Origin of the sequence: Nocardia sp. NPDC049737, from assembly GCF_040674755.1 — a bacterium.
Lineage (GTDB): Bacteria > Actinomycetota > Actinomycetes > Mycobacteriales > Mycobacteriaceae > Nocardia.
Genome location: NZ_JBFANH010000020.1, coordinates 1 through 57,671, shown reverse-complemented (window position 1 = coordinate 57,671; position 57,671 = coordinate 1). Strand labels below are relative to the sequence as shown.

The following is a 57,671-nucleotide window of genomic DNA, read 5'->3' as shown; positions in this document are numbered from 1 at the left end:
CGGGCCATCGTCGTGATCCTCGGCTCCGGACCGGAGCAGATCCGGGTGCCGAATGTGGTCGGTCAGGACATCAGCGTCGCGCAGCCGAATCTGGTGGACAGCTCCGGATTCAAGATCACCATCCAGGATGTGCCGTCCTCGAAGCCCAAGGGCGAGGTCATCGCGACCACCCCGTCGGGTGGCAGCACCGCGGACAAGGGGTCCACAGTCACCGTGCAGGTTTCCAGCGGCGACATCGTCATGCCGAGCCTGATCGGCCTCACCACGGCGCAGGCGGTGGACAAGCTGCGGCAGGCAGGCTGGACCGGCACATCGGCACAGATCAGCCAATCCACCCAGGGCACCTTCGATACGAACAGCGTCGGTCGGGTCGTCAGCCAACAGCCTGCGGCCGGGTCGGCGATCGGGAAGAACGGAACGGTATCGATCACCACTTACGTCCTCGGTCCGCCGTAATAGCGGAGCCCAGGTCAGGGGTCTGAATACGCGGAGCGGCGGACCGCACGGTCCGATCGGCGCGAGAATGGGGCTGCTCATCCCAACCCACCGTGGAACAGGAGACAGCCCCATGACCACTGCCAGGGACATCATGAAACCCGGGGCCCAGTGGATTTCCAAGGACGATACCGTCGGGAAGGCTTCGCGGGTGATGGCCGAACTCGGCGTCGGCGCGCTGGTCATCGCCGACCACAACGAGCGGATGTGCGGGATCATCACCGACCGCGACATTGTGGTCAAATGCATTGCCCAGGGGCGATCCCCGGCCACTACGCGTGCCGAAGACCTCTGCGACGCGACGCCGCGGTGGATCGCCGCCGATGCGGATGTCGAAGAGGTGCTCGATGCGATGGAAAGTCACCGGATCAAGCGGATGCCGGTGATCGATGCCAAGCGGCTGGTCGGGATGATCAGCGAGGCCGACCTGGCACGCCACCTCGACGACAACCAGCTCAGCGAATTCGTCACCGCGGTCTACGGCAGGCCCTGACCGATCAGGAAAGATTCAGGTGGCGATTCATCGACATCGCCTCCTCGGCCAGCTCCGTCAATTCGACCACCTCGACGCCGTGCTGGCGCAACTGCTCCACCCCGACACAATTGGTTACGAAGGTCGTCGGTTCCCGCCAGGCGATGACGACGCGTGCAATCCCGGCCTGCAGAATCCGGTCGGTGCACGGCAGCCGGGTCGCGGTGGCGCGCTGCGAACACGGTTCCAGGGTGCTGTAAATCGTCGCCCGCGCCAACCGGGGATCGTCCGCGTCGAGCTTGTCGAGCGCGGCCTCCTCGGCATGGACCTTCTCGTCGGTCTCGCGCGAGTAGCCGGTCGAGATCTCGACGCCGTCGGCCACGATTACCGCGCCGACGGAGAACGCGGTCGAGCTGGGCGGGCACAGCCGTGCCAGTTCGATTGCCCGGCGCATGAATTGGATATCGGTCTGCTCCTCGGACTCGCGCGGCAGGTAGCGCAGCAATGCGACATCGCCGATCCGAGTGACATCAGCCAGGTGCATTCGGCGGGCCGGGTAGCTCGCGGGGCCGAGAAATCGCGGCGCCGCGGCATGTCCGACGACGATCGGCGCGACCGCCATCTGCAATTCGTCGGCCAGATCCGCTGCGAGAAACCGCGTGAGGATGCGGGTGCCGCCCTCTACCATCAGCCGGGCGATGCCGCGGCGGCCGAGATCGTCGAGCAACGCACCGAGGTCGATATCGACACCGAGCCGGACCACCTCCGCCAGACCCGCCAACCGATCATCGAGCTTCGACGCACCGGCATCTGTGGTGTAGACGAGTTTGTCACCGCCGTGGTGCCAGAAACGCAGCTCCGGATCCAGATCACCGCGTGCGCTCACGGCAATCTTCAACGGATACTCCGGTCTTCCGGCCGCGACGCGCGCGGCCCGCCGGTCGGCACTGTTGACCAGCAATCGCGGATTATCGCGCCGCAGCGTCTCGGCGCCGATCAGGATCGCATCGGACTCCGCCCGTACCTGATCTACCCGATCGAAATCCGCGTCATTGGACAGCTTCAGCCGCTCCGGGGTCGCATCGTCGATATATCCGTCGACACTGACCGCGACGGACAGCAGCACATAGGGCCGTCGCGTCACTGGGTCACCAGTGCCGCGACCTCCGCCTCCAGCATCTCCACCAGCCCCTCGGACGGACGCTCGCCGCATACCTCCAGCCAGTTCGCCAACATCCGATGCCCGCCCTGGGTCAGCACCGATTCGGGATGGAACTGCACGCCGTGAATCGGCAGCGTGCGGTGCCGCATGGCCATCACGATCTCGGATTCGGTCCGGCCGATCACCTCGATATCGGCGGGCAGGGTGTTCTCGAGAACGGTGAGCGAGTGGTATCGAGTCGCGGTGAACGGATCGGGCAGACCGCCCAGCACACCCACGCCGAGGTGGAAGACCGAGCTGGTCTTGCCGTGCAGCAGCTCCGGTGCGCGAGTCACGGTGGCGCCGAACGCCTCTCCGATGGCCTGATGGCCGAGGCATACCCCGAGCAGCGGAATGCCGTGCCGCGCGCAGGCGTGCACCAGATCGATGCTCGCGCCCGCCCGATCCGGTGTGCCCGGACCGGGGCTGATCAGAATGCCGTCGTATTCGGTGACAACCGCATCCAGATCGGCCAACTGCGGGTCGTCATTGCGCCAGACCACGGCCTCGGCACCCAACTGGCCGAGGTACTGCACCAGGTTGAACACGAAGCTGTCGTAGTTGTCGACGACCAGTACACGCATGCTGACGAGATTACGTGGCGACCCGGCGGACCGTCGCGCGCATTACCAGTTGGGATAGCCTAGAGGCAGACCGGAGGGGACCTGAGCCCTCACCCGGACCGTCTCGGCCCCCGCCGGATCGGGTTCTGTGGTGCGCGAGCTCGGCCATAATTCAACCGAATCTCCCCGCCGGTATCCGACCCGAACGCCGAACACGAGGACGACATGCCCAAGTCGAAGGTCCGTAAGAAGACCGACTACACGATCAATCCCGCCAGCCGCACACCGGTCAAGGTGAAGGCGGGACCGTCCCCGGTCTGGTACGTCGTGATCATGCTCGGCTTCATGCTGGCCGGGCTGGTCTGGCTGCTCGTCTACTACCTCGCCAATGACCGCATTACCTGGATGGCGGATCTCGGGGCGTGGAACTTCCTGATCGGCTTCGGTCTCATGGTTATCGGCCTGATCATGACGATGCGGTGGCGTTGATCCGCATAACGCCGGGATTACAGACGTGTCATTCATGCACACCTGTGGATAACCATGTGGACAACTCGAGGAACGATGGGGGAAAGTGACACGTGGATCCCGAATCCGATTCGCCTGATCCGCTCCCCGAACCACGCACCACCTGGACCACACCGATGGCCGGGCTCATCGCGGTCACCATCGGCGGCGTGGTGCTGGCCGGTGCCGCCATCCTCGCGAAGGACGGCCCGAGTCGACTGCTGATCGGATTGGCGGCGGTCGGCCTGCTGGCCTTGGCCGGACTCGGATTCCGACAGCGCCCGCGCCTGAGCATTACCGCCGATCCACAGCCACGGCTGGTGGTTCGCACTCTCACCGGACCGACCGAATACACTCGCGATCAGATCATGCGGGCCCGGGTCGTCGGCTATCGCCGCCTCGGCCGCAAAAATCCCATGCTCGAAATCGACGTCGAGCACCACGGCGATGAACGCCTGCTGATCTTCGGCCGCTGGGACCTCGGCACCAGTCCGGACGAGGTCTTCGAAACCCTCGTCGCACACGGATTGGCGCAATAGCCGCGCGCCGAACGTGCGCGGCAGCAACGTTTCACGTGAAGCATTTACCGCAGCGATATCGCCGCGGCCACGATGACGGCGAGTGCCGCCACGGCAACGGCGGCGACTGCGGCCCAACCGATCAGTCGTGCGTTCTCTTGTGTTTTCGCGCGCAGCCACTCCGGCAGGAACAGAATGCCGAGTGCGGCAAGAGTGCCCGCGGCGAGTCCGCCGAGGTGTCCGGCCAACGAGATACCGGGCAGCGAGAAGCTGATGAAGACATTGATGCCGATGAGGATCAACATCTGATTCGGATTCTGCCGCACCCGGATCAGGACCACCGTGATCGCGCCGAACAGTCCGTAGACCGCACACGATGCGCCCGCGGTGAGGCTGTCCCTGGCGAAAACCATCACCGCGGCCGAACCGCCGAGCAGTGCCACCAGGTAGACCACCAGATAGCGCGCCCGTCCGAGCACCGGCTCGATACTGCGGCCGACCACATACAGCGCGAACATATTGAGCAGCAGGTGGATCGGACCGTAGTGCAGGAAGCCGGAGCCGATCAGCCGCACGTACTGGCCGTGCGCCACCGCGGGTGGATACAGCACCCAGTCGATGTAGAGCGCGGAATGCCCGGTGTTCTCCACCAGACTCTTCGATTGACCCGCGGTGACCGCGAAGACAATCGTGTTCAGCGCGATCAGCACATAGGTGACGTACGGAATCGGGGTCCGCTCGGTCTGCGCACCGGCGACGGTGCGCACCGGCCGGACCTCACGCTGCGCCTGACGGACGCAGTCGACACAGTGCTGTCCGACTGCCGCGGGTCGCAGACATTCCGGACAGGCCGGTCGCCCGCACCGAGTGCAGGCCAGGCCCGTAGGACGATTGGGGTGGCGGACGCACGTCGGTGCGGGCGGTTGAGCATTCATCGGATTATTCGATAGTGATCTTGGAGATGGTGACGGCTTCCTTGGGACGGTCGTTGCGATCGGTCGGCGTGGTCGCGATGGCATCCACGACCTTGCGCGAATCGGGGTCGACGACCTCCCCGAAGATGGTGTGCTTGCGGTTCAGATGCGGCTGCGCGCCGACGGTGACGAAGAACTGCGAACCATTGGTGCCCGGTCCCGCATTCGCCATCGCCAGCAGGTAGCCGCGATCGAAGCGCAGCTCCGGATGGAATTCGTCGCCGAATTCGTAGCCGGGTCCACCGCGTCCGGTGCCGGTTGGGTCACCACCTTGAATCATGAACCCGTCGATCACCCGGTGGAAACTCACGCCGTCGTAGAACGGGCCGGAGGTGCCGCCGCTGGCGTTCTCCGTCGTGTACGGTGCTGATCCATCGGCCAGGCCGACGAAGTTCCGCACCGTCTTCGGGGCGTGGTTACCGAAGAGCGAGATCTTGATGTCGCCGTGGTTGGTGTGCAACGTGGCCACGGCGGTCTGATTCGGTGAGGTCACCCCGTCATGCTAGTCAGCGAGACATCGATGTTCGCCACACCGGTCCCTAGGCACGCAGGGATCACATGATTCTGGCCCTACTGCGCGATGCGCCGTCATGTGCCACAGTTGTCGAATGACCTTGGGGCGCCTACTCACCTCCGCACGTTCTCGTAACCGACTGATCGCCGCGGTCGTCGTCGCGCTGGCCGGTGGCGTGGCCTGGTTGGTTCGCAGCAAGCGCCCCCAACCGCCGGAACCGGCGCCGGCGCCGCCGCGAATCGGTTACTCCCGCAATGGCTCCGCGCCGAACCCATTGGCAGGTGCCGGCGCGGACAACGGTCGCTGACGACCGAGAGCTCGCACCCGGTCAGCGGCTGACGGTGCGCTTGTACTGCCGCAGCGCGAGCGGGATGAACAGCGCGAGGATGATCACCACCCACGCCAGCGTGGTCGCCACCGGATGCTGCATGGACCAGGCGTCCGACTTCGGCGCCATCGGACTGGTATTGCCGAACAGATCGCGGGTCGCCTGGGTGACCGCTGAGACCGGATTCCACTCGGCGAATACCCGCAGCGCCGTCGGCAGATTCTCTAGCGGCACGAAGGTATTGGCCAGGAACGTCAGCGGGAAGATCACCATGAAGCTGGCGTTGTTGAACACCTCGGGCGCGCGAACCAGCAGGCCGACCACGGCCATGATCCAGGAGATCGCGTACGCGAACAGCAGCAACAGCACATAGGCCAGCACCGCGTCGAGCAAGGATCCGCGAATCCGCCAGCCGACGACATAACCGGTCACCGACATCACCACCAGGCTGACCACATTGATCACCACATCGCTGATGGTGCGCCCGACCAGCACGGCCGACGGCGCCATCGGGAGCGAGCGGAACCGGTCGATAATGCCCTTCTGCATATCCTCGGCCAGGCCCAATCCGGTGAACGTCGCGCCGAAGACCACCGACTGCGCGAAGATGCCCGCGATAAGGAACTCCCGGTAGCCGCCCGACATGCCGGGCACCTCGATCGCCGAGCCGAAGATATAGGCGAACAGCAGCACGAACATGATCGGCGACAGCGTCGAGAAGATCAGCACGTCGGGTACACGCTTGATCTTGATGACATTGCGCTTCGCGATGGTCACACTGTCGGTGCAGACGATGACGAGGCGTTCGCCGAGTGGCATGCGAATTCTGGTGTCCACGCTGGCCGCGGTCATCACTTGCGTCCTTCCGTTACTTCGAGCCGATCCGCAGGCTTATCGCCGTTACCGTTGATCAACTCCTCGGCCTCGTGACCGGTGAGCGTGAGGAAGACGTCGTCCAGTGACGGACGACGCAAACCGACATCGTGGATCTGCACATTGTGTGTGGTCAGCCGGCCGATGGCATCGACGAGCGCCTGCGATCCGTCACTGACCGGAACGGTGATCCGGCGCAGTCCGGGTTCGAGATGGATCTCCCCGTCCGCCAAACCCTCGAGCGCCTGCTGGGCGGTCGCGAGATTGTCGGCATGGTCGACGGTGAGTTCGATGCGATCGCCGCCGACCAGCGTTTTGAGTTCATCCGCGGTGCCGCGGGCGATCACCTTGCCGTGGTCGATCACCGCGATGGCATCGGCCAGCCGATCGGCCTCCTCCATGTACTGCGTGGTGAGCAAGAGCGTGGTGCCGCCGGCCACCAGTTCCTCGATGACATCCCAGAGGTCGAGGCGCGCACGCGGGTCGAGTCCGGTGGTCGGCTCGTCCAGGAAGAGCACCGGTGGATTGGCCACCAGTGCACCGGCCAGGTCGAGCCGTCGGCGCATACCGCCCGAATAGCCCTTGACCGGCCGGTCGGCGGCATCACTGAGTCGGAAGCGCTCCAGCAATTCCCGCGCGCGCTCCTTACTGCGCTGCACGCCCATGTGATAGAGCCGACCGACCATCTCCAGGTTCTCGAATCCGGTGAGATATTCGTCGACGGCGGCATATTGCCCGGACGCGCCGATGCGCGAGCGCAGGGCCTGTGGATTGCGCAGCACGTCGATACCCGCGACGGTCGCGCGGCCGGCATCCGGAATGAGCAGGGTGGTGAACACCCGGACCGTGGTGGTCTTGCCCGCACCGTTGGGTCCGAGCAATGCGGTGACGGTACCCTCGGGCACCGCCAGGTCGAGTCCATCGAGGGCGACCAACTGGCCGTATCGCTTGACCAGACCCTCGGCGACGATTGCGTCGGGCATGCTTCTCCTGAGGTTCGCTCGCTCGGGCGAGGTGGCTCATTACTCGAGTCAGTATTGCCCTGGGCACCGACAATTTCCGGTGATTTTTCGTCCACCTGGGCTTTTCAGCGATCGAACGGGCCCGAGTTGCGACCGAACACCAAAACGGTCGCATCCCTTTCCAGGCGGTGCTCGGGGGTGCCGGTTCGGGATGCGACCGATTCGATCGTCCCGCCGGGTACCGGTCCGATCGCGCGTAGCGCACTACCCGATTCGGACCTGGCCGCTACTCGGGATCCGCGTGGCCGACATGCCCGCGCCCGAACGACACGCGACAAATCCGACCGAATCTGCCGTGCAACCGCTCAACCCGCACAGCGATTACGGACGCGCAGCAACCGGTCGGCATGGTTTTCACATTTACCTCGACCGCGTAGTGAGCTCCCATCCCGGCCGTAAAACACTGCGCGCCAACATTTTTGATAGCAGTCATCGAATCGACGAGCGGGCCGTCAACCCACCGGTCCGGCTATCCAGGCGGCGTCCGCAGCTGTCGCAGGTGAGCCGTCCCGAAAAATCTTGGAAAGTGGTGATCCCCACGCACACACAAACCCGGATCATCGCGTAGGATCGTTCACGTCGGCCCCTCCCCCCCGGGCCGACCTTACGCGGGCCTCGGCTAACTCCCCCCCTTCGCCGAGGCCCGCTCCCCATTTCCGGGGCAGCTCAGCCCCACTCAGCTATCTGTCGGCACCGCCGGTTCGTCCGCCGTGCCCACCGATAGCCAGGCCGCCGTCAATCGTTGCGCCCGTACCTTTCCGGCGGTCGCCAGCAACCGACGATCCCGCTCCCACCGCTCGCGAACGACCGGATCGGCCTCAGCCCACAGCGGCTCCAGTTCCGTCAGCACCTGCTCGAAATACTCGTACGCGCCGCCCAATGCGATATGACCGCCGGGCGAGGTCGGCCGATCCATCTCGAGGCCGCGCACGAACGCCACCGCCGCGAGTAACCGCTGCAGCGTCGCCCGCGGCCAGCCGGACTCGCGCCCGACCCGCACCAGCCAGCCGAGGGTGGCCGCGAGCACATGGACGTCTTCGATGGTGCGGAACGGTTTGAGGTAGTCCGAGTAGCCGTCGCCAGGCAGCGGTTCGGCCGCGGCATCGGTGAATGTGACCGAGGCGTGCGGGATTTCGGGTGCGAACGGTACGCCGGGCAGATTCGTCACATTGACGCCGGGCTGTGTCGCATCGACGAGCACGGCGCGCAGCAGATTGCGCCCGCCCGCCGCCGTGCCCGCACTGGCGATCACCAACAGTCGCCGCGCGAGTATCCCCAATGTGGTGAATGTCTTGGTGCCGTTGACCCGCCAGCCGCCGTCGGTCTCGGTCACCTGGGTCGTGATCGCCGACGGATGCGCGCCGCCCGCCTCGGTCGCGGAGACCGCGACCAGCTCATCGGCCGGGAGTTCGGGCAGCAACGCCCGCAGCGCCTGCTGATATCCGGACAGGAATGCGAAACCCAGTCGGTCCGCACCGAAACCACCGGCGATCGCGATATCGACCGTGGTATCGAACCGCTCGGTGGCCGCCCGGTGCCGCGTCCACGCATCGGTGATCGATTCGAGCGGTGTCGAATCGAGCGCCTCGGTCAGCAAAAAGTCGAACACAGAGTTCACTCGTGCACGCTAACCGACAATCATCGCCCTGCTCGCGCCAGCAAGGCCCTGCTCGCGCCAGCAAGCCAGCGACACCTCGCGATCCTTATCCGGAACGTCGGCGATGCGACAGGAGAATCTCAGGATCACCAGGTATCACTGACTCGTCATTCCCTGAGGAGCCTGACCAGTGACGAAACCCGATCTCGCGCGCCGAAGGGCGCTCTACGACGCCGAGGCACGGCTGTCATGGGTGCTCGCCGCACTGGCCGGTCTCATCGGAGCCGCGGCATTCATGCATACCGAGGGCTACTTCGTCACGTTCATGACCGGCAATACCGAGCGCGCCGTGCTCGGCTACTTCCACGACGAACCCGATATCGCCGTCGCAGCGGCCCTGCTCATGCTCTCGTTCCTCGCCGGCGTCGTGGTGGCTTCCTGGTGCCGCAGGCACTACTGGTCCGGTCATCCGCACGGCCCGACCCTGCTCACCACACTCAGTCTCGCCGTGGCATCCCTGCTGGACGGTATCCTCTACTGGGCGACGAACGCCACCAATATCGACCTCATCCCAATCCTGTTCGTAGCCTTCGGCGTCGGCGCGCTCAACACCTCATTCGTCAAGAACGGCGAGGTCTCGATCCCCCTCAGTTACGTCACCGGCACCCTCGTCAAGATGGGCCAGGGCATCGAACGCCATATCAGCGGCGGCGATTACGCCGACTGGCTCGGCTACTTCCTGCTGTATGCCGCCTTCGGCGCGGGCGCGCTCTTCGGCGGATTACTGAGCCTGCTCATCGCGGGCTGGGCCATGCTCATCACCGCCACCGTGGTGTGCCTGATCACTACCGGCTACACCTACCTGCACCTGGACCGCCACGGCCCGCCCACGACGAGCTGACCCATGTGCGCGCCGTCGAGGCGACGGATACGGTTGTCCGGTGGGGAGTTTCGATCATCCGAAGCCGGATCACCTTGCGGCACTTGCACAACACCGCACCTGGGCCGAAGTCCGGCCACTACTTCGGCCGATTCTGCGTCCGACAACCTACAAGCAAGCCGCGCTCGACAATCTGCTGCACCGCCGGCCCGAGGCCGACGAGATCGACACCCGGTTCGTCAGCCGCCCGGCCTTCCCATTCGTCGACGAATTGGTCGCGATCGACCTGCCGAATACGCGATCGGTCATCAACTACTCGACCCTGGCGATGTGGCCGGTCTCCACCGACGAGGTCTTCGCGGCGGCCCGCGAAAATCTGGAAGCAATTGCGCAGCCGCATAATCCGCGCGGCAATGCCATCCTCACCCGCACCGATCGCGACGGCGACGCGTATCTCACCTCCTGGCCACTCGCTCCGGGTTGGTTGGCGAGTTTCAGCCAGCGCTACGCCGGCCGTCGCCCGGTCGTCTTCATGCCCGATATCGATACTCTGATCGTGGTCCCCGATATCCCACATCTACTCGCCCGCATCTACCGTCAGGTCGAGCAACAGTACGTCGATGCACGCCACCGCCTTTCGCCCCAGGGTTACACCCTCGACGAGGACAACGCCGTTGTCCCCTTCGACCGCGCAGGCCGACACGAACAACACCGAACCGCCGCCCGCGCCGGATACCGCCTGGCCATCGAGGAATACGCCGCGCAGGCCGACTGGCTCAACGAAGCACTCGAACGCGACCTCGAATTCACCCACTGCGGCTTGCAGATGGCCATCGTCGGCGAGGTAAAGCTGGCAGGCACCGACACTCGCCCCTACACCTACACCATCTGGGGCAAAGGCGTCGACTACCTACTCCCTGCCGCCGACTACATCATGTTCGCCAGCACCGATGCCGACAACAACGCCGTTCCCGTTTGCACCGTGCCGCTCACCGCGGCCCTCGAAATAACCGGCCTCGCACCGATTCCCGGCATGTCACCCATCCGATTCGAAGCCCGCTTCTGGCCCGATGAAACAATGCTCACCCAGTTGAAGCAGGCCTCGGTCGCCCTGTGAATCGGGCGGGGACTCGGTCCTGATATCCGGCTGCCCACCATCGCGTCCGCTTGGACGGGGTGCTCGGCTGGATGATCGTCGATCACGACGTGGCCAAGCAGGCCTTCGTCGAGCCGACCATCAGCAAGAAGATCGGATCGCAGCAGGGGCGGGTCGTTATGGCCGAACACGGCGCCGACGGCTAGTACAACGGCGCCATCGACGACAACATGCTTTTCGCCGACCCGCCGCAGCACATCCGCCTGCGCAGCCTCGTCGCGAAGGCTTTCGCGAGCCGCGCCATCCGCGATCTCGGACCTCGAATCGAGCAGATCGCCGACACCCTGCTGGACGACCTGACCACCTTCGACCCGACCCGCAACGACACCCGAAACATCGCATTCGGCCACGGCATCCACTACTACATCGGCGCCGCCCCAGCCCGCATGGAAGCAACAATCGCCCGCACCCGCCTACTGGCTCGCATCCCAGCCACGTCGCTGGACATACCGGCCACCGAGCTGACATGGCGAAAGAGCCTCCTGATCCGCGGCCTCACCACCCTCCCCGTCCACCTCTCGTCCACCACCGCGGTCGATACCGAAGCCGGAACGATTTGCGACACCGTGGACCCAGCCACCCCCTGGACCGAGCCCGACAACCTCGACGAGCCAGCTAGCCCGCCTGCCCGGGCCCGGTCACCCAATGCGCGCATCAAGCGCCGAGGCACTCCCTCTCACGCAACCACAACCAAGGGGCAGCGCGCGGCATCCGGTCACGCGAATCAGGTATGAGGCCCCCGCCCTGGGTACGGCAACTGGAATGCAAGCCAGGCCAGGTCCGAGACACAGCGCGTCATCTGTGCAAGCGATTCAGGCCGGGTCCGGGGCCGCAGCCCGTCATCTGTGCAAGCGATCCAGGCCGGGTCCGGGGCCACAGCCCGTCATCTGTACAAGCGATCCAGGCCGGGTCCGGGGCCACAGCCCGTCATCTATGCAAGCGATCCAGGCCGGGTCCGAGACACAGCGCATCACCTATGCAAGCGATCCAGGCACGTGGGGGGTCCCGGGGGGCGAAGCCCCCTCCGGGGTGGGGCTTGGGGGCTTCGCCCCCAAAAAATACGCGGAACAAACAAAAGCGAGCGCTCTCCGCGAGCACTCGCCTCCCAGTTTGTGGAGCCTAGGGGAATCGAACCCCTAACCCCTGCCTTGCAAAGGCAGTGCTCTGCCAATTGAGCTAAGGCCCCGAATCCCTACTGTCCGAAGACAGTTCAGCGGGTGGTGACTTCGTGCCACAGGTCCGCATCGTCGCGCTTGCGCAGCTTGGTGATTCCGATGAGAACCGCGACAACGACACTGACCGTGAGAAGGATTTTCATGATTCCCACCCTACTGTGATGTTCGGGAGTGGGCCTAGGAGGACTTGAACCTCCGACCTCTTCGTTATCAGCGAAGCGCTCTAACCGCCTGAGCTATAGGCCCTTATTTCCTGTTCGGATACCCGCCGAAGCTGCTAACCGAACCGAGGCACGAGATTACCTTACCCGCCCGCCGATGACCAAAACGGCCGGTCACCGCCCTGTGTGAGGACAACGACCGGCCGTGTGGACATTGTTCTAATCGGGGTCGGCCAGGGTGACCTGGATGCCGCCGACGAGGTCGCAGCACTGGTTGTAGATGAAGACGCCGACGGTCGCCAATGCGGTGAAAAGCACCACATTGATCAGACCGATGACACCCGCATAGCCGAATACCGAACCGGCATCGACCAACCCTACTGAGCCGCTGTCGGAGGAGACCATATCGGTGAAGGTGCTGTTGAGCCGCTCCCACACACCCATGCCCTCGAGCACGATGTAGAGCAGACCGACCGCGAGCATCCACACGAAGAACATGGCCACGCTGATCACCAGCGAGATCTTCAGCGTCGACCATGGGTCGATCCGGCGGATCTGCACCGTGGCTCGCAATGGTTCACCGGAGGCGACGGCCGCCGCGACTGCGACCGGAACCGCGGGCGAGACCGGTGTGGCCTGCGGACCCGCCGGGGTCTCGACCGGCAGCGGGTGCCGGATCTCGGACAGGTCCGGCATGTCCTTGATCAGTTCCGGTCGAGCGATGCTGCGGGTCGGCCCGTCGATGCCGACGGACTTCACCATCGCCGCTTCCTTGCGCGCCGCCTTGGCCGCGAGATCCGCTGTTGTGCGGGCATTGCCGCCACCGAGACCGCCACCGCCGAGGCCACCACCCCCGCCGCTGTTGAGCCCACCACCACTGTTGAGCCCACCACCGCCGAGTCCACCACTGGTGGAATTCGGGCGACCGGTTACCGGCGACTGTCCGGGACGGTACAGGTTCGACTGCGGCTCCCGCTGCGGCAGCTGCGACCAGCCCTCCTGGAAGGGCGACTGGCCACCGCCGTTCGATGCCGAGCGCTCGCCTGGCGCCGGCGCGGCCGACTCGCCGGAGTTACCCGGCCGAGCCGCCCGCTGATCGAATGCCTCCGGCCCGTCCGCACCCGAGCTCGGCTCCGGCGCCTTGAACGCGACTTCGCCTTGCTGGCTGTGCATTTCGTGCGGCTGGGCCCCTCCCTGCGGGCCACTCGGCTGGCCGTTCTCGGCCGATGCGACCGGCCGTGGGATCGGCCGCGGCGGAATCGGTGACGGTGCGATCCGTTCGGTTACACCGTTCGTCTGGTGCCGCTCGTCGTTCGGCTGATTCGTGGTCAATGGGAATCCTTAGATCCGTTCGTTGCCGCCGCTATGGGGTTACTGCTCAGAGGAACCGGTGTCGCCGTCTCCGCCGACGATCGAATCAGGATCGGGTTCGTCGGCATTGCGCGCGATAGCAAGCAACGTATCGCCATCGGCGAGGTTCATCAATCGCACGCCCTTGGTCTGTCGTCCAGCCTTACGAACCTGCTTCGCCGCCGTCCGGATTACGCCACCGCCGGACGTGATCGCATACAACTCATCCTCGTCGTCGACGATGAGCGCACCGACCAGGGTGCCACGCTTGGTGTCGTATTGGATAGTCAATACGCCTTTACCGCCACGACCCTGCGGGGTGTATTCCTCGATCGCGGTCCGCTTGGCGTAACCACCAGAGGTCGCGACGAGCAGATAGGTGTCGGCGCGAACCACATTGAGCGACAACAGTTCATCGTCGGCATTGAATCGCATGCCCTGCACACCGGAGGTGGCCCGCCCCATCGGACGCAGTGCCTCATCGGTGGCGGAGAAGCGGATCGACTGACCGCGCGCCGACACCAGCAGCAGATCGTCATCGGCCGAGCACAGTACGGCGCCGACCAATTCGTCGTCATCGCGCAGATTCACCGCGACGATGCCGCCGCTGCGGTTGGAATCGAAGTCGGACAGCTTCGACTTCTTGACCAGGCCGTTCTTGGTGGCGAGCACCAGATAGGGCGCATCTTCGTAACCCTTGATCTGAATGATCTGGGCGATCTTCTCATCTGGCTGGAACGCAAGCAGGTTCGCGACGTGCTGACCGCGCGCGGTCCGGCTGGCCTCGGGCAATTCGTAGGCCTTGGCCCGGTACACCCGGCCCTTATTGGTGAAGAACAGCAGCCAGTCGTGCGTGGAGCTGATGAAGAAGTGCTTGACGATATCGTCCTGCTTGAGGCCCGCACCCTGCACGCCCTTGCCGCCGCGCTTCTGGCTGCGATACAGGTCGGTCTTGGTGCGCTTGGCGTAGCCGGTCTCCGTCACGGTGACGACCACGTCCTCACGGGCGATCAGGTCCTCGTCGGCCATATCGCCGTCGTTGGCCACGATCTTGGTGCGCCGGTCGTCGCCGTACTTCTCGACGATCTCCTTCAGCTCGTCGCGCACGATCGCGCGCTGGCGTTCCGGCTTCTCGAGAATGTCCTTGAGGTCGGCGATCTCGGCCTCGATCTTGGCCAATTCGTCGACGATCTTCTGCCGCTCCAGGGCCGAGAGGCGCCGCAGCTGCATGTCGAGGATGGCGGTGGCCTGGATTTCGTCGATATCGAGCAGCTGCATCAGGCCGGTGCGCGCGGTGTCGGTGTTGGCCGAGCGCCGGATCAGCGCGATGACCTCGTCCAACGCGTCCAGTGCCTTGACCAGGCCGCGCAGGATGTGGGCCCGCTCCTCGGCCTTGCGCAGCAGGTAACGGGTGCGCCGGACGATGACTTCCAACTGATGCTCGACGTAGAGCCGGATCATCTGATCCAGGCGCAGCGTGCGCGGCACACCGTCCACGATGGAGAGCATGTTGGCGCCGAAGCTGGTCTGCAGCTGGGTGTGCTTGTAGAGGTTGTTCAGCACGACCTTGGCGACCGCGTCCCGCTTGACGGTCACCACGATGCGCATGCCGGCCCGGTCGGAGGACTCGTCGTGGATATCCGAGATACCCGCGATCTTGCCGTCCTTCACCTGCTCGGCGATCGAGTTTATGAAGTTGTCGGTGTTGACCTGGTAGGGCAGCTCGGTGATGACGATCGTGGTGCGACCGCGATTGTCCTCTTCGATCTCGACGACACCGCGCATCCGGATCGAACCGCGACCGGTGGTGTAAGCGTCGTGGATGCCCTGGCCGCCGACGATCAGGCCGTAGGTCGGGAAGTCCGGCCCCTTCACCCGCTCCATGCAGGCGGCGAGGGTGGATTCCTCGTCGGCCTCGTAGTTCTCCAGCGCCCAGTAGATGGCCTCGGCCAGCTCGTTGAGATTGTGCGGCGGCACATTGGTGGCCATACCGACCGCGATGCCGTTGCTGCCGTTCATCAGCAGGGCGGGCACCCGGCTCGGCAGCACGGTCGGCTCCTGCGAGCGACCGTCGTAGTTGGGGATGAAATTGACCGTCTCATGGTCGATTTCGCGCAGCATCTCCATCGCGAGCGGGGTCAGCCTGCACTCGGTGTAGCGCATCGCGGCCGCGCCGTCATTGCCCCGCGAACCGAAGTTGCCCTGGCCGTCGACCAGCGGATAGCGCAGCGACCACGGCTGCGCCATGCGCACGAGGGTGTCGTAGATCGACGAGTCGCCGTGCGGGTGATAGTTACCCATGGTCTCGGCGACCGGACGGGCGGACTTCACATAACCGCGGTCGGGCCGATAGCCGTTGTCGTACATCGCGTACAGCACCCGGCGGTGCACCGGCTTGAGGCCGTCGCGCACCTCGGGCAGCGCGCGGCCGACGATCACGCTCATCGCGTAATCGATGTAGCTGTTCTGCATCTCGTTCTGGATATCGACCGGTTCGATCCGGTCGCCCGCTCCGCCGTTCGGTGGCAGCGTTGTTTCAGTCATCTGGAGATCTCCTTATAGCGGACGTGGAATCGGCCTTCGCGCAGCGCAATTCACGTCGGCTACACGTCGAGGAAGCGAACGTCCTTGGCATTTCGGGTGATGAAGCTGCGGCGTGCCTCGACGTCCTCGCCCATCAGGATGGAGAACAGTTCGTCGGCAGCCGCGGCGTCATCCAGGGTGACCAGGCGCAGTACCCGCACCGATGGATCCATCGTGGTTTCCCACAGCTCCTTGGCGTTCATCTCGCCGAGACCCTTGTAGCGCTGTACGCCGTCGTCCTTGTTGATCTTCTTGCCCGCCGCGAGACCGGCCTCCAGCAGACCGTCGCGCTCCTTGTCGGAATAGGCGAACTCGGGATCGGAGCGCTGCCACTTGAGCTTGTACAGCGGCGGCTGCGCCAGATAGACGTGCCCGTGCTCGACCAGCGGCCGCATGAACCGGAACAGCAGCGTCAGCAGCAGGGTCGAGATGTGCTGGCCGTCCACGTCGGCGTCGGCCATCAGCACGATCTTGTGGTAGCGCAGCTTGCTGATGTCGAACTCGTCGTGGATGCCGGTACCGAAGGCGGTGATGATCGACTGAACTTCGTTGTTCTTGAGCACGCGGTCGATGCGCGCCTTCTCGACGTTGATGATCTTTCCGCGCAGCGGCAGGATCGCCTGGTACATCGAGTCGCGGCCGGACTTCGCCGAACCACCGGCGGAGTCGCCCTCCACGATGTAGATCTCGGACTTGCTCGGATCCTTGGACCGGCAGTCGGCCAGCTTGCCGGGCAGGCCACCGAGATCGGTCGCACTCTTGCGCCGCACCAGCTCACGCGCCTTGCGGGCCGCGACCCGGGCCTGTGCCGAGGAGACCGCCTTGTTCACGATGGTCTTCGCGTCGGCAGGGTTCGCCTCGAACCAGTGCGAGAGGTGCTCGTTGCAGGTGCGCTGCACGAACGACTTCACCTCGGTGTTGCCGAGCTTGGTCTTGGTCTGACCCTCGAACTGCGGCTCGCCGACCTTCACGCTGACGATCGCGGCCAAGCCCTCGCGAATGTCGTCACCGGTGAGGTTGCCGTCCTTGTCCTTGAGCAGTTTCTTGTCTTTGGCGTACTTGTTGACCACCGTGGTGAGCGCCGCGCGGAAGCCCTCCTCGTGGGTGCCGCCCTCATGGGTGTTGATGGTATTCGCGAAGGTGTGCACCGACTCGGAGTAACCCGAGTTCCACTGCATGGCGACCTCGAGCTCGTGGCCGGTGCCCTTGCCGGTGAAGCTCACCACCGAGTTGTGGATGGGCTGCTTGGTCCGGTTGATGTGCTTGACGAAGTCCTCGAGCCCACCGGGGTAGTGGTAGGTGCGGGTCTTCACCTTGTGCGCGGGCGCAGGCGTTTGCTCGTCGGCGTGCTTCGGCGCCTCGGCGGTCTCGCTGACCACTTCGTCGGTGACGTCGGTATCGCTCACCCGCTCATCGGTGAGGATGATGGTGAGGCCCTTGTTCAGGAATGCCATCTCCTGCAGCCGGCGGGCCACCGTCTCGAAGTTGTAGGTAGTGGTCTCGAAGATTTCCGGATCCGCCCAGAAGCGGATGGTCGTGCCGGTCCGCTTGGTCGGCTCACCCTGCACGAGCTTGCCGGGCTTGGCGTCCTTGTAGGTCTGGCTCCAGTGGTAACCGTCGTGGTCGATCTCGGCTTCGAGCCGGTGCGACAGCGCGTTGACCACGGAAATGCCGACACCGTGCAGACCACCGGACACCGCATAGGAGTCGGAGTCGAACTTGCCACCCGCGTGCAGCTGGGTCATGACCACCTCGACGGTGGGAATGCCCTGGGCGTGCATGCCGGTCGGGATGCCACGGCCGTCGTCGACGACCTCGACACCACCGTCGGCGAGCAGCGTGACCTCGACCTTCGTGGCGTAGCCCGCCATCGCCTCGTCGACAGAGTTGTCGACGACCTCCCAGATCAGGTGGTGCAGGCCGCGCTCGCCGGTGGAGCCGATGTACATGCCCGGGCGCTTGCGAACCGCCTCCAGGCCTTCCAGAACCGTGATGGAGGAGGCACCGTAGTCCTGCTTGCCCGATGTCGCGTTGGTCGAGCCCGTTGCGTTGGAGTCCTTGGCAGCCACTGGTGGGTAGCTCTCCTTACTTGCTGATCCCTGGCGCAGCGGTCGGACAGCACGCGTGGGGCCCCGGTCTGATTCTGGTCGTGAAATACGGGTCCACGCGCGGGCTGTATCGAACGCGCCGAAGGTTCGCCGCTAGTTACCCCACCATCCTACTGGTAGACCCAAGCCACAATGCACCTACGACACCCCTGACGGCTCCGTGGATGCGAGAAATCGGTCGAGCACGGGTCGGTTCCGCCTTCGGATGGTTTGAGTCCGCCATTCCGCCTCCCCGAGCCTTTTGCCGACCGTTAGGTGAATCGAGGGTTCGCTGAGGGCCGACGGTCGAGTATGTGGCCGCGTCTCGGGCGTACCCGACGAGTTACATGTTCTCCCGAAATCAGTTGTCCGGTCCGGGCCGTTTCACGTGGAACGACCTCGGGCAACACGCTTATCCGTAGGTGTCCCGTGGACCCCGGCCTTTGATGTGCCGCTCGCCCTTGCGCCAGCTCGGCGCCGCCGGACCGGTGATCTTCAAGGACGTCACAACGCCCTGTCCCACCGCCGCATTGATCTTCGCCAGGATCTGGCCCTGCAGCATGCGCAGCTGGGTGGCCCATGCCGTGGATTCGGCGGCAATGCTCAGCACGCCGTCCTTCAATGTCATCGGGGTCGCATGCGAGGCGATGTCCTCACCCACCACACCGGCCCAGCGGCCGAAGACCATGCCCTCGGCGACCTTGGCCGACCAGCCCCGGTTCTTCGCGATGGCGCCGGTCAGGCTCGAAAGCAGTTGCGGGTCACGTTCATCGGGCCGTGCACCCGACCAGCCGGTGCGGCGGCGGGCTCCGGTGCGCAGCCGACGCGGCGATGCCCGGCCCTGCCCAACCGATTTACCGCTCGCCTTGGCAGCCGCCCGCGCCTCCTCGAGCGCGCGCCGCGCGAGATCGATACCGCGCAGCTCCGGTTCCGGCTCGGATGCGGAAGCATTCGACGCTGTTCGATCGCTCACCGGTCCGCCTCTCTCCCCGAATCTTTTGCCGGTCGCAGGTGCGTCGAATCTTCATCACCGGACCGACGGTGGGATGCGCGACAAGTTCTGGCCGTACCCGGCAAGTTACCCATGTTCATACGAAATCAGTTCGTGCGCTGGTAGCCACGGCGTTGCACTGCATCCGCGGGTGATCTTACAGAGCAGCCGCACGAAAAGAGCCACTGACGTCAGGCCCGAATAGGCCGCGCGGATCAGGCGGTCGTGGTGGGAGTTTCGGTGTCGGCGATCTGGGAGATGCGGGCGTCCGCACCGCCGTTCGTCTCCACCCGCAGCGGCACCGCGGAAAGTTCCGCGGGCACGTCCTCGGGGACCGCGGCGGTGATCAGCACCTGTTCGGCCCCGGCCGCGACCTCGGCGAGTGCCGTACGCCGACGGCGATCGAGCTCGGCGAAGACGTCATCGAGCAGCAGTACCGGCTCGACACCGGTGGCCCGCAGCAGTTCGAAAGCCGCCAGCCGCAGCGCCAGCGCGAACGACCACGACTCACCATGGCTGGCAAATCCTTTCGCGGGGGCGGTGCCGAGCATCAGATCCAGCTCGTCGCGGTGCGGGCCGACCAGACAGACCCCGCGTTCCAATTCCTTCGGCCGAGCCGCCGTCAATTCGCGCAGCATATTCGCCTCCAGCGCCTCTACGTCATCGGGCTGCGGTGCGCGCGCCGGATCCAGGAATTCCGGCGGCAGGCTCGCGCTGCGGTAGCCGATCGCGGCGGGACGTGATTCGGGCGCGATCGACGAGTATGCCTGTGCGAGATAGGGATACAGATCGTGGACCAAGCGCAGCCGCTGGGCGAGCAGTACCGAGGCGTGGGTCGCCAAATGTCCGTCCCATACATCCAGGGTGCTCAGTTCCGCCTTCGAGCGGGCCTGACGCCCAGCGGATTTCAACAGGGCCGAGCGCTGTCGCAGTACCCGGTCGTAGTCGGCCCGCACGGCGGCCAGCCGCGGCAACCTGGCTGTGCACAACTCGTCGAGGAAGCGCCGCCGTTCGCCCGGATCGCCGCGGACCAGGGCCAGGTCCTCCGGTGCGAAGAGCACCGTTTGCAGAATGCCGAGGATTTCTCGCGGCCTGCGCACCGGAGATCGGTTGATCTGGGCGCGATTCGCGGCGCCCTGGTTCAGCTCGAGATCGATGCGCAGTTCGCGACCCGCGTTGACGACGGTCGCGCCGATCCTCGCGCGATCGGTGCCGATCCGGATCATCGGTGCGTCGGCGGCGACCCGATGTGAGCCCAAGGTCGCGAGGTAGCCGACCGCCTCGAGCAGATTCGTTTTGCCGTTGCCATTGGACCCGAGAAAAACCGTTCGGCCTGGGGATAATTCGAGTTCGGCGTGCTCCCAGGAACGGAAGTCGCGCAGTGACAGCGTCCGGATGAACACCTGTCTACTCCGCTCCGGCCGTCGTCATCGCCGTTTTCCGCCGCTGATGGCGACTAATCGGACCCAGACCACAACATCTTGTGGTCCATCCACTGCCTGTGGACGAACTGTGGATAAATCGCATCGCCGCCGATGCTCAGCCCGGCAACCGAACCGGCATCAACAGGTAGATGTACGCGCTCTCCAGTGCCACGAACGCACCCGACTCCGTCACCTTGGGTTCCTCGTCGCTCGCGGGCAGCAGTACCGCGGGGCGGCTCGGCGTGGTGAAGCCGAAGGTGACCCGATCGGCGTGCAGCGCGGAGAGTCCGTCAATGAGATAGCCAGGATTGAACGCGATTGTCAGTGCCTCACCGCGGAATTCGGCCTCCAACCACTCCTCGGCACGGCCCGCGTCATCACCGCCCGCCGAAAGCAGCAGCCCCTCGTCGGTGAATTCCAGCCGGACCTGGGCACCGCGCTCGGCGACCAGCGCGACGCGCTTGATGGCGTCGGTCAGCGTGGCGACCGGGAGGGTGGCGATCGAGGTGTGTTCCTTGGGGAGCAATTGCCGGAACTTGGGGAATTCCGCGTCGAGCAGACGGGTGGTGGTCCTGCGGCCCGCATTCACGATGCCGAGCAGACCATCCGCGCCACCGCCGGTGCCGAGCGAAAGCTGCACGGGAGCGTCGGATGGGCCCAGCGTTTTCGCGGCCTCCGACAGGGTCCGCGCCGGAATGAGCACCGAGGTCTCGATATCGGTGCGGGCCGGCTGCCATTCGATGTGCCGGACCGCCAGGCGGAATCGGTCGGTGGCCGCGAGTACGACCTGCGGCCCCTCGATCTCGACGCGGATACCGGTGAGCATCGGCAGTGTGTCGTCGCGCCCAGCGGCGACCGCGACCTGGCCGACCGCCTCGGCGAAGACATCCACGCTCAGCTCACCGGTCTGCTGGGGCACCTCGGGCAGCTGGGGATAGTCCTCGACCGGCATGGTCGGCAGCGAGAATTTCGCACTGCCACACGTGATCAGCACGCGGGTGCCCTCGACGGCGACATCGACGGGCTTATTGGACAGCGCCTTGGTGATATCCGCGAGCAGTCGGCCGGAGACGAGCACCTCACCCGGGCCGGCGACCTCGGCCGCGACGCGCATCTGCGCGGAGACCTCGTAGTCGAATCCGGAGACGGTGAGTCCGTCCTCACCTGCCACGAGTAGAACACCGCCGAGTACGGGCACCGGAGGCCGTGACGGGAGGCTGCGCGCCACCCATGCAACGGACTCGGCGAAATCCTCTCGGGCGACCCGAAATTTCATACTCGCCAGCTCCATCGCCCGATCTGTCCTCTCCCGGTTCCGTGATCTCTGTCGGCTTCGTCAGCGTTGATTCTCGAAAAAGGGGTGCTGTACCTGCCGCCTTGCAGTCTGGCATAGGCGACCGACATTGAACCGTACTCGTCCGGAGCAGCTGAACCTAGCCCGACCCTCCGGTTGTTCTGTGTAGCGAAGACGATCCGCGCTCCGAAATATCGAGCAAGGAGAACAGCTCCGGGTGAATCGCGCGGATGTGTCGCCGCGTCTTCTCCTTGCTTGTCTGAGCGAGTGGCTCGGATGCCGATGCTCCCCGACCGACTTTCCACACACCCTGTTTTGAAGAGAGATCTTCTAGAAGAAGAACTGAAGTAGTAGTAGGCACTGTGGAATCTGTGGACTGCGGGCGAATCCGCAGGTCTGCGGGCGTGGTGCGCTGGGGATGACCACTGGGTGACTCGAGGATGAACGGATGGGGGTTGTGGAAGCTGCGAGGTTGTTCCTCATTCATCCTCGAGTGCTCCTCGAGTTGTTCCACCTGATTCACCAGGTTGTTCACACGTGTGCACCGAATCGTGGATAGCTCGTGGAATCCTCGAGGACTCCACATGGAATCCTCGAGGATTCCACAAGCTGCTGACCGAGACATCGCTGGTCAAGGCCTGTGTGTGGAGTTGGCTGTGGACTCTGTTGATTCCACACCTGTTAGCAACCGATCCTCGATCAGGCGCACAACCTGTGGACGAACCGGTGCACAACTCGCAGTTTCCTCGAGGACTCCACAAGAATTCCTCGAGGACTCCACAGGGCATAAAAAAGCACCGCCCCAGGTCAGGGGCGGTGCCGGGGTGTTAGTACCGGGTCAGCGCGAACGCTGTTTAATCCGGGCTGTTAGTTCTTGTACTTGGTCGTATACGCGCCGCCGCTCGGTCATCTCCTTGCGCACTTTCTTCTCTGCGTACATGACCGTGGTGTGGTCGCGACCGAAGGCCTGGCCGATCTTGGGCAGCGATAGATCGGTTAGTTCCCGGCACAGATACATGGCGATCTGTCGGGCTTGGGCCAGCGGCCGGGCCTTACCGGGCCCGGTCAGCTCTTCGAGCGTGGTGTTGAAGTATTCGGCGGTGACGGCCATGATCGTCGCCGCATTGATCTCCAACGTCGCGGTATCCGGCATGAGATCGCGCAGTACGACCTCGGCCAATGGCAGATCCAGTGGCTGGCCGTTCAGCGAGGCAAAGGCCGTCACCCGGATCAGCGCACCCTCGAGCTCACGGATATTGCGCTCGACCCGACTCGCGATCAGCTCCAGCACGTCGTGCGGTACGTCGAGCCGGTCCATCCGCGCCTTCTTGCGCAGAATCGCGATGCGCGTCTCCAACTCCGGCGGCTGCACATCGGTGATCAGTCCCCATTCGAACCGGGTCCGCAGCCGCTCTTCCAGCGTGGCGAGCTGTTTGGGTGGCCGATCCGAGGACACGACGATCTGCTTATTGGCGTTGTGCAGGGTGTTGAAGGTGTGGAAGAACTCCTCCTGGATACCTTCCTTGCCCTCGATGAACTGGATGTCGTCGACCAGCAGAATGTCGGTCTCGCGGTAGCGGCGCTTGAACGCCACCTTCCGGTCGTCACGCAGACTGTTGATGAAGTCGTTGGTGAATTCCTCGGTTGATACGTACTTCACCCGCATGCCGGGGAACAGCCGCTGGGCATAGTGTCCAGCCGCGTGCAGCAGATGGGTCTTGCCCAGACCCGAGGCGCCCCAGACGAACAGCGGGTTGTAGGCGCGTGCGGGCGCCTCCGCGATCGCGACCGCGGCTGCGTGCGCGAAGCGATTGGACGCGCCGATGACGAAGGTCTCGAAGGTGTACTTCGCATTCAGGCTCGCCGAGGAATTCGACGGTGCCGGATTCTCCTGCGACTTGGTGAAGTAGGTGGGCCACGAATTGCGCACATTGACGATCGGTTCGTCGTCGTGTGAGTTGTCCGAGAGCGGCTCGCGGACCGATTCGTGCGCGGCCGCGATGGCCGGATCAGCGCTCGGCCGGGAATCCCGTGGGGGCGCAGCCTCCCGCGTCGGCGCGCGGCCCTGTGCCCGCACTGGTTCCGGTGTCGGCTCCGGGTTGAACAGTGACTCCTGTCCGGGCGGCACAGAATCGCGTCGCGGCGGGAGTCCGGATTCGCGCCGGGGCGTGGGCGGGTGCTCCGGCCGTTCGCCGTTGGTCTGGCTCGGATAGTCGCCACGGCTCGGGTATTCGTCGGTTGGATACTCCCCAGCCACTTCATATCCGGGCACCGGCAAGTAGTCCGGTGCGCCCGGGTAATCGGGCGCGGTCTCGTAGTCGGGTGCCGCCGAGTAGCCCGGTCCGCCCGAATAGTCGGGAGTCGCCGGATAATCGTTGGGCTGTGCATAACGCGGCGGGGCGTAGTCGTTGCGTCCGGGATAGTCGGGTGCGGGAAAACCGGCCGGCCCGCGCCCGCTGTCGCGGCCACGTTCGGGCCGACTCGTCATGCGCGCGTGGCGGGGATTGTTGCCGGGACGTTCGATCGGCTGCGTCGCCGGCGCCGCGATCCGGACGCCGAGGCCCTCGACCTGTGGACCGAGACGACGGCCCAGGGAGCGCAGAATGGGTTCGCGCAGATCGCGTTCGATGGCCTCCTGGGCCAACGACGATGGCACCGAGAGCAAGGCGAAGCCCTGCGCCACGGTCAGCGGCTTGACCAGTTTGAGCCAGGCCTGCTGTGCCCGGGACACCGGCGGGATGGCACCATCGGCCGAGCCGGTGGTGAGCTCGGCGACCACCTCCGGCCATACGGTGGCCAACACGTTCTGCTCGTCGTCCATGCAGTTTCCTCCCCGGAAGTAGGCGATAGGAGCAGACGGTCGGAGCCTGCGGAGTATCGGCCATGGATGAGCCGATGTTTGTGATCCCGCGTACGTCCGTAACCGGTTCGGACGCTGCCCGGGTCCCCCATCCGGGCGGCGGCGTGGCACCGTCGGCCCTACGAATATGCCACTCCAGGGGTCTTTCCACACAATTATCCACAGATGTGGAGAACCCTGGGGAAATGTGAAACGAGGTTGCGCTCCGCCGCTATACGACCTGGACCTGCGGTTCTGCAGCAATCTTCTGGCTACGCGCCTTAGCTGGTGCGACGGCCGACGGCTAGGGGTGTGGACGAACTCACGGTTATACCCAGGATGCGTGACTCAGTGGAGCCGTTCCGAGCAGACCATGCGACGGGTGGGCCGAGTTTGACCCGCACTTTGCCGATCAGTACCCTCGTACAGTCACCCCTTGGTGCGGTGGCGGTCCTGTGCTGACCGTGGCAGGTCGTATCGACCTCGTGCGCCAGGACCGACGCGCATCGATGATGACCACCTCGCGATTCATCGCGCAAAGACGTATCACCGACAAACTTTGGGCGCCGAACGGTGCCCACCTACTCGAGGAGTGTTGACCGTGGCCAAGGGCAAGCGGACGTTCCAGCCGAACAACCGTCGTCGGGCGCGGGTCCACGGCTTCCGTCTCCGGATGCGCACCCGCGCTGGTCGCGCCATCGTTTCCGCGCGTCGCGGCAAGGGCCGCAAGTCCCTTACTGCCTGATCCTCGCTCTCGGACGCTCGGGTGTTGCCTGAGCCGTATCGGTTGCATCATCGTGCCGACTTCTCCCGGACGGTGCGCCGCGGCCAGCGAATCGGGAGGCGAGATCTGGTCGTACACGTGCTCGTGCACGGGTATGACGGAAGCATGGGCGCGAGTGGACGACGAAGCGATGCGGCAGGGGCCGGATCGTTGGTCCGCGTGGGCGGTCCGCGGTTCGGATTGATTGTCAGCAAGGCGGTGGGCAACGCGGTGATACGACACCGCGTCGCCCGCCGCCTGCGTCATATGTGCGGTCAGGTGATCGCCGAGCTACCCGCCGATGCCGATATCGTGATCCGCGCATTGCCCGGCGCCGCGACCACCGACTCGACAGAGTTGCTCCGTCAGCTGCGCGGCGCGCTGCGCAAGCTCGATATCGTCGGTCCATCGGCTACCGTGGCCGGTGCGGGATGAGTGCGCGCTCCACCGTTGCTCGGCTACCCGCGAACACGGTGATCTTCCTGATCGAGCTCTACCGGACGTATGTCTCCCCCATGCGCCTGCCGGTGTGCCGTTTCACCCCGACCTGTAGCGAGTACGCGGTGACCGCGTTACGCACTCGCGGCCTGTTCGTCGGCCTCGGATTGACGGTCGTGCGATTGGCGAAATGCGCACCCTGGCACCCTGGTGGGTGGGATCCCGTTCCGGAGCGAAAAAAACGCGAACGGAACGAGTCAGCCGCCGACCAGCAGGCCTCGGCGCCACACGCTTGTAAAGGATCACCGCGCGCGGTGATCGGCGATACGAACGACGGGAGTGCATAGAGCCGTGCTCGACTTCATTTATTATCCGGTGTCCTGGATCCTCTGGTTCTGGCATCGGGTCTTCGGGTTCGCGTTCGGCGCGGACAACGGTCTCACCTGGGCACTGGCCGTGGTGTTCCTGGTGTTCACGCTGCGCCTGGTGCTATACAAGCCGTTCGTCAAGCAGGTGCGCACCACCAAGCAGATGCAGGAGCTCCAGCCCCAGATCAAGGAGCTGCAGAAGAAGTACAAGAACGATCGCCAGAAGATGGCGACCGAGATGCAGAAGCTGCAGAAGGATCACGGCTTCAACCCGTTGATGGGCTGCCTGCCGATTCTGGCGCAGGTGCCGGTCTTCCTCGGTCTGTTCCATGTGTTGCGCTCGTTCAACCGCACCGGCACCGGCATCGGCCAGCTCAGCATGTCGGCCTACGACAATGCGCACACGCCGAACTACGTCTTCAGCGCCACCGATGTCCAGTCCTTCCTGAGCGCGCGTATCTTCGGCGCCCCGATCTCGGCCTACATCACCAGCCCACCGAGCCAGCTGCAGGCCTTCGCCGATTACGGCGGTGTGCCGACCAAGCTGAGCATCGCGCTGGTCTCCATCCCGCTGATGGTGATCGCCGGCCTGGCGACGCACTTCAACGCGCGCGCCTCGGTTGCCCGGCAGAGTCCGGAGGCTGCGGCCAATCCGCAGTCGGCCATGATGAACAAGCTCGCGCTGTGGGTGTTCCCGCTCGGCGTGCTGGTCGGTGGTCCCTTCCTGCCGATCGCCATCCTGCTCTACTGGGTCTCCAATAACATCTGGACCTACGGACAGCAGCACCTCGTCTTCGGCCGCATGGCGAAGGAAGAGGAAGTCAAGAAGCAGCAGAAGCTGGAGCAGCGCGCGCAGAACGCGCCGAAGCCCGGTGCGAAGCCGGTCAATGTCAAGAAGAAGCAGTCACCCGCCGATGAGACACCCGTCGATGCGAATGCCGATGCCGTGGATACGGTCGACGCGGCACCGTCGACGAACGGCACCGCGAAGTCCCCGACCAAGGCGGGACAGCGGCGCTCGGGCGGACAGAAGCGACCGGGCAATCGCGGGCGACCCAATCAGAAGCGACGGCGCTGACACATCGCGAGCCTGTGGGATCTCTGAGCAACCCTGTTCGCGTTCTCCGATCGGCGCCGGTCGCCGGTCGCGCGCGATGAGCAGATGAAGGAAATCAAATGACTGTTGAAACCGACGGAGGGGACGCCACTGTGGCGACGACGACGATGGTGAACGGCGAAGCCGATGCGGGGGCCGAATCCACCGAGGCCGCGAACGATGCTGAGGAAGCTCTCATCGAAGAGGGGGAAATCGCGGGCGACTATCTCGAGCAGTTGCTCGATGTGCTCGACTTCGATGGCGATATCGATCTCGATGTCGAGGGCGACCGTGCCGTGGTGAGTATCGATGGCGGCCGCGATCTCTCGAAGCTGGTCGGCCGTAACGGCGAGGTCCTCGACGCACTGCAGGAGTTGACCCGACTGGCCGTGCAGCAGACGACCGGGGTGCGCAGTCGGCTCATGCTCGATGTGGCGGGCTGGCGCGCCAAGCGTCGCTCGGAGTTGAGTGCGCTTGGCACCGCCGCCGCGCAGCGGGTGCTGGAATCCGGTAAGCCGGAGCCGTTGGCGCCGATGACTCCGTTCGAGCGGAAGATCGTGCATGACGCGGTCGCCGCCGTCGACGGTGTCGGCAGCGAGAGCGAGGGTGTTGAGCCGAATCGGCACGTCGTCGTGGTGCCTGCCTGAATCGCGCTCTGTGATTGGATTAGGGCCTCCGGTCTTCGGACCGGAGGCCCTCTTCATGTCTCGGATGCTCTCCCCTCCCCCGGCCCCATCGCCGCACTGATCGACTCGAGTTCGGAAGGATGTTTCACGTGGAACGAGATCTCGGTGGCATCACCGCGTTGCCGAATGAGCTGGAGCCCCCGGCCGCGGCCGCGGTGGTTTTCGGAGACCGGCTGGATCTCGCGCGTCGGTACTGTGCCGCCCTCGCCGCCGCCGGTGTCGAGCGCGGACTGATCGGTCCCCGCGAGGTGCCGAGGCTATGGGATCGGCACATTCTCAACTGTGCGGTGGTCGGGGAGTTGATGGCGGAGGGCGCCACGGTTGTCGATATCGGCAGCGGCGCCGGATTACCCGGAATCCCCTTGGCGATCGCACGCCCGGATCTCCGGATCACCTTGGTGGAGCCGCTCTTGCGGCGCACCATCTTTCTGAGCGAATTCATCGAGTCGGCCGGACTCGATGTGACCGTGGTGCGCGGTCGGGCGGAGCAGTCGGGTGTGACGAAGGAAGCGGGCGGCGCCGATGTGGTGACCTCCCGCGCGGTCGCTCCGCTGGCGAAGCTAGCGCAGTGGTCGCTCCCCCTGTTGCGCGATCATGGACGGATGCTCGCGCTGAAGGGAGTCAGCGCGGCCGAAGAACTCGAGCGCGACGGTGAGGCATTGGCTAAGGCGGGTGCCGGAAATGCGACCGTGCTGGAGTGTGGCGCCGGACTCGTCTCCACCCCCACCCTGGTGATCAGTGCCGAGCGGCTGCCGCGCGCCGAGCGTCCCTCCCGTCGGGGCGGCAGGTCGACGCGGAAGTCGAAGTAGCACTATCCGATTCGCGGCAATGTTTCATGTGAAACGGCGTGCCTGGGCGCCGATGCTGTCGTAGCCGCGACACCAAACTTCACGTGACGATTCGAACCTGGTGCCATTGGATGGGGAAACCGATGATCCCCATTGCGCGAGGCTCATTCGCCACGAGAGCGACGGGCATGGCAAACCTGCTTCCGCCCCGAGTTCCCCTCGGATAGCGCTGCCGACGCTGAGGCGCATCGGCTGTAACGCCGGAATCTCCGGAAACCCATTGGAATTGCGCGCCCGGATCATTCTGTAATGCGGCGCCGGACGCGTCTCGATCCCCAACGTTTCATGTGAAACCGAAGTTCGAGTCGGTCCGGTGCTTGGTGTTTCATGTGAAGCCGGGCCGCGGTGTCGGACTGTAGCTTCGTGCTTCATGTGAAGCCGAACTCGGGCGTTGGTCCGAAGCTTCGTGTTTCATCCGAAGCCGAGCCGCAGTGTCGGACTGGAGGTTCGCGTTTCATATGAAACCGACGTTCGAGTCAGTCAGTCCGGTGCTTCGTGTTTCACATGAAACTGAACTCGGGCGTTGGTCCGAAGCTTCGTGTTTCATGTGAAGCCAAACCGCTGGGCCTGTCCGGAGGTTCGTGTTCATGTGAAGCCAAGCCGCGGTGTCGGTCGCGTGCTTCATGTTTCATCCGAAGCGGAACCGCAGTGTCGGACTGGAGGTTCGTGTTTCATGTGAAACCGAAGTTCGAGTCAGTCGGTCCGGTGCTTCGTGTTTCATGTGAAGCCAAACCGCTGGGCCTGTCCGGAGCTTCATGTTTCATCCGAAGCGGAACCGCAGTGTCGGACTGGAGGTTCGTGTTTCATGTGAAGCCGAAGTTCGAGTCAGTCGGTCCGGTGCTTCGTGTTTGATATGAAGCCGAGCCGCGGTGTCGGAGCTTCATGTTTCATGTGAAGCCGAACTCCGGTGTCGGTCCGGAGCTTCGTGTTTCATGTGAAGCCGAACTCCGGTGTCGGTCCGGAGCTTCGTGTTTCATGTGAAGCCGAGCCGCGGTGTCGGAGCTTCATGTTTCATGTGAAGCCGAACTCCGGTGTCGGTCCGGAGCTTCGTGTTTCATGTGAAACAGCGAGTCGGGTGCGTCAATCTCGCAACGACATGATTCGGTCCAGATTCGCGTGTCCTTTGCGCATTGCCGCGATTCAGCTTTCTTATCGCGCTGACTGCTGGCAAGCTAGTGAACGTCGGGCGTGAGCGTTGGTGCCACGGAGGATGTGGGTGTCGCAGCGGCGGGAGCTCCGCTCGGTCGATCGGGCGCCGCGGTCCCGATTGAGCATCAAGTTCGATCCGACACAGCTAGTGATGACACGGCGCCGAATTCGGTCGGGCGCACGTGATCTGAGGTTCTCGCGTTAGGAGCTGTCTATGTCGAGCGGTCCGGCGAATGTTTCACGGGAAACAACGTCGCGCGTGCCGGGGATGCTGGACTCCAGCACCTTGGATGCGGAGGCATTCGGAAGCACACCGTTCGGGCACATCTCCCCCAGTGAGACCCCGATAGCGGCCGAAGCCCAACGTGCAAGCCAGATATTGCATCCAGGAAAGGTGACAGTGCCGAAACCGCACGAGCAACGGATCATCACCATCGCCAATCAGAAGGGTGGCGTCGGGAAGACGACAACTGCCGTGAATCTTGCGGCCGCCCTGGCGCATACCGGGATGACGGTTCTCGTGATCGACCTCGATCCCCAGGGCAATGCCAGCACCGCCCTGGGCATCGAACATCACTCGGGTGTCCCGTCGAGTTATGAACTCCTCATCGGCGAGGTGTCGGTGCGGGAGGCGATTCAGCAGAGTCCGCACAGCGAGCGCCTGTTGTGCATTCCGGCGACCATTGATCTGGCCGGTGCCGAGATCGAATTGGTTTCCATGGTGGCCAGGGAGGGGCGACTCAAGGCCGCCATCCAGGAGGCCAATATCGCCGGCTACGACATCGATTACGTGATGATCGACTGCCCGCCGTCACTCGGCCTGCTCACCGTCAACGCGCTCGTCGCCGCCAAGGAGGTGCTGATCCCGATCCAGTGCGAGTACTACGCGCTGGAGGGTGTCGGACAGCTGCTCCGCAATATCGGTCTGGTGCAGGCGCATCTGAATCCCGAACTACATGTCTCGACGGTGATTCTCACGATGTACGACGGCCGGACCAAGTTGGCCGATCAGGTCGCCGAGGAGGTGCGCGGGCACTTCGGCGATGTGGTGCTGAAGTCGGTCATCCCCCGCAGTGTGAAGGTCTCCGAGGCGCCGGGCTATGGCATGACGGTACTCGATTATGATCCAGGCTCCCGGGGTGCGATGAGTTATCTGGACGCCGGTCGCGAAATGGCCGCGCGCACGGCGATTCGGCCGGGTGCGGCGGAACGCGCGCAGTGACGAACGAGGAAAGGGTCGGTAGCCGATGACTCAGGCGAAGAAGGGCGGGCTAGGCCGCGGACTTGCCGCGTTGATTCCGACGGGGCCGGCGGCCACACCGGGACTCGGTGCCACACCCGGACTCGGCAGTGCCGCCGCCAATGTCGTCATCGGTGTCGACCCGATCGGACCGCAACCGGCCTCCGCCTTCCTGCATCGGGTCCCCGACCCCAGCGATGAGCAGCTGTCGGATAGCGGTGCGACCTACCGCGAAATCCCGCCCGAGCAGATCGAACCGAATCCCAAGCAGCCGCGCCACGTCTTCGAGGAAGAGGCGCTCGCCGAACTGGTGCACTCCATCAAGGAATTCGGCCTGATGCAGCCCATCGTGGTGCGTCGGCTCGAGCCGGGGGTGGACAAGTATCAGATCGTCATGGGCGAGCGTCGTTGGCGCGCTTGCCAGGAGGCCGGGCTGGCGGCGATTCCGGCTATTGTCCGGGAGACCGCGGACGACGCGATGCTGCGGGACGCCCTCTTGGAGAACATCCACCGGGTGCAGCTGAACCCGCTCGAAGAGGCGGCAGCCTATCAGCAGCTGCTCGAGGAGTTCGATGTCACCCATGAGGAATTGGCCGCCCGAATCGGTCGATCCCGACCGGTAGTGACGAATATGATTCGCCTGTTGAAACTGCCGATCCCGGTGCAGCGCCGGGTTGCGGCCGGCGTACTTTCCGCCGGACACGCTCGTGCGCTGCTCGGTCTCGAGGCAGGCGCCGATGCCCAAGAGGTACTCGCCGCCCGCATCGTTGCCGAGGGATTGTCGGTCCGGGCCACCGAGGAAGCCGTCACCCTGGCGAACCGGGATCCGGATAAGGCCGCTCCCCCTGCATCCCGACGCAAGCCGATTCATATGCCGGGTTTGCAGGATGTGGCCGAGCGGCTGTCGGAATCCTTCGACACTCGCGTCACCGTGAGCCTCGGCAAGCGGAAGGGCAAGATCGTCGTCGAATTCGGTTCGGTCGAAGACCTCGAACGCATCGTGGGCATGATGGAGCAGCAGCAGCTCGGTAAGTGACAGAAGTGGCAAAAATGGCCGCGTGTTTCCGGTAGGCAGGGTGTTCGGCGTCGAAACGTCACTGTGACGGCGCAGAAAATCGGCCTACGGAGCGGCTCCTTACCAACATCACAGCGGCGTGAACGACGGGCCCGGAGGCGGTAGCTTGCGTAACCACGCAGGGCCCCGGAAACGCCGCAATCAAACACTGCGACGTGGAATGAGGCGGGTTCGCTTTGATCGCATATTCTTGCTGGCGAGTGAATGCAGCGTGAGTGTGGATGAATCGGATAGCTGGAGGCTGAGCAAAGCGGTGTCGACCAGCGTCACAGCACTAACCCTCGGCGGGCTCGACAAGTTACCCGCGCATGCGCGGCGTTGCGTGTTCTGGGAGATCGATCCGGCCGTGGCCGCGACCTCCCGTGAGTTCAGCGATCCGGTCTTCGAGAAGGAGGCTTGGCTGTCCACGGTCATGCTGGAGTGGGGTTCGTGCGGTCAGGTCGCGAACGTGGACGGCAATATCGCGGGGTGTGCGCTGTATTCGCCACCGAGCGCGGTCCCCCGTGCGGGCCTCTTCCCCACATCGCCGGTCAGCCCGGATGCGGTCCTGCTGACCACGCTGCGGGCCGAATTCCCGTATCAGGATGCCGACATAGCCCAACGCCTCATGACGGCTGTGGTGGCCGATCTGGTGCGTCGTGGTGTACGTGCGTTGGAGGCCTTCGGGATTCGCACCGATCCCCCGGCGACCGCGATGTCGGATCGTTCGCTCGGCTCGATGCGGCTGATGGAGCGGATCGGGTCACCGGTCCGGGACGCGGCCTCGGCCGGTAAGGCGACCGAATGTTCGCCGGCGACCTGCATGATCGAGGCCGACTTCCTGGAGGACGTGGGCTTCGAAGTGGTGGCGCCGCATCATCGTTTCCCCCGGCTGCGTTTGGAGCTCGACTCCGATCATGGCTGGAAGGAAGATGTCGAGCGCGCGCTCGATCAGCTGCTCGCCGCCGCCTCCCTGACGGTCCCGTTCCGCGTTGGAGCACCCTGAGGCTCCGGACCAATAACAGTGCGCCCCTGCCGACGGTTTCGGCTGGGGCGCACTCGTATCGGAAGTATTTGTAATCTATTGAATCAGAGGGTAATTCACTACATCCGGTCGGCGGCGGCCAGTTCCTCCGCGAGCAATTCGGCGAAAGTGTATGTGCCTGTTGGCTGATCGTCCTGGCCGAGCAGATACAGCCGCTTCACCGAGATGAGGATGGCCTCGGCGATCACATCGCGCACCCGCGGGTTGGCGAGTATCGTCGCGTCGTATTCATTTGTGAGATAACCGATATCGACCTGGACGGTCGGCATCTTGGTGAGCCGCAATAGATCCCAGGTGCGCGCGTGAGTTCGGCAGTCCTGCAAAGAGGTTCGCGCGACCACCTCCCGCTGGATGAAGCCGGCGAGCACCTGGCCGATCATCGATACCGAACCGTGCGAATTGCCGAAGTGGAAGCTCGCGACACCGTTGGCGGACGGGCTCGGATTCGTCGCACAGCGCAGCGAGATCATCAGATCGGCGTCGAAGGCATTGGAGGTATCGGCGCGCTCGGCATCGGTCGGATTGGCCCCCCACGGCCGCGACAGGAAGGTTTCCATGCCGGTGGCGGCCATCCGGCCCTCCAGCCTGCTGGCCAGATCCCAGAGGATCTCCGACTCGTAGACATCGCCGTATTCCGTAGGCACTGCGAAGCCCTTATCGGGGCCGCCGAGGCCGGGATCGATGACGATGCGCTTGCCGGTCAACTGCGGCCCAGCCCGGTGCACGACCTCTTCCTCGGCGATCCGATGCGGATTACCGCCGGTGACGCGCGCCCCGAGCAACTCCAGCGAACGCAGCGTATCCGGACCGCAGATGCCGTCCGCCGCCAAGCCGATCTCTCGCTGGAATGCGGTGAGCGCCTCATGAGTGTGCGGGCCGAAGTAACCGTCGACGCGGTGCACATAGAAACCGAGGTCCTGTAGCCGACGCTGCAGGGTTGCCACATCGTCGCCGTAGAGCGGCGCCGAGAGCTGGTAGATCAACGTGCGGGCACCCAGGCGATATGAGGCTTCCTTCAGCGCGCGGTAGGTGGCCGGCCCGACAACGCCGTCTACCAGCAGGCCGCGGTGCTGTTGGAAGGCGCGAACCGCCGAGTCGAGCTGGCGATCGAACGAAGCGTCGGTGTCCATCCAGTACTCTCGCGCATCAGTGTGATCTGTCGCGGCGGAGTGCGTATGCAGAAACCCGAGACTTGCCAGGGTGCTCCGAACCTCGGCGACGGCTGGACCGGTATCGCCGTGACGAAGTCGGTGCATGCGTGAGAGCCCTTTCCTTCCGTCAACCCGGGTACCCACTCATGCGATGGCTCACACCCTCGCACGACCGGAGGTCGGTCGATTGTCTCAGACCCGGACCGGATTACAGCAATTCCCGGCGTCCAGGCATCCTACGGCGCGTCGTCGATTGACGGCGTTGTTTGACGAATACGTCAGATGATGCCGTCGAGTTCACGCAGCAGGGCGGCTTTGCCCTTTGCTCCGACAATCTGCTTAACCGGCTTACCACCGGAGAACAGCATCATAGTCGGCAGCGAGAGGATCTGATAATCGCGGGCGACGCCCGGATTGGCATCCACATCCACCTTGGCCACGGTCAGCTTATCCGCGTGCGTGCCCGCGATCTCCTCCAGCACCGGGGCGACCATCTTGCACGGACCGCACCAGTCGGCCCAGAAGTCGACGAGTACCGGCTTCTCACTGAGCAGCACATCGTCGGCGAAGGACGCGTCGGTCACGGTGACCGTATTTTCGGACATGGGTATCTCCTTTGTTGAATTGCGGCGCTCCGGGGGCCCTCCGTGGTCACGCAAGCTTCCGCCTCCGGGCCCGTCGCTCACGCCGCGGGTAGTGCAAAAATGATGAGATCAGTTGGCGGGCACGGCAACCGAGTTGCCTGCGTGATCCAGGGTGTTCGAGGTGATGTCACCCTGTTCGGCCAGCCAGCGCTCGGCGTCGATCGCGGCGCGGCAGCCGGTGCCGGCGGCGGTGATGGCCTGGCGGTAGGTGTGGTCGACCAGATCGCCCGCGGCGAAGACACCGGGCACCTTGGTCGCGGTCGAGGGGTGCAGCACCTGCACGTAGCCCTCGTCGTCCAACTCCACCTGATCCTTGACCAGCTCGCTGCGCGGGTCGTGGCCGATCGCCACGAACAGGCCGGTCGCGGCCAGCTCGGAGGTCTCGCCGGTGCGGGTATCGCGCAAGGTCAGACTGGCCACGCTGGTATCGCCGTTGACAGCGGCGACCTCGGCATTGAGTACGAACTTGATCTTCTCGTTGGCCTTGGCGCGCTCCAGCATGATGCGCGAGGCGCGGAATTCCTCGCGGCGGTGCACGATTGTGACGCTGCTGGCGAACTTGGTGAGGAAGGTCGCCTCCTCCATCGCGGAGTCACCCCCGCCGACCACGACGATGTCCTGGCCCTTGAAGAAGAAGCCGTCGCAGGTGGCGCAGGCGCTGACACCGCGGCCGAGCAGCTTCTGCTCACCCGGGACGTTCAGGTAGCGCGCGGCCGAGCCCATGGCGAGGATTACGGCGTAGGCCTGGTGGGTCTCATCGCCGACGGTGACCGTCTTGATCGGACCGCTCAGGTCAATGGCGTCCACATCCTCGGTCCGGATATCGGCACCGAACCGCTTGGCCTGTTCGCGCATCTCCTCCATCAGATCCGGGCCCATGATGCCCGCGCGGAAGCCGGGGAAGTTTTCGACCTCGGTGGTGGTCATCAGTGCGCCACCGAACTGGGTGCCCTCGAACAGCAGGGGCTGGAGTTCGGCGCGGGCTGCGTAGACGGCGGCGGTGTAGCCGGCGGGTCCGGAGCCGACGATGATCAAGTCGCGAACTGCGTTGCTCATGTGACCCTTCCGAGGGAGATTCATTAGACGTGTCGGTCAACAACAGGGTAAACGGTGTTGTTCCCGACGTGATGTGGGACAACCGCACGACGTGACCTCGCCCACTCGCTAACCGATATCGGTGCGGGCCAACTGCTGCGGATCGTCGGCGCCGCAACCGATTCCGACGACCAACGCGGTGATCTTGTGTGGACGGGGGCCGGTGAGCAGGATCAGCACGGCATCCTTGTCCTGGAAGGTGGTGTTGGTCGAACCGAGCACGGTGCGATCCAGGCCGTTGGCGTGGACGCATCGATTCAGGGCCGCCGGGGTGCCGAGTGCGCCGGTGACGTCATTGCGACCGAGGACACTGAGTGCGACGGTGGCGTCGAGTTCATCACCGAGTTGGACATTGCTGATGGTCGGTTGGGCGCTAGGCGTCACCTCGTGCCCGCGTAGCGCGTCCATTACGACCGCGACGCAGGCCACGACAGCGATTACGGCGGCCGCGGCGGCGAGCCAGCGGAGGTTGCGGGTGCGGCGTTGCGTCAGCGGGATGGGCGCCTTGTACTCGGAATCCTTTGCGTAATCGGCGGATTCGGGCCACACCGCAGCTGATGGTTCCGGCCGTGTGGCGGCCGATGGCAGCCGATGGACGGTTGCGACCTGCTCGATGGGCCCCTGCGCCGCATCGAGGCCTTCGACGAAATCCTCCAGCCGGGCTGCGATATCGGCGGGCATGGCGTGGATGACGCGCTCGTCCCGGCCGAGCGCGCGCAATTCGGCACTGACATCGTCGAGCGAGTTCAGGAACCGAAGCGCGTCCGGATCATTGCGGACCACCGGCCACAGTTGCTCACTGAGCTCCGGCGCCACATTGTCGGCGTGTAGATCGGCGAGCAGTTCGGGTGAGAACGGAGGCTGCGGAACGGGTCGGCTCGCCATCGCACCTCCGGGTTCTCGAATAGATGCCCGCCCGCACGGCGCGGGCACTGCCTGTACATCGTCTGGTAGTCCGTCACTATTAATGACGCATCTCAGCTACTTCCGGTTCCGCGGATCACGCAGAAATTCCAAACGTTCTTGGAGCCGCTGCCGGCCCCGCGCGCATCGGCTCTTGATGGTGCCCTCCGGAACGCCGAGCAGCGCCGCCGTCTCGGCGACACTACGCCCCTCGAGTTCCACCGCGACAAGCGCCGCCCGCTGCTCCTCCGGCAGCGTGAACAGGGCGCGGTCGACGACGAGTGACATTTCCAGTTCGGCGATATCGTCGCGGGTGTCCTTCGGTTCCGGCATGGTCTCCGGCGACAGCGATACCGCGCGGCGAGTCTTATTGCGCCGGATCCGGTCCAGGCAGGCATTCACCACGATGGCGTGCAACCAGCTGCGCACCTCGGCCTCCGCGCGGAATTTGGCGGCGGTGCGGTGTGCCGAGAGCAGGGCGTCCTGCAGCGAATCGGCGGCGTCCTCGCGGGTGTAGGAGGTGCGCAGGGCGGTCTGCCAGAGGTGGTCGTTATGGCGGCGCAGCAGTTCGGCGAAGGCATGCCGCTGACCGCGCACATGGGCTTGCAGCAATTCGACGTCGGTGAGCTCGTCGGGAACGAACGAACGCTCGCGGAACGCAACAGGCCGCGACTTCCCTCCGGGGGAATCCTCGTTCAGTTCGGACGGCAAAACCAACCCCTTGGACAGCTCTCACGGCGATGACGGACACGGGCGACCGCCATCGAAATTTCGCAGCATCCAGGATCGAACAACCAGAACCCGGGGAGCTCCCCCTGCTGTGAGAGCGCGGCTAGATCATATCGTTAGTAAAGAATTGGCAGCAACCAGACCAGTGCGGGCTGAATTGTGCGGTATGCCCGGGGAAATCGACACCTGCGGGCGGGATGCGAGACGCGACAACTGGTTTCGCGAGACATGGGTAACTCGTCGGGTACGCCCAAAAGTCGATGGGCACTCGACGCAGGACCTGAAGGCGGCCCTAGCGGAACTTACTGGTATGGCCTGAGTATTCGGGGAGGCGGTCAAGCAGCGGCGTCGAAGCGGAGATCGGCGATCGAGGTCTGGAACTGGCCACCGGAGTTGCCGAGTCCGGTGATCCATACGAGCACATAGCGGGCGGCCTGATCGCCGCGGACCGGGATTTCGGTGATGCCGTTCTCTAGTCGTGCCGAACCGATCAGCTGGGTCTGGTCCAGCGTCGGCGAGGCCGTCGGCGAGGTGCGGATCTCGACCGAGGTGCCCGCACTGGGCGACTCGATCGAGACGCTGGTCAGCTTTGCCGGACTCGGCAGGGTGGCCAGCAGCCCGACGCCCTTCTTGAGCGCCGGGAACTGCTGAAAGTACTGATCGGTGCGCCAGACGGTGCCCGGATCGTGATCGAGCACCGCACCGGTACCGCCGACATTGTCGGGCGTGCCCTCCGGGGAGAAGACCGACACACTCGTCACCGGAACCGGTACCCCGCCCGCGGCCGTCCCCGTCGTACCACCGGAGGTCGGCGCGGGCGCGGGTGAACTGTTCGTGGTGAGGCCGATATTGCGCTGCTCGTTGAGCGGCGCGTCCGAGGCAGTCGGTGCGAAGACACTGACCATCCACCAGATGATGATGCCGACCACCAGCGCGGCCAGGATGCCGAGCCCGACCATGATCCACATCATCCGCTGCGAGCGTTCCCGTTCGGCCGCAAGCAATTCCGGATCGGCGAGCGATTCCTCGGCGCCGCTCGGCGGACGCTGCCCGAGGCGCAGCACCGGAATGAAATCGGTCTTCTGGTCGACCACCGAGGCCTGTTCGAGCACATGCTGCACGGTCGCCGCGGTGCGCACACCCTTATTCGATTCCAGCGAACGGACCGCGACCGCCGAAATCTCGAACGGCACCTCGGGCCGGATCTGCCGTGGCTCGACGGGGGTGCCGTCGGAACCGAAATCGGCCAGCCGCAACCCGCCGACCGTCGCGGCGGTACCGGTCATACCACCGGCGCGGATCGGCCATCGCGCGGTGATCAGCGCGTAGAGCATGGCGCCGAGGCCGCGCACATCCGATTGCGCGTCGGAATCGGACAACGTGCCGGGGAAAGCGAGTACCGCGTCACCGGTGGCGCTGATCCGGACCCGGTCCGGATGGTCGATGGACAGCGAACCACCGCCGCGATGCGCCAACTCGGCGGCCGAGGCCAGTGCCCGGATGGCACGGGCGGCACCGATGGGAGACGGCACCGTCTCGGCCATTTCGCGCAGCGATCGGCCCGGCGTCCATTCGGCCACCACGATGCCGCCGGAACTGCCACGCACCACGTCCAGTACGCGAGCCAGGCCCGGCGAGTTGATCCGGCCCAACCGCAGCGTGCGCGACAGTATGGCCTGCGGACCGTCGTGACCGGAGTTGTCGGTGGCCTTTTGATCGGCGTCGACGAAGGTGAGCGCGACCTCGCGGTCGAGCTTGATATCGAGCGCCTGCCAGAACTTGAGTCCGCGGGATCCGCCGTGACTCGCGAGCAGCCGGTAGCGGCCGCCCGCTACGGAAGCGCCCGGAATCAGCTTGGGTCCGCGCTGCGTTCTTCGGCCGGTGTCGTCCATCGGCGGTAGTTGCGGCGGGATCGGGATCATCCCGGTGTCGTACATCGGATCGCGCTGCGGGGCCTCCCGCGGTTGCTCGCCGGGTCCGGACGCCGAATCGTGCTCCGGCGGACCGTTATCGGCACTCTGATTCGCGTATGCGGGATCGGAGGCCTCCCCGGCGGGCGGAACATCTGTGGAGAGCCCGCCTGCCTTGGTCGCAGCAGATTCGGCGGCTGGGACGCCGCCCAGCGCCGCGTCGTCGCTCACCCTCGTTCCTCCTTCGCCCTGATATGTCGAAGTTCCGGCGAACTCGCCACTTGTGCTTCTCTGCCGAACAGGGTACGGGAACTCACCCATACCGGTGCTGTCAACGGTATGAGCTCGGATCACGGGTAGCACCATGGTCTGGGCATCCATGTACGGGTCGAAACCAGGGTATGCCACATACGGCTCGGGCCGCCGGAATACCTGTGTCGCGTACTCGTCCTCGACCGGGCCCTCGAGATCGAGATCCGGGGCGGGCGGGGTGAAGCCGAGACGCCGGGAGATCGCGACGGTGATCGCGACGATCTCCGGAATACCGGCCAGGCGCATCAGCCCGAAGGCGACCGCGAACATCACGATGGCCGAGACGATGACCCGGATCAGCGAGCCGGGTCCGCCGGAGAGGCGGTCGAGTCCGAGCACCTTGTCCACGATGAGCATGACCGCGCCGCCCGCGATCGAGGACAGCAGGACGCGGCTCACCGTGCGTCCGACATTGACCATGCGTAGATCGCCGAGGCTCTGGTGCAGCAGATAGCCGCCGATCACGGCACCGGCCAGGAAGCCGAGTCCGGTCGCGACACCGAGGATGATCACGACCTGATCGCTGCTGCTCGCCAACACCGGTGCCAGCGCCGAGAACAGGATCTTGATCGTGGTGATGCCGAGGATGATCCATGTCGGCGTCCAAGCCTGCTCCCTGGCGTAGAAGACGCGCAGATGGATCAGCACCAAGGAATACGGAATCAGTGCGAAGGCCGACCAGCTCACGGCCTCACCGAGGCGTGCGGCGTCGCCGGAGAACCGTGCGTAACCGAACAGGGCCTCACCGACCTGCGGTCCGGCCAGCGTCAAGAAGGTGACCACCGGAACGAGGGCGATCATCGTCAAGCGGGTCGCGACGGACAGATCGTCGACGACGGCGGGGGTGTCATCGGCGGCGGCATTGCGGCTCAGCCGCGGCATGATCGCGGTGAGCAGCGTGACACCGAGCACGCCGTAAGGCAGTTGGAGCAGCAGCCAAGCATTGGTATAGATCGCCGGGCCCGCCTCATCGGCCGCCGAGGCGATGTGGTTCGAGACGATCAGACCGATCTGGCTGATCACCACGTACAGGATGATGGCCGAACCCATCTTGCCGAACTGCTTGAGCCGCGCGTCGACACCCCACAGCGGACGCAGATCGATCTGATTGCGCTTGATCGCGGGCAGCAGGCTCAGCGCCTGGGTGGCCACACCGAGGGTGATGCCACCGCCGAGGACCAGCAGTTTCGGATCGCTCATCCGGACCGGATCCAGCGTGATCTCGCCCGGAGTGAGGGCATAGAGACCGAGCACGACCAGCACGACGAGGTTGTTCAGCACCGGCGCCCAGGCCCCGGGTTTGAAGTTCTGGCGGGTATTGAGGATCGCCGTGAACAGCGCCGACATGCCGTAGAACAGGATGGCGGGCACCAACAGATAGGTCAGCGCCGTGGTCAGTTCGGTGTTGACCTTGCCGTCCGAGGAGACGAAGACTCTGGTCGCAAGCAGCGGCGTGGCCGCCGCGGCGAAGAGGGTGGCCGCGGCGAGCACCGCGAAGGCGGCGGTCACCAGCCTGCGGACGAACGCGACGCCGCCGTCGTCGTCCTCTTGTTCGGCGCGCACCAGCGTCGGCACCACCATCGCGGTCAAGACCGCGCCGAGGACGAGCTCGGTGATCATATTGGGGATGAGATTGGCCGAGGTGTAGGCACTCGCGACGGCCGGCCCGAGCGCGGTCAGCAGCAGCAGCTGTTTGCCGAAGCCGGTGACGCGACTGATCAGGGTGGCGAGCGCGATGGATCCGGAGTCGCGCAGCAGGCGCGAACTCGCGTTCTGTTTGGCTTCGGTGGCGACCGGCCCCGATGCGGGTGCGGCGGGCCATTCCTGGGTGCGCGGCCTCGCAGCTTCCCGAGGTGCGGGACGATGCTGTTGTTCAACCGGTTGCCGCCGTTCGACCGGCGGCTGATGCTCTACCGGTCGCTGTCGTTCGACCAGGGGCTGTCGTTCGACCGGGGTCTGCCGCATGACCGGGGGCTGTGGCGGCGGTGTCTGATAGCTCGGTCGCGGCGCCTGATAGTTCGGCGGCGGCGCGAAACGCTGAGGCGGCATCCGCGGTGCGCCCGGTGGTCCAGGTACTGGCTGTCCGGGCGGCATCGGTTGACCTTGCGGCATCGGACGTGGCCGGGCCGGGCCGGGCTGTTGCGGCGGCGCCGGGTATTGCCGCTGACCCGGATGCGGCTGCTGACTCGGATGCGGGCGGGGTTCGGGATACTGCTGCGGTTCCGGATATTGCGGTGTACGGGGTACCGGCCGCTGCTGCGGCCGAGGTTGCCTGGGCAATGCGCCGGACGGCGGTGCCATCGGTCCGGTGGGTGGCTGCGGGACGCGCGGTGCCGGGCGGGGTGGCGGCACCGGTCGCTGCGGCTGACCGGGACGACTCACCTGGGGTACGCGCGGCGAATCGCCGAAATGTTCATCGGGAGTCATCTGCGCGTCCTCCGGTTCCGCCGGTGGCTGCGCCAGGGGCCGTTCCCAGGGTGCCGAGGGCGCCCGGCGGGCCGGGGGTCCGTCGGGGCGATCAACAGGTGGTTGCCGATGAGCGGATAGATCATCGTCGCTCATCGTGCCTCCTGCGCCATGCCATCCCCCGCCGCCGGGCCGAATGACGCCCAGGGTGTTACGCGATTGTCCTCCACGATGCCATGCGCGGTGCGGGGTCGGCACCGATCGGCGGCAACCGACTGCCTACCGGTCGGTCGAATGAGCACAGCGACGACAGCCGAGCATGAGCGAGGTGTCCTCGTCCTCATCCCGCCTCCTGCTGCTCCCGCTGTACACGCATGCGCGCCCGTCGGTACCTATTCACCCGGCGTCGAGTGCCCGGATCGAAACCCTCGTCGGCCGGATCCGGCTGTCCGCGGAACCGACGCCACAACCGGCGCCCGGCCAACAAGAACAGCAGTATTCCGGCACACGCCGTAATTATTGCCAAGGTCTGACCGTAAGCGTTCGAACGCACCGAGACCGAGGTGGGATTGCCGAGTGCGACGCCGTCGGACGTGGTAAGGGAGATCGGAATGACCAGGTTACGGCTATCGGTGACCTCGGTGGGGATCTGGAACGATCGGCTTCCGGTGGGGGGCAGCGTCTCCTCACCCGGATCGGTGATTTTCGTCTCCGTCGGCGCCTCGATCCGGAACCGGACCCGAATGGCGACCGGCAGATCGTTGCGTGCGACCAATAGCAATGGGCTCTGTTCGGAGGCCAAGGTGTACACCCCGCCGGGCGGCAGCACAGTGACCGAACCGTAGAGCCGGCCCAGCGTGCGTGTCGTCTGGTCGAGTCGGCGCTGGGCATAGGTGTCCGGCTGTGCGGAATCGCCGGAGCGCCGGTCCGAGAGGGTCATTACGCGCAGCAGATCGTCGCGCAGCGGGGTCAGATATTGGTTGGGCGTCGGCTCGTTCTCGGGCACCTCGACGAGCGAGCGCATGAGATCGGTGATCCGACGGCCCTGGTCGCGGACCGGGAACACGAAGCGCTCCGGTACTGCGTCATGGGCGGCCTGCGGCAGATAGTCGGGTTCGTGCGGCTGTGCGTCGGGCGATTCGGCGACCAGCTCGGCGAGCGTGCGCGGGGTCGCCAGGTTATTGCGCAGCAGCAGGTCGACCTGCTTCAGGATCGCGGTGGCCTCTTCCCGGTTCGCGCTCCACTGCTGCGGCGGCACCAGCAGCAAGGAGCGCGGGCGGTTCGGTTCCGGGTTCAGCGCGGACCAGGTGATGGCGCCGAGTGCGTCCTGCAGGCGGGCCATTCGGGAGTCGTTGGTGACGTCGTAGCGGACGCGTGCCGGAGTGAACGACGGCGTCGGTGGGTTGGAGCCGACGGCGGCGAGGGCCGTCGCGGACCAGATATCGAAGCTCGCCGCATGCAATGCCGGATCGGCGGGTGGATTGGCGGGCGGGGTCTGGGTGCTGGAAGGGGCGGCGCTGGTCGTGGGCGCGGATGTGGTCGGTGTCGCGCTGGTCTGCGGTTCCGGCGTGGGCTCCGGCGTGACGGAAACCGGGGCGATCTCGGCGAGCCGGACCACATCCGGCGTGCTCGTCTCCGGCAGCGGCTGAGTCGCGGTGGTCTGGTTGGCGGTGCTCTGATTACCGTTGCCGCCGCGTCCGGTGGTGATCGGCTCCGAATCCGTCGAGGCACCGGCGGTGCCGAGCGGGACGGCGGCGTTATCGGCCACTACGGCGGTTCCGAAACCGTGGCCGCGCAACAACATTCCCGCGCTCTCATCGATACTGCCGGAATCCGGCACGCTCACCCCGCGCACCGATTTGGTGGCCAGGATCGAATCGACGATATCGGCGGGATCGTTCAGCGCCCGGGTGGACAGTTCGGGATCGTCGACCGCGGCCAGTGCGGTGAGATCGACCTGCGCGAAGGGCAGCGCGACCGTACAGGTCGATGCGGCGACCGCGCGCAATCGGTCCAGCCAGGTCTGGGCCTGGTCGGCGCCGGTGCCCGCCCTGGTCGCACCGTCCGGATCGGACGGGCTGGCCAGTACGCGATACCCCTTGGTCATCACCTGCGCGGTGATCAGCAGATCGGGATCGATCGCGACGCAGACCGCCGAGTTCAGCGTGCGATCGCGACTGGCCGGATTGGTGCCGAGCACCGATTCCAAGGCACCGAGCAATTGATCCAGCCGTCCGCCCTTGCCCAGCGATGCGGCCAGTTCGTCATCGGTGAGCTCGGCCTTTCCGTTGAGTGGGCCGGTGACACCGGCGACCAGCCGCGGGCGGTCGGCCAGCGGCCACAGCAGTGTCGTCGCCACCGGGGTATCGGGCGTGGCGGGCACCGGCGAGTTGATATCGACCGCGGGCGGCACGCCGAGCACCGGCAGCAGGAAACGCGCGTCGTCGAGGCGGGCCTGGGTGCCGTAGGCCGGTTCACCATTGACATTCAGCAGCAGCGGATAAACGCCGGGCTTGCTGATATCCAGCGCGGGCGCACCGCCGTTGGAGCGCAACGCGATGCTGATCGTGAACTGTTTGCGCTGGCCGGGACTCAAGCGATCGGCGATATCTTCGAACGGACCGGTCACGTCGTAGTTGACCTGATCCAGGCGCAGCGTCGAGCGCAGCGCACTGGGTGTCGACACCGCGGCGGCCCGCTGGATGCGGACGCTGATGTCCTGCACCACCCGATCACCGATATTGGTGACGGTCCCCGCGACCGTCAACGTCGGATCGCTGGTGGTGGTCACCGCGGCCGGATTCACCGAATCCAGGGTCAGCTTCAGGAATTTCGGCGACGACGAACTATTCGGCGTCGTCGGCTGGGCGGCGGCGGGCTGGGCGAGCAATACCGGAACCGCCGGTGCCGAGCCGAGAATGGTCAGGACCGCAGCGATGATCCGGAACAGGCCCACCCGTCGCCCGACCACCACCCCCCACGGAATCGCTGCGCGATGCCGGAAAGTCTGGGTCATCTCTTGCCGGTCTCCATCCGGTCGATCATCCGATTCGCCACTTCGGCGAGGCGCCGCTCATCGGCATAGGCGAGCCGAGAATCCAATTCGCTCAACGGAACCCACGCCACCTGGGTGACCTCGACGTCAGCATCGGAGAGCTCACCACCGATGGAGCGCAGCAGATAATGATGCACGGTCTTGTGTACCCGGCGACCCTCGGTAACGAACCAGTAATCGATGCTGCCGAGTTCGGCGACCACTATCCCATTTATTCCGGTCTCCTCGGCGACTTCCCGGATCGCGGTCTGCTCGGGCGTCTCCCCCTCTTCGATATGTCCCTTGGGCAGCGACCACAGCAGTCTGCCACGCCGATCGGTCCGCCCGATCAACGCCGCACTGCGTTTATCGCTCGGCCCGTCCAACCCGTCGACCACGAGTCCACCCGCCGAGGTTTCCCGTACCGTGCGCATGCGAGGTTTCGCCGCATTGGCGGCCGAACCGCGGCGCCGGGGCTGGCGGCGTCGACTGTTCGCGCGATCGGCCGGAGACACCACGCAATCCTACTGTGCTGAATTGCCGCGCCTCCGGCGCCGCCAACTCCTCGGTCCCGTGGTGGTCACCGAAGTGCGGATCGTTCGGCGCCGGATGTACACAGCCTCAGCGGCCGAGACTCGCGCCTGCAGCACCCGCGCTTCGGCCACTCGATCGCGAGACGGGCCGCCAACTCCTCGCTCGTCGGACTCGCTCCGTTGGAGTTGTGTGGGTGCCGAGGTCGCGACCTGAGTGTTCGTGTCCGAGGAGGTGCTGGATGTTCGACGACTCGGTACCTCCACCCGCGCCGGATGCGTCTGGCCTTATATATCTGCGCGCTGCGTGGGTTGCGCTGGAATATCGGTTGTGCGGGCTCGGTAAGCTGCTGCTTCGTGGTTTCGCCCAAGTCCGAGGATGCAGCGTTGGATCGACGTACCCGATTGCTGGCCGCGGCCGCGGTCACGCTGGGACGGTTGTCCGAGGTGTTGACGCCGCTGGGCGAGTTGTTCGCCGCGCGCGGGTATGAGCTGTACCTGGTCGGGGGCAGTGTGCGCGATGCGGTGCTCGGGCGTTTGGGGACGGATCTGGATTTCACCACCGATGCCAGGCCCGAGCAGGTGCAGGAGTTGTTGCGCGGGTGGGCCGATCATCTGTGGGATACCGGCGGGTTGGCATTCGGCACGGTGAGTGCGTCGAAGGCCGATCAGCAGTTGGAGATCACCACCTTCCGCAGCGACACCTATGACCGGGTGTCGCGCAATCCCGAGGTCACTTTCGGTGATTCGCTCGAGGGTGATCTGGTGCGGCGCGATTTCACGGTCAATGCGATGGCGGTGAAGATCGGCGCCGATGGGTCGCTGGAATTCGTCGATCCACTCGGCGGGATGGACGCGCTGCTCGCCGGAATGCTGGATACGCCTGCGGCGCCGGAGGATTCGTTCCACGACGATCCGCTGCGGATGCTGCGGGCCGCGCGGTTCGTCGCGCAGCTCGGTTTCGAACTAGAGCCGCGGGTGCGGGCCGCGATCGCCGCCATGGCGGGTGAGCTCGAGCGGATCACCGCCGAGCGGGTGCGCACCGAACTGGATAAGCTCATCGCCTCCGCGCATCCGATCGACGGCATCAACATCATGTGCGAGACCGGCCTGGCCCAGTTGGTGCTGCCCGAGGTGCCCGCCATGAAGCTGGAGATCGACGAGCACCACCAGCACAAGGATGTCTACTGGCATTCGCTGACCGTGTTGCAGCAGGCCATCGACTTGGAGGAGGGCGATCCGGATCTGGTGCTGCGCTGGGCCGCGCTGCTGCACGATATCGGCAAGCCCGATACCAAGCGCAATGAACCGGGCGGCGGGGTCAGCTTCCATCACCACGAGGTGGTCGGCGCGAAAATGGTGCGCAAGCGATTGCGCGCGCTCAAGTACTCCAAGCAGTTCACCGAGGACGTGGCGCGACTGGTCTTCCTGCACTTGCGTTTCCACGGCTACGGCAAGGGACAGTGGACCGATTCGGCGGTGCGCCGCTACGTCACCGATGCCGCTGACCTGTTACCTCGGCTGCACAAACTGGTCCGCGCCGACTGCACCACCCGCAATAAGCGTCGCGCCGCCGCACTGCGCGCCACCTATGACGAGCTGGAGACGCGGATCGCCAGACTGCAGGAGCAGGAGGATCTGGATCGGGTGCGTCCGGACCTGGACGGCAACGCGATCATGGAACTGCTCGGCATTCCCGCCGGTCCCGAGGTCGGCAACGCGTGGCGATACCTGAAGGAATTGCGCCTGGATCGCGGACCGCTCACCAGGGATGAGGCCGAGGCCGCGCTGCTGGAATGGTGGAAAGCCCAGGTCTGAACGCAATCGCCACCTCGGTCAGAAGATGATCAGCGTGGTGCCCGCCACGATGGCCGAGCGGATCTGTGCCAGATCGAATGATCCGATGATCCCCGGCAGCTCGACGCGGAACCGGACCAGATCGCCCTCGCGGGTGGCGTGCACGATGCGCGCGTCATTCGGTAGCCGATCCAGCGGGATCGCCGGCGCGGTTACCAGCTTTCGCGGGACTCGGATGCCCAACCAGTTCGCCCGGTGGATATCGACGGTCAGCAAGTTGTCGCGCACTTGCGCCTCCACCAGCGCACTGATCGGGCGCCTTCGATGCTTCGCCCGGATCAATCCGCTCGCGTCGATGTCGAGTTTCCAATCGAGCTGCTGGGTATCGAGCCAGCCCACCAGCGCCGCGGTGGTGACGGTCCCGTTCAGATCCAGCTGCTGCACCCGCGCCTTCGTCGGCACGCCGGGCACCAGCCGAACGCCGTGCGCGATCACGGTGACCTGTTCGATCGGGTGATCGTCCCAGCGCAGCCGCGACAGCACTGTCTTGGTCTGGAAATGCGCGCCGCGTCGGCGCACCTTGAGCACCTGCAGGGTCGCGTGCAGATCGTGGCCGAGCAGGGTGGCGCTGACCTCCTGGCCGCCGAAACGGCTCAGAATGCCCTCGCTGAGCACCGTCATCAGTACGTCCGGCATGAGTGCGGTCACAGTGCCTGCGCCGAAATCGGCCAATGGATCCACCCAGGCAGTGGTGTAGGCGAGCCATTGTTCGAGCAGTGATTGATCGAAGAGGCGTTTACCCATGTCGACGGCCCGCATCGGTGACCATGACGTCGGATCGAAGTACGTGGCCATGATTGCTCCGAGCGTACTTGGCGTCGGCGCACCCGACCACGTTCGCGGCTGTGACGATGCGGGCAATTGTGCGTATCCACAGAATGACGCGCCTCGGCGGCTCGCGGCTCTACGCGCTGATCGGCTAGCCGTGCTGCGCGGCGGCCAAAGCGCGCATGCCATCGGCGCAGGACGGATAGCGCGGTGTCCAACCGAGCTCCGTCTTCGCCTTGGCGTTGGACACTCGCATACTGGCCTGCGTCATGCGGTAGGCGTACGACATGGGCCGCATCATCCAGGCCGGTACGGTCAATGGCTTTGGTGTGCCGAAGGTTTCGGCCACCAGCTTGACGTATGCACCAAAGCCGAGCGGGGTGTCGTCCACGATGTTGTATGCGGCACCGGGCTTTCCGCCTTCGACGGCCAGCGCCACCGCCGCACCCGCATCGGCCAGATCGACCCACGGCAGCACCCGTCCGTGATCGTTCACCGTCGGCAGCTGTCGCTTGCGCAGCATCTCGATAATGGCCTCTGTGCCGCCCGCGCCGTAGAACATGCCGTAGCGCAATGAGATCCCTTCGATCCCATCGGCATTCAGCATCAGCTCTTCCTTGACCCGCATGCCTTCGAGGTGGGGTTCCACTGCTTTGTCGCCGGTCGATGCGAAGGGGTCGTCCTCGGTGAGCACGTGATCGCCGAAATCGCCGTAGCCGTAACCGAGGACCACGGATTCGGCGATGACCCGCCGGGCACCGACGGCGCGCGCGGCCTCCAGCAGGTTGGCGGTGCCGGTGATCCGCAGCTCATTGGTCGCGTACATATCCTTGTGCCGCATGGGCGCCTTGCGCAGTGCCGTCGCCGCGTGCACCACGGTGTCGACGGTGCGGCCCTCGACCGCGCGCAGCAGTTGGTCGCGATTCATCAGATCGGCCTGGACATCGGCCCCGGCGCCGCGGGACAGCGAAATCACCGTGTAGCCGGACTGCCGGAGAGCGGTGGTGATGTGGGCGCCCAGCACTCCGCTCGCCCCGGCCAGCAATACGTTCTTGTTGTCGTTCATGGTCATCAGACAGCTGACCTCCTTCCGACGTGACACTGTCGAATGTGAGCTACCTCACTCTCGAAAAGCATGCCAGGGCGGCGCGCCGACCGTGATCAGTTCCCGTACCCGCCGCCGCCGGGCGTCTCGATGACCAGCACATCCCCGGGGTCGAGGTGCGCCGAATCCGCCCCGCTCAGGTCCTGCACCGTGCCATCGGCACGCTCGATCCGGTTTCGGCCGAGTGCGCCGGGCGCGCCGCCCGCCATGCCGTACGGCGGCACCCGACGGTGACTCGACAGCGTCGAGACCGTCACCGCTTCGGTGAACCGCAGTCGACGCACCGCTCCGTCACCGCCACGCCATCGCCCGGAGCCCCCGCTACCCGCCCGTACCGAGAACTCCTCGAGCAGCACCGGCAGCCGCCACTCCAGCACTTCCGGATCGGTGAGCCGCGAGTTGGTCATATGGGTCTGGACCACCGGCGCGCCGTCGAAGCCGTCGCCCGCACCGGATCCGGATCCGATCGTCTCGTAGTACTGGCTGCGATCATTGCCGAAGGTGATGTTGTTCATCGTGCCCGACCCCTCGGCCTGCACCCCGAGCGCCGCGTACAGCGCGCCGGTAATCGCCTGGGAGGTCTCGACATTGCCCGCGACGACCGCGGCGCCCGGTTCGGGCGCGAGCATCGAACCGGGCGGCACGATGATCCGCAGTGGTCGCAGGCAGCCGTCGTTGAGCGGAATATCGTCGGCGACCAGCGTGCGGAAGACATACAGGACCGCCGCGTTCACAACGGCATAGGGGGCGTTGAAGTTACCGTCGAGCTGCCCGGAGGTACCACTGAAATCGATAGTGGCGCTGCGGTTTTCCCGATCCACGGTGATCCGAACGCGAATGGTCGCACCCAGGTCGGTCGCATAGGCGTATTCGCCGTCGTCGAGCGCATCGATGACGCGCCGCACCGATTCCTCCGCATTGTCCTGCACATGCCGCATATACGCCTCGACGACATCGAGTCCGAAGTGCTCGATCATCTTCCGGACTTCTTCGACACCCTTGGCATTGGCGGCGATCTGGGCCCGCAGATCGGCGATATTGGTGGCCGGATTGCGGGAGGGATACGGCGCTTCGGTCAGCAACCGCAGCGTCTCATCCTCCCGGAACCGGCCGTCCTCGACGAGCAGCCAGTTGTCGAAGATAACGCCCTCCTCCTCGATGCGACGACTGTTGGCCGGCATCGAACCGGGCGCGATACCGCCGATCTCGGCGTGATGACCGCGTGATGCGACATAGAAGAGGATCTCGGTGCCTGCAGTATCGAATACCGGCGTGATCACCGTGACATCGGGCAGATGGGTGCCGCCGTGGTAGGGATCGTTGACCGCATAGGTGTCGCCGGGACGCATGCCCCCGGCCTGCCTGCGCCGGATAACCTCCTTGACACTGGTCCCCATCGATCCGAGATGCACCGGGATATGCGGCGCATTGGCGACGAGATTGCCGTCAGGATCGAAGAGCGCGCACGAGAAGTCCAGGCGCTCTTTGATATTGACCGACTGCGCGGTCGACTCCAGCCGCGCGCCCATCTGCTCGGCGATGGACATGAACAGATTGTTGAAGACCTCCAGCAGCACCGGATCCGCTTCGGTGTCCGCCTCCGGTCCGGCCACCGCGGCGACCCGTTCCATGATCAGATGGCCGAGGTCGTTCACCACGGCCTGCCAACCGTCGTCGACGACCGTGGTGGAGTTGGCCTCGGTGATGATCGCGGGTCCGCGCACCGCCCGCCCCGGCATCAATTCGGCACGCCGATAAAGGAATACTTCGCGTCGAGCGCCTCCGGTATGCAGCCACACCGACTCCGACTCGCCGGTGGCCGAGCGCGGTCCGGCGAGGTCGGCGAGATCGGGTGGTTCGGTGAGTCCGGTCGCCTCGACCGAAAGCGCCTCGATCACGATCGGGCGGTCCAGCACGAAGGAATAGGTGCTCCGATGGCGTTCGACGAAATCCGTTGCCATCTGCGTCGGTTCGGTGAGTTCGACGGTGAGCGTGGTGTCGGTGCCGTCGTAGCGCAGCTGGGCGCGCCGCACGATGCGCACCCGGTGCGCGGGTACGTCCTCACCGAGTAGTTCGGCGCGCGTGATGGCCTCCAGATCATCGGCGATCTCGACGACACGCTCCATCGACTCGTCGCGCAGCGGCAACTCCACCGAACGCTCGCGCATGGCGGTGGTATCGGCGAGACCGATGCCGAGAGCCGAGAGCACACCGGCCATCGGCGGCACCACAACCGTGCGAATGCCGAGGGAATCGGCCACTTTACAGGCGAGTTGGCCACCTGCACCGCCGAAGGTGGTCAGCGCGTACCGGGTCACATCGTGGCCCTTCTGCACCGAGATCCGCTTGATGGCGGCCGCGATATTCGCGACCGCGATTTCGAGATAGCCCTCGGCGACCTGCTCCGGTGTGCGATCGTCACCGGTGCTCTCCGCGATTTCGGCGGCCAGTTCCGCGAATCGGTTGCGCACCAGCGCATCATCGAGCGGTTCGTTGCCCTCCGGCCCGAAAACCCGTGGAAAATGCGCGGATTGGATTCGACCGAGCATCACATTGGCATCGGTGACGGTAAGCGGTCCGCCACCGCGATAGCAGGCCGGTCCGGGTGCCGCGCCCGCGGAGTCTGGTCCCACGCGGTAGCGGCTGCCGTCGAAGTGCAGGATCGAACCGCCACCGGCCGCGACGGTATGGATATCGAGCATCGGCGCGCGTAACCGGACACCGGCGATCTGCGTGATGAACACCCGCTCGTACTCACCCGCGAAATGCGATACGTCCGTGGAGGTTCCACCCATATCGAAACCGATGACCCGATCGAATCCGGCGAGTTCGGACATCCGAACCATGCCGACGATGCCGCCCGCCGGGCCGGACAGGATCGCATCCTTACCGCGGAACTGTCCGGCCTCGGTGAGTCCGCCGTTGGACTGCATGAACATCAGCCGCACACCGGTGAGCTGGTCGGCGACCTGCTGGACATAGCGACGCAGCACCGGTGAGAGATAGGCGTCCACCACCGTGGTGTCCCCGCGCGGCACCAGCTTCATCAGTGCGCTCACCTCGCTGGACAGCGAGACCTGCGGAAATCCGATATCCCGGGCCAGCCGGCCGATCGCCTGTTCGTGCTCGGGATACAGATGTGAATGCATGCAGACGACGGCGACGGCACGAATACCACTGTCGTACAACGGCTTCAGCTCGGCGGCGAGGGCCTCCAGGTTCGGTGGTGTCAGCACGGTGCCGTCCGCCGTTACGCGCTCGTCCACCTCGATCACGCGCTCGTGCAACAACTCCGGCAGCACGATCTCGCGCGCGAAAATCTGCGGACGATTCTGATAGGCGATGCGCAGTGCATCGCGGAAGCCACGCGTGATGACCAGCAAGGTCCGTTCACCCTTGCGCTCGAGCAGCGCGTTGGTCGCGACCGTTGTGCCCATCCGGACGGCATCGATCTCGGCGGAGCCCCCCGCGTCGGCGAGGATTTCGCGAATGCCCGCCACCGCGGAATCGGCATAGCGCGCCGGATTCTCCGAGAGCAGCTTGTGTGTGACGAGCTTGCCGTCGGGACGGCGAGCCACCACATCGGTGAAGGTGCCGCCCCGATCGATCCAGAACTGCCAGCCCGGTGTCTCGCTCGTCACCGGAGCCGCCCGTGCGAAATGGGTATGCGCTGGTCGATCACATCCGCACCATACCCAATCACCGTCGGAGTCGATCCGAGCGCGATCAGTGCGGCGGATCGAGTTTCGCGTGCATGAGGTACACGTTGTAGCTATCCCATGCCGAGATGGTGAAGTACAGATCCTCGCTCGTCGACCACGGATGGATGAAGCCGCCGTAGGCCTTCGGATAGTCGTCGGTAGAGACCAGCTGGACACCATCGGTCCAGGCGCCCTGTGGGCTGGCCGCGGTGCGCATCACGATCGCACCGCGCGCCGAATCCAGATAGACCATCTGCCACTGCCGGCTGCCCTTGTCGAAGCGCACCGACAGCTCGCTTGCCATACCGACAACCAGAGGCGTGGCCTGGTTTTCGACCGCTGGCGCCCAGGTCCCACCCACCCAGTACTGGTAGGCCGATTTGTTCAGCACCTCGGTCTTGCGCACCCTGGCCAGGCCGATGACCCCGACGCGGCCGTTGGGCGTGCCGAACATGTAGACGTAGTCGCCCTGCGGCACCATGGCCGTCACCTGGAACCGGCCGAGCCCGAAGAAGTTGTCCCACCTGGCGTGCTGATCCTTGACCCAGGTGCGGCCGTTGTCGTCGGAGTACGCCAGCCCGCCGTAGTTGGTCGACCACAGGCCGGGGATGCGGCTCCAGTGGTTCACCGACATGTAGCTCATGAACTGGCGCTGTCCGATCGCGAACCCGGAGGTCGGGATGGTGGTCGTCTCCCAGTTCTTGATCTTGCGGCTGGACAGCAGTTCGGTGGCGTGACAACGGCTGTCCTGCACCATGGTGTCGATGCTGAGGCCGTCGGCGAGGTCGTGGTCGGTGCTGTAGCCGAGCACATTGCTGCGCCAATCGGGCCCGCCGACGCCACCGAAGGTCCAACCGTCGCCGAAGGTATCGCCGAAGGCCACGGCGACCTCGCCCGGTTTGGTCTCCCACATGATGCCGAGATCGGTGCCGTCGACCTGCCAGCGCATATCGGTGCGATTCGCCGAACCGTGCCCGGTCACCTGACCGACCAGCTCCACCGACTCCAGCAGCGGCGGGCCGATGGCGGCGGTCAGTGGTCCGGGTTCGGCCGGGTGCACGATCGGCGGCGGCGCGGGTTGCGGTTCGATTCCGTCGGGGCCGGGCACCGGGATCGGAACGGGTTCGATCTCCGGACGGAACGCTATGCGCGGCAGGCGGAGCGCGCCGGAACCCGAACTCGATCCGGAGCCCGAGCCCGAGCCCGAGCCGGATCCGGAACTCGATCCGGTGTCGGGCGCGATTTCCGGTTCTGTCTCCGTGGCGGGATCCGACGGTTTGGGTTCAGTGGCGGGATCTGGCGGTTTCGGCGTGTCTCGAATATCCGGGCACGGGTTGCGACATGGGTCCGGTGGCAGTGGCTCCGGATCGATCCGGGTGTTGTCCGGCGCCGGATCGGGGACAGGTACCGGCGTGATCTCGGGAATCGGCACCGGTATATCGATCTGCGGGGGCAGCTCGGGCAGCGGCGGAGGCGGCGGTGCGTTGGGGTCCGGCGCCCGGTTCAACGGGTCGAATCCGATCTCGCCACAGCTGTTCACCGGCGGTGGCGCCCACGGATGCTGCGCGGCTTGCGCGACTGGAGCCGGTACGGTCAGCGCTCCGGCGAGCATTACACCGAGGATTACGGGCGCACAGGGATGCTTGGCCGCCGACGCGGACGCACGCGTACCGCTCGGCCGAAATCCCATTCCTTGTTGACTCCCTGTCGATTCGGGTCGATGGGAGATCAACTTACCCGACCGAATGGCGCGAAGGGGGGAACCGGATGGGGCGCAGTCGCGTCCAATCAGATATGAGCGAGATCGAGTACGTATTCGGGACCGGTGACGGCACGGTCCACGTCTGGGCCAGTCAGGCGGATCTGGATCTATCCGGGTCGGGACTGGGCGATGCGGTGGCACTCGACTTCGACGGCGACGGCCTGGTCGATGACGTGCTGTGGGATTCGGACGGCACCGGCATCGCCGATGTGGCCGGGCTGGATCTGGACGACGACGGTGTACCCGACCATTTCTTCACCGACCCCATTGGCAACGGCACCTGGAATCACCAGATCACCGGGAGTCCGACCGATGCGGGCAGCGAAGATCTGGCCTGGATCGAGCGCACCGAGCCGGAGCTGGATCACCTCGCCGCCGACGAATTCGGTGCAGCCTTGGCGAATGACGATGAGCCGCCGCAGGATTCGCAATGGCCGGATCCGCATGCCTCGATCGAACAGGTCGCAGCGCTGCGGGATCACCGGCCCTGGTCGGTCGATGAATCCGGCTACCCGACAATGCCATTCAGCCAGTGACCGGCGAGCGCCGATTGTTCAAGGCAATGGCCGCGATCCCCGCGCAATAGATACCGGCGCCGACGAGCACAACTGCGATCGAGCGCCCATCCTCCGGGATCACCAATGCGGTGAGCGCGATCGCCAGTACGAACGCGATATTGAATACGGTGTCCTGCAAGGCGAAAACCTGACCGCGCCTGGTGTCATCGATATCGATCTGCATGGTCGCATCGCCGGTCAGTTTGATGGTCTGCCCCGCGAGCCCGAGTAGGAAGGCAGCCACCAACAGCAATTGATGCGCCCGATGCGCCGCGGTTCCGGTGGAGGCGATCGCGGTCGGGGTGACCAGCGCCAACTGCACCACGGTCGCGGTCAACAGCCCGAGCACCACCGTGCGCGACCGGCCGAGCCGCGGAATCAATACCGGTGCGACCACCGCCGCCACCAACATGCCCGCCGCGGTGCAGCCGATGGCGAGTCCGAACCGGGTCAGTCCGGTATTCGCGCCGCCGCCGTCGACCGGCGCCTGCCGCAGCACCAGCACCATGATCAACGTATTGGTGCCGAATACGATCCGATGCGTGCCGATGCCGAGCATCGCGGTGGTGACCTGAACAGCTCCCCAGACCGCGCCCGCACCGTGGCGCAGACCGGTCGCGATCGCGCGCACGGCACTGCCGCGCGCCGCAGTCCCACGCTCCGGCCCCAGCGCCCCGGCCCCGAATCCGGCCGCGAATACCGCACCGCAGACCGACCACACCGCACTGATCGCCACCGCGACCGCCGATGCGAAATCACCCGCGCCGATCAACCCGATGATCGCGACCGCCGCGGCCGCGCCGACACCGGCACAGCCGGACGCCACCGTGGCCAGCACCGAATTCGCGGGCACCAGCCAGTGCTGATCGAGCACCCTCGGCAGCGCCGCGGACACGCCCGAGAGCACGAACCTACTGACTCCCACCACGGCGAGCGCGAGCAACAACAACGGCGTCGCACTACTGCCCGCAAGCAGTCCGACACTCACCGCAGCGATCAGCACCGCCCGCAGCACATTGGCGACAAGCAGCACCGCCCGCCGATCCCACCGGTCCAGCAGCGCACCGGCATACGGCCCGATCAGCGAATACGGCAGCAGCAGCACCGCGAACGCGGCCGCGATGGCGAGCGGATCGGTCTCCCGTTCCGGGTTGAAAAGAATGGCACCGGACAGCGCCGCCTGGAACATGCCATCACCGAACTGACCGGTAAAGCGGATCAGCGCCAACCGCAATACGCCGGGACTCTCGCGCAGCGCCGTATGCAGCGAAACCGGCCGCTCATCCGCGGGAGTGGAGCCGTTGGGGCGACCAGTAGACACGCCCAGAGGCTACTGGGTTGGAGTGCCCTACCTCCGGCGCGGCTCTGTTTAATGGCAGCGCCTTCGGCGCTGCGTGTTCGCGGCCCCCTGGTGTCTCGCGTCCGAGCCGTCGAGACTCGCGACTTCGTCGCATGCGCTTCGACGGCTCGGACGCGAGACGGGCCGCGAACGGGTCGCTCGTAAGACTCGCTCCGT

The 57,671-nt window shown here is 65.3% G+C and carries 48 protein-coding genes and 2 tRNA genes (1 of these 50 running past the window's edge); 20 read left to right on the top strand and 30 right to left on the bottom strand.

Annotated features, from left to right (window positions below; translation table 11 throughout):
- Together pknB and AB0J47_RS25570 are read left to right on the top strand one after the other, a co-directional pair.
- On the top strand, nt 1–456 hold the final stretch of the coding sequence (gene pknB, locus AB0J47_RS25575) for a Stk1 family PASTA domain-containing Ser/Thr kinase (protein ID WP_364350827.1). It extends 1,449 nt beyond the left edge of the window; 456 of the gene's 1,905 nt are visible here — the last part of the coding sequence; the start codon falls outside the window, past its left edge; its stop codon occupies nt 454–456.
- Between the two features lie 112 nt (nt 457–568).
- Nucleotides 569–988, top strand: a complete 420-nt coding sequence (locus tag AB0J47_RS25570; protein WP_364350824.1) for a CBS domain-containing protein — start codon at nt 569–571, stop codon at nt 986–988.
- A gap of 4 nt (nt 989–992) precedes the next feature.
- Here AB0J47_RS25570 and AB0J47_RS25565 read toward each other — a convergent pair whose 3' ends face one another.
- Together AB0J47_RS25565 and AB0J47_RS25560 are read right to left on the bottom strand one after the other, a co-directional pair.
- A complete protein-coding gene (locus tag AB0J47_RS25565; protein WP_364350821.1) occupies nt 993–2,111 on the bottom strand; it encodes a dihydrofolate reductase family protein in 1,119 nt (372 codons plus the stop codon).
- Nucleotides 2,108–2,752, bottom strand: coding sequence for an aminodeoxychorismate/anthranilate synthase component II (locus AB0J47_RS25560; RefSeq protein WP_364350818.1), 645 nt, complete (start codon nt 2,750–2,752; stop codon nt 2,108–2,110). The genes AB0J47_RS25565 and AB0J47_RS25560 overlap by 4 nt, the downstream gene beginning before the upstream one ends.
- 204 nt (nt 2,753–2,956) lie before the next feature.
- Between AB0J47_RS25560 and crgA the strand changes: the two genes are divergently transcribed.
- Both crgA and AB0J47_RS25550 read left to right on the top strand, forming a co-directional pair.
- The gene (gene crgA / locus AB0J47_RS25555; RefSeq protein WP_364350815.1) at nt 2,957–3,220 is read left to right on the top strand and encodes a cell division protein CrgA; all 264 of its coding nucleotides are present in this window, start codon (nt 2,957–2,959) and stop codon (nt 3,218–3,220) included.
- 155 nt (nt 3,221–3,375) lie between these two features.
- Entirely contained in the window at nt 3,376–3,777 is a 402-nt protein-coding gene (locus tag AB0J47_RS25550) for a PH domain-containing protein (RefSeq protein ID WP_364351124.1), read from the top strand.
- 44 nt (nt 3,778–3,821) lie between these two features.
- On the opposite strand, the gene AB0J47_RS25545 is transcribed toward AB0J47_RS25550, so the two are convergent.
- On the bottom strand, nt 3,822–4,691 hold the full coding sequence (locus AB0J47_RS25545) for a rhomboid family intramembrane serine protease (RefSeq protein ID WP_364350812.1): 870 nt from the start codon (nt 4,689–4,691) through the stop codon (nt 3,822–3,824).
- A gap of 4 nt (nt 4,692–4,695) precedes the next feature.
- A complete protein-coding gene (locus AB0J47_RS25540) occupies nt 4,696–5,223 on the bottom strand; it encodes a peptidylprolyl isomerase (protein WP_364350808.1) in 528 nt (175 codons plus the stop codon).
- A 115-nt stretch (nt 5,224–5,338) separates the two neighbouring features.
- On the opposite strand from AB0J47_RS25540, the gene AB0J47_RS25535 reads away from it, so the two are divergent.
- A complete protein-coding gene (locus tag AB0J47_RS25535) occupies nt 5,339–5,551 on the top strand; it encodes a hypothetical protein (protein WP_063044151.1) in 213 nt (70 codons plus the stop codon).
- A gap of 21 nt (nt 5,552–5,572) precedes the next feature.
- Here AB0J47_RS25535 and AB0J47_RS25530 read toward each other — a convergent pair whose 3' ends face one another.
- Nucleotides 5,573–6,391: an ABC transporter permease gene (locus tag AB0J47_RS25530; protein WP_364351121.1), complete on the bottom strand. Its 819-nt coding sequence runs from the start codon at nt 6,389–6,391 to the stop codon at nt 5,573–5,575.
- Between the two features lie 32 nt (nt 6,392–6,423).
- Nucleotides 6,424–7,428, bottom strand: coding sequence for an ATP-binding cassette domain-containing protein (locus AB0J47_RS25525; RefSeq protein WP_364350803.1), 1,005 nt, complete (start codon nt 7,426–7,428; stop codon nt 6,424–6,426).
- Nucleotides 7,429–7,708: 280 nt separating this feature from the next.
- Here AB0J47_RS25525 and AB0J47_RS25520 point away from each other — a divergent pair, with 280 nt between their 5' ends.
- Nucleotides 7,709–8,035, top strand: coding sequence for a hypothetical protein (locus AB0J47_RS25520; RefSeq protein ID WP_364350800.1), 327 nt, complete (start codon nt 7,709–7,711; stop codon nt 8,033–8,035).
- Nucleotides 8,036–8,143: 108 nt separating this feature from the next.
- On the opposite strand, the gene AB0J47_RS25515 is transcribed toward AB0J47_RS25520, so the two are convergent.
- Entirely contained in the window at nt 8,144–9,085 is a 942-nt protein-coding gene (locus AB0J47_RS25515; RefSeq protein WP_364350797.1) for an acyl-CoA dehydrogenase family protein, read from the bottom strand.
- Nucleotides 9,086–9,254: 169 nt separating this feature from the next.
- On the opposite strand from AB0J47_RS25515, the gene AB0J47_RS25510 reads away from it, so the two are divergent.
- The 3 genes from AB0J47_RS25510 (at nt 9,255) to AB0J47_RS25500 (ending at nt 11,834) form a co-directional block, all read left to right on the top strand.
- Nucleotides 9,255–9,965, top strand: a complete 711-nt coding sequence (locus AB0J47_RS25510) for a YoaK family protein (protein WP_364350794.1) — start codon at nt 9,255–9,257, stop codon at nt 9,963–9,965.
- A gap of 40 nt (nt 9,966–10,005) precedes the next feature.
- On the top strand, nt 10,006–11,061 hold the full coding sequence (locus AB0J47_RS25505) for a hypothetical protein (RefSeq protein WP_364350791.1): 1,056 nt from the start codon (nt 10,006–10,008) through the stop codon (nt 11,059–11,061).
- Nucleotides 11,062–11,270: 209 nt separating this feature from the next.
- Nucleotides 11,271–11,834 carry a hypothetical protein gene (locus tag AB0J47_RS25500; RefSeq protein WP_364350788.1) on the top strand — a complete coding sequence of 188 codons (564 nt, stop codon included), beginning with the start codon at nt 11,271–11,273 and terminating at the stop codon, nt 11,832–11,834.
- A gap of 379 nt (nt 11,835–12,213) precedes the next feature.
- On the opposite strand, the gene AB0J47_RS25495 is transcribed toward AB0J47_RS25500, so the two are convergent.
- From AB0J47_RS25495 to dnaA, 10 genes are all read right to left on the bottom strand, one after another.
- Nucleotides 12,214–12,286: transfer RNA gene (locus AB0J47_RS25495), tRNA-Ala, on the bottom strand.
- A 24-nt stretch (nt 12,287–12,310) separates the two neighbouring features.
- Nucleotides 12,311–12,418 carry a DLW-39 family protein gene (locus AB0J47_RS25490; protein ID WP_364350785.1) on the bottom strand — a complete coding sequence of 36 codons (108 nt, stop codon included), beginning with the start codon at nt 12,416–12,418 and terminating at the stop codon, nt 12,311–12,313.
- 29 nt (nt 12,419–12,447) lie between these two features.
- Nucleotides 12,448–12,521 (bottom strand) — tRNA-Ile (locus AB0J47_RS25485).
- 134 nt (nt 12,522–12,655) lie between these two features.
- Nucleotides 12,656–13,609, bottom strand: a complete 954-nt coding sequence (locus AB0J47_RS25480) for a DUF3566 domain-containing protein (protein ID WP_364351118.1) — start codon at nt 13,607–13,609, stop codon at nt 12,656–12,658.
- Between the two features lie 198 nt (nt 13,610–13,807).
- On the bottom strand, nt 13,808–16,330 hold the full coding sequence (gene gyrA, locus AB0J47_RS25475; RefSeq protein WP_364350782.1) for a DNA gyrase subunit A: 2,523 nt from the start codon (nt 16,328–16,330) through the stop codon (nt 13,808–13,810).
- Between the two features lie 59 nt (nt 16,331–16,389).
- Nucleotides 16,390–18,438, bottom strand: coding sequence for a DNA topoisomerase (ATP-hydrolyzing) subunit B (gyrB, locus tag AB0J47_RS25470; protein WP_364350779.1), 2,049 nt, complete (start codon nt 18,436–18,438; stop codon nt 16,390–16,392).
- Between the two features lie 430 nt (nt 18,439–18,868).
- The gene (locus AB0J47_RS25465; protein ID WP_364350776.1) at nt 18,869–19,429 is read right to left on the bottom strand and encodes a DUF721 family protein; all 561 of its coding nucleotides are present in this window, start codon (nt 19,427–19,429) and stop codon (nt 18,869–18,871) included.
- A gap of 233 nt (nt 19,430–19,662) precedes the next feature.
- Entirely contained in the window at nt 19,663–20,850 is a 1,188-nt protein-coding gene (recF, locus tag AB0J47_RS25460) for a DNA replication/repair protein RecF (protein ID WP_364350773.1), read from the bottom strand.
- Between the two features lie 136 nt (nt 20,851–20,986).
- Nucleotides 20,987–22,162 (bottom strand): DNA polymerase III subunit beta, encoded by a 1,176-nt coding sequence (gene dnaN / locus AB0J47_RS25455; protein ID WP_364350770.1) that lies wholly within the window; start codon nt 22,160–22,162, stop codon nt 20,987–20,989.
- An 841-nt stretch (nt 22,163–23,003) separates the two neighbouring features.
- Nucleotides 23,004–24,986 carry a chromosomal replication initiator protein DnaA gene (dnaA, locus tag AB0J47_RS25450; RefSeq protein WP_364350767.1) on the bottom strand — a complete coding sequence of 661 codons (1,983 nt, stop codon included), beginning with the start codon at nt 24,984–24,986 and terminating at the stop codon, nt 23,004–23,006.
- A 619-nt stretch (nt 24,987–25,605) separates the two neighbouring features.
- On the opposite strand from dnaA, the gene rpmH reads away from it, so the two are divergent.
- The 9 genes from rpmH (at nt 25,606) to AB0J47_RS25405 (ending at nt 33,652) form a co-directional block, all read left to right on the top strand.
- Complete coding sequence (rpmH, locus tag AB0J47_RS25445) at nt 25,606–25,749, top strand: 50S ribosomal protein L34 (RefSeq protein WP_083898281.1); 144 nt, start codon at nt 25,606–25,608, stop codon at nt 25,747–25,749.
- A gap of 21 nt (nt 25,750–25,770) precedes the next feature.
- On the top strand, nt 25,771–26,202 hold the full coding sequence (gene rnpA, locus AB0J47_RS25440; protein ID WP_364350762.1) for a ribonuclease P protein component: 432 nt from the start codon (nt 25,771–25,773) through the stop codon (nt 26,200–26,202).
- On the top strand, nt 26,199–26,552 hold the full coding sequence (gene yidD / locus AB0J47_RS25435) for a membrane protein insertion efficiency factor YidD (RefSeq protein ID WP_364350759.1): 354 nt from the start codon (nt 26,199–26,201) through the stop codon (nt 26,550–26,552). The genes rnpA and yidD overlap by 4 nt, the downstream gene beginning before the upstream one ends.
- Before the next feature lie 4 nt (nt 26,553–26,556).
- Complete coding sequence (gene yidC, locus AB0J47_RS25430; protein WP_364350756.1) at nt 26,557–27,651, top strand: membrane protein insertase YidC; 1,095 nt, start codon at nt 26,557–26,559, stop codon at nt 27,649–27,651.
- A 146-nt stretch (nt 27,652–27,797) separates the two neighbouring features.
- Nucleotides 27,798–28,316, top strand: coding sequence for a protein jag (locus AB0J47_RS25425; protein WP_364351115.1), 519 nt, complete (start codon nt 27,798–27,800; stop codon nt 28,314–28,316).
- Between the two features lie 119 nt (nt 28,317–28,435).
- Nucleotides 28,436–29,164, top strand: coding sequence for a 16S rRNA (guanine(527)-N(7))-methyltransferase RsmG (gene rsmG, locus AB0J47_RS25420; RefSeq protein WP_364350753.1), 729 nt, complete (start codon nt 28,436–28,438; stop codon nt 29,162–29,164).
- Nucleotides 29,165–30,566: 1,402 nt separating this feature from the next.
- On the top strand, nt 30,567–31,574 hold the full coding sequence (locus tag AB0J47_RS25415; protein ID WP_364350750.1) for a ParA family protein: 1,008 nt from the start codon (nt 30,567–30,569) through the stop codon (nt 31,572–31,574).
- Between the two features lie 25 nt (nt 31,575–31,599).
- Nucleotides 31,600–32,628, top strand: a complete 1,029-nt coding sequence (locus AB0J47_RS25410) for a ParB/RepB/Spo0J family partition protein (protein WP_364350747.1) — start codon at nt 31,600–31,602, stop codon at nt 32,626–32,628.
- A gap of 292 nt (nt 32,629–32,920) precedes the next feature.
- Entirely contained in the window at nt 32,921–33,652 is a 732-nt protein-coding gene (locus AB0J47_RS25405; protein WP_364351112.1) for a GNAT family N-acetyltransferase, read from the top strand.
- A 98-nt stretch (nt 33,653–33,750) separates the two neighbouring features.
- Here AB0J47_RS25405 and AB0J47_RS25400 read toward each other — a convergent pair whose 3' ends face one another.
- The 8 genes from AB0J47_RS25400 to AB0J47_RS25365 all read right to left on the bottom strand — a co-directional run bounded on the left by AB0J47_RS25400 (nt 33,751) and on the right by AB0J47_RS25365 (nt 46,390).
- Nucleotides 33,751–34,947 (bottom strand): N-acetylmuramoyl-L-alanine amidase, encoded by a 1,197-nt coding sequence (locus AB0J47_RS25400; RefSeq protein ID WP_364350744.1) that lies wholly within the window; start codon nt 34,945–34,947, stop codon nt 33,751–33,753.
- 173 nt (nt 34,948–35,120) lie between these two features.
- Nucleotides 35,121–35,447 (bottom strand): thioredoxin, encoded by a 327-nt coding sequence (trxA, locus tag AB0J47_RS25395; protein WP_062981517.1) that lies wholly within the window; start codon nt 35,445–35,447, stop codon nt 35,121–35,123.
- A gap of 108 nt (nt 35,448–35,555) precedes the next feature.
- The gene (gene trxB, locus AB0J47_RS25390) at nt 35,556–36,542 is read right to left on the bottom strand and encodes a thioredoxin-disulfide reductase (protein WP_364350740.1); all 987 of its coding nucleotides are present in this window, start codon (nt 36,540–36,542) and stop codon (nt 35,556–35,558) included.
- Nucleotides 36,543–36,650: 108 nt separating this feature from the next.
- Entirely contained in the window at nt 36,651–37,466 is an 816-nt protein-coding gene (locus AB0J47_RS25385) for a hypothetical protein (protein ID WP_364350737.1), read from the bottom strand.
- 96 nt (nt 37,467–37,562) lie between these two features.
- On the bottom strand, nt 37,563–38,183 hold the full coding sequence (gene sigM / locus AB0J47_RS25380; protein WP_364351109.1) for an RNA polymerase sigma factor SigM: 621 nt from the start codon (nt 38,181–38,183) through the stop codon (nt 37,563–37,565).
- Between the two features lie 365 nt (nt 38,184–38,548).
- The gene (locus AB0J47_RS25375) at nt 38,549–42,400 is read right to left on the bottom strand and encodes a lipid II flippase MurJ (RefSeq protein WP_364350734.1); all 3,852 of its coding nucleotides are present in this window, start codon (nt 42,398–42,400) and stop codon (nt 38,549–38,551) included.
- A gap of 781 nt (nt 42,401–43,181) precedes the next feature.
- The gene (locus AB0J47_RS25370; RefSeq protein ID WP_364350731.1) at nt 43,182–45,857 is read right to left on the bottom strand and encodes a DUF6049 family protein; all 2,676 of its coding nucleotides are present in this window, start codon (nt 45,855–45,857) and stop codon (nt 43,182–43,184) included.
- The gene (locus AB0J47_RS25365; RefSeq protein WP_062981726.1) at nt 45,854–46,390 is read right to left on the bottom strand and encodes an NUDIX hydrolase; all 537 of its coding nucleotides are present in this window, start codon (nt 46,388–46,390) and stop codon (nt 45,854–45,856) included. The genes AB0J47_RS25370 and AB0J47_RS25365 overlap by 4 nt, the downstream gene beginning before the upstream one ends.
- Nucleotides 46,391–46,762: 372 nt before the next feature.
- On the opposite strand from AB0J47_RS25365, the gene AB0J47_RS25360 reads away from it, so the two are divergent.
- Nucleotides 46,763–48,223 (top strand): CCA tRNA nucleotidyltransferase, encoded by a 1,461-nt coding sequence (locus AB0J47_RS25360; RefSeq protein WP_364350726.1) that lies wholly within the window; start codon nt 46,763–46,765, stop codon nt 48,221–48,223.
- 18 nt (nt 48,224–48,241) lie between these two features.
- On the opposite strand, the gene AB0J47_RS25355 is transcribed toward AB0J47_RS25360, so the two are convergent.
- The 4 genes from AB0J47_RS25355 to AB0J47_RS25340 form a co-directional block, all read right to left on the bottom strand.
- Nucleotides 48,242–49,057 carry a hypothetical protein gene (locus AB0J47_RS25355; protein WP_364350723.1) on the bottom strand — a complete coding sequence of 272 codons (816 nt, stop codon included), beginning with the start codon at nt 49,055–49,057 and terminating at the stop codon, nt 48,242–48,244.
- Between the two features lie 124 nt (nt 49,058–49,181).
- Nucleotides 49,182–50,102 (bottom strand): NAD(P)-dependent oxidoreductase, encoded by a 921-nt coding sequence (locus AB0J47_RS25350; protein WP_364350720.1) that lies wholly within the window; start codon nt 50,100–50,102, stop codon nt 49,182–49,184.
- 89 nt (nt 50,103–50,191) lie between these two features.
- Complete coding sequence (locus tag AB0J47_RS25345) at nt 50,192–53,776, bottom strand: hydantoinase B/oxoprolinase family protein (RefSeq protein WP_364350717.1); 3,585 nt, start codon at nt 53,774–53,776, stop codon at nt 50,192–50,194.
- Between the two features lie 85 nt (nt 53,777–53,861).
- Nucleotides 53,862–55,526: a DUF4185 domain-containing protein gene (locus AB0J47_RS25340; RefSeq protein ID WP_364350714.1), complete on the bottom strand. Its 1,665-nt coding sequence runs from the start codon at nt 55,524–55,526 to the stop codon at nt 53,862–53,864.
- A gap of 104 nt (nt 55,527–55,630) precedes the next feature.
- Between AB0J47_RS25340 and AB0J47_RS25335 the strand changes: the two genes are divergently transcribed.
- Complete coding sequence (locus AB0J47_RS25335; RefSeq protein WP_364350711.1) at nt 55,631–56,134, top strand: hypothetical protein; 504 nt, start codon at nt 55,631–55,633, stop codon at nt 56,132–56,134.
- On the opposite strand, the gene AB0J47_RS25330 is transcribed toward AB0J47_RS25335, so the two are convergent.
- Nucleotides 56,124–57,476, bottom strand: coding sequence for an MFS transporter (locus tag AB0J47_RS25330; RefSeq protein ID WP_364350708.1), 1,353 nt, complete (start codon nt 57,474–57,476; stop codon nt 56,124–56,126). The genes AB0J47_RS25335 and AB0J47_RS25330 overlap by 11 nt on opposite strands.
- Between the last annotated feature and the right edge of the window lie 195 nt (nt 57,477–57,671).

What these genes read in the sequence shown, in the direction of transcription:
- AB0J47_RS25525 (WP_364350803.1), bottom strand. Translation starts at nt 7,428, where the DNA reads ATGCCCGACGCAATCGTCGCCGAGGGTCTGGTCAAGCGATACGGCCAG.
- AB0J47_RS25530 (WP_364351121.1), bottom strand. Translation starts at nt 6,391, where the DNA reads ATGCCACTCGGCGAACGCCTCGTCATCGTCTGCACCGACAGTGTGACC.
- AB0J47_RS25480 (WP_364351118.1), bottom strand. Translation starts at nt 13,609, where the DNA reads ATGCACAGCCAGCAAGGCGAAGTCGCGTTCAAGGCGCCGGAGCCGAGC.
- AB0J47_RS25400 (WP_364350744.1), bottom strand. Translation starts at nt 34,947, where the DNA reads ATGCACCGACTTCGTCACGGCGATACCGGTCCAGCCGTCGCCGAGGTT.
- AB0J47_RS25355 (WP_364350723.1), bottom strand. Translation starts at nt 49,057, where the DNA reads ATGGCCACGTACTTCGATCCGACGTCATGGTCACCGATGCGGGCCGTC.
- yidD (WP_364350759.1), top strand. Translation starts at nt 26,199, where the DNA reads ATGAGTGCGCGCTCCACCGTTGCTCGGCTACCCGCGAACACGGTGATC.
- trxA (WP_062981517.1), bottom strand. Translation starts at nt 35,447, where the DNA reads ATGTCCGAAAATACGGTCACCGTGACCGACGCGTCCTTCGCCGACGAT.
- AB0J47_RS25350 (WP_364350720.1), bottom strand. Translation starts at nt 50,102, where the DNA reads ATGACCATGAACGACAACAAGAACGTATTGCTGGCCGGGGCGAGCGGA.
- AB0J47_RS25335 (WP_364350711.1), top strand. Translation starts at nt 55,631, where the DNA reads ATGAGCGAGATCGAGTACGTATTCGGGACCGGTGACGGCACGGTCCAC.
- AB0J47_RS25415 (WP_364350750.1), top strand. Translation starts at nt 30,567, where the DNA reads ATGTCGAGCGGTCCGGCGAATGTTTCACGGGAAACAACGTCGCGCGTG.
- rsmG (WP_364350753.1), top strand. Translation starts at nt 28,436, where the DNA reads ATGTTTCACGTGGAACGAGATCTCGGTGGCATCACCGCGTTGCCGAAT.
- AB0J47_RS25340 (WP_364350714.1), bottom strand. Translation starts at nt 55,526, where the DNA reads ATGGGATTTCGGCCGAGCGGTACGCGTGCGTCCGCGTCGGCGGCCAAG.
- AB0J47_RS25550 (WP_364351124.1), top strand. Translation starts at nt 3,376, where the DNA reads ATGGCCGGGCTCATCGCGGTCACCATCGGCGGCGTGGTGCTGGCCGGT.
- AB0J47_RS25370 (WP_364350731.1), bottom strand. Translation starts at nt 45,857, where the DNA reads ATGACCCAGACTTTCCGGCATCGCGCAGCGATTCCGTGGGGGGTGGTG.
- gyrA (WP_364350782.1), bottom strand. Translation starts at nt 16,330, where the DNA reads ATGACTGAAACAACGCTGCCACCGAACGGCGGAGCGGGCGACCGGATC.
- AB0J47_RS25425 (WP_364351115.1), top strand. Translation starts at nt 27,798, where the DNA reads ATGGTGAACGGCGAAGCCGATGCGGGGGCCGAATCCACCGAGGCCGCG.
- AB0J47_RS25545 (WP_364350812.1), bottom strand. Translation starts at nt 4,691, where the DNA reads ATGAATGCTCAACCGCCCGCACCGACGTGCGTCCGCCACCCCAATCGT.
- trxB (WP_364350740.1), bottom strand. Translation starts at nt 36,542, where the DNA reads ATGAGCAACGCAGTTCGCGACTTGATCATCGTCGGCTCCGGACCCGCC.
- AB0J47_RS25385 (WP_364350737.1), bottom strand. Translation starts at nt 37,466, where the DNA reads ATGGCGAGCCGACCCGTTCCGCAGCCTCCGTTCTCACCCGAACTGCTC.
- AB0J47_RS25570 (WP_364350824.1), top strand. Translation starts at nt 569, where the DNA reads ATGACCACTGCCAGGGACATCATGAAACCCGGGGCCCAGTGGATTTCC.
- AB0J47_RS25560 (WP_364350818.1), bottom strand. Translation starts at nt 2,752, where the DNA reads ATGCGTGTACTGGTCGTCGACAACTACGACAGCTTCGTGTTCAACCTG.
- AB0J47_RS25375 (WP_364350734.1), bottom strand. Translation starts at nt 42,400, where the DNA reads ATGCGGCAGACCCCGGTCGAACGACAGCCCCTGGTCGAACGACAGCGA.
- AB0J47_RS25490 (WP_364350785.1), bottom strand. Translation starts at nt 12,418, where the DNA reads ATGAAAATCCTTCTCACGGTCAGTGTCGTTGTCGCGGTTCTCATCGGA.
- crgA (WP_364350815.1), top strand. Translation starts at nt 2,957, where the DNA reads ATGCCCAAGTCGAAGGTCCGTAAGAAGACCGACTACACGATCAATCCC.
- dnaA (WP_364350767.1), bottom strand. Translation starts at nt 24,986, where the DNA reads ATGGACGACGAGCAGAACGTGTTGGCCACCGTATGGCCGGAGGTGGTC.
- dnaN (WP_364350770.1), bottom strand. Translation starts at nt 22,162, where the DNA reads ATGGAGCTGGCGAGTATGAAATTTCGGGTCGCCCGAGAGGATTTCGCC.
- AB0J47_RS25410 (WP_364350747.1), top strand. Translation starts at nt 31,600, where the DNA reads ATGACTCAGGCGAAGAAGGGCGGGCTAGGCCGCGGACTTGCCGCGTTG.
- AB0J47_RS25535 (WP_063044151.1), top strand. Translation starts at nt 5,339, where the DNA reads ATGACCTTGGGGCGCCTACTCACCTCCGCACGTTCTCGTAACCGACTG.
- AB0J47_RS25500 (WP_364350788.1), top strand. Translation starts at nt 11,271, where the DNA reads ATGCTTTTCGCCGACCCGCCGCAGCACATCCGCCTGCGCAGCCTCGTC.